The organism is Polaromonas sp. AET17H-212 (assembly GCF_002379085.1).
Classification (GTDB): Bacteria; Pseudomonadota; Gammaproteobacteria; order Burkholderiales; family Burkholderiaceae_C; genus Polaromonas.
This window is the reverse complement of record NZ_NBZW01000005.1, coordinates 54551-110885: the sequence shown is the minus strand read 5'-3', so window position 1 is coordinate 110885 and position 56335 is coordinate 54551. Positions and strand designations below refer to the sequence as shown.

Genomic DNA, 56335 nt, shown 5'->3' with positions numbered 1-56335 from the left:
CTGGACGACCTCCAGCCGATCAAGGGTCTGGCCGACTCCAAGGTGCTGACGGCGCGGCGCCGGGAGCAGCTTTACGAGGAAATCCTCGCGAAAGCCCTGTGCTGTTCGATTGCCGAGGCCAGTGTCGAGGAGATCGACAGGCTCAACATCCTGCAGGCCACCATGCTGGCGATGAAACGCGCGGTCGAGGGCCTGCGCCTGAAACCCGTGAAGGTGCAGGTCGACGGCAACCGGCTGCCGGTGCTCAGCATGCTGGCCGAAGCCATCGTCAAGGGTGACGCGCTGGTGCCGGCCATCTCCGCTGCGTCCATCCTGGCCAAGGTGCACCGGGACCGCTGGTGCGAGCAGTTCCATCTCGAATACCCGCAGTACGGTTTTGCCGGCCACAAGGGCTACGGCACGGCCGAACACCTGGCTGCACTGCGCGAGCACGGCGCCTGCCCGCAACACCGCCGGTCGTTCAGCCCCGTGGCCGAGGTCCTGCGGTGAGCACGCCTGCGCCGGCGGCGCCCGTGTTCGTCACCTCGCGTGACAACGCCCTGGTCAAGGATTTGCGCCGGCTCTCGCAGGACAGCACGGCCTACCGCAAGCAGGGACGGGTCTGGCTGGAGGGTGACCACCTGTGCCGCGCCGCGCTGCTGCGCGGGCTGACCCCGGCAATCGCCGTGTTTTCAGAGTCTTTCTGGCCGCTGGCCCCCGCCGAATGGGCGCGGGCAGCTATCAAAACAATAGTGATCGCCGATGCCTTGCTGCCCGAGATCAGCGGGCTGGAGTCGCCGGCCCGGATGGGTTTTGTGATCGATCTGCCGGCGCCAGCGGCCCTGTTGCCGGGGGCGCCTTCGCTGATTCTGGACCGGGTGCAGGATGCCGGCAATGTCGGCTCCATGCTGCGCAGTGCGTCGGCGTTTGGTTTCAGCCAGGTGATTGCACTCAAGGGCACGGCGGCGCTGTGGTCCCCCAAGGTGCTGCGGGCCGGCATGGGCGCCCATTTCGGGCTTCAACTGCTCGAAGGGGTGGAGCCGCAGGCACTGGACGGCTTGCGCGTTCCCATCATCGTGACCAGTTCGCACCACGGCGCTTTCCTGCACCAGCAAACCCTGCCCATGCCCTGTGCCTGGGCCATGGGACACGAAGGGCAGGGCGTTGGCGACGACCTGATGGCCCGGTCCAGCCTGAAGGTGCGCATCGCCCAGCCGGGCGGCGAGGAGTCGCTCAATGTGGCGGCTGCCGCGGCCATTTGCCTGTACGCGAGCTCGCTGGCGGCGGCCGGATAGCCCGGGTAACCCCGTTCTGGGCAGGAATGCATGCCTTTCATGCATAAGTCCCTGTCCTCCTCAAGCTATAATCAGGGGCTTTTCAAAACACAGCTTCGCCCAAGCGCACACAAAGCCAACACCCTCACAAAAGCAGCCCGCAAGAGTCTTGACAGAGACGTTTCTTGTGCACGCTTGGGCGAACCGTAACCAACCCGGAGAACCCAGTGCTTTTGTCTCTACAGGGAAATACCCCTCACGCCATTCTGGCGCTCGCAGACGGCACGGTCTTTATCGGCAATTCCATCGGAGCGGTGGGCTCCACAGTCGGTGAGGTGGTGTTCAACACCTCCATGACCGGCTACCAGGAAATCCTCACGGACCCCAGCTACTGCCAGCAGATCGTCACCCTCACGTACCCCCATATCGGCAATTACGGCATCAATGCCGAAGACGTGGAGGCGCAAAAAGTCCATGCCGCCGGACTGATCATCAAGGACTTGCCGCTGATCGCGTCGAACTTCCGCAGCACCATGACCCTGTCCGAGTACCTGGTCCGGGAAGGCACGGTGGCGATTGCCAACATCGACACGCGCCAGCTGACACGCATGCTGCGCACCCAGGGCGCACAAAACGGCTGCATTCTGGCCTTGCCTGCGGGCGAGGAGGTGTCGCCTGAACACATTGAACAAGTGGTTCTCGCGGCCCGCAGCGCACCCGACATGGCCGGCCTCGACCTGGCCAGGGTGGTCAGCTGCAAACAGTCCTACGAGTGGACCCAGACCGAGTGGAAGCTGGGCTCGGGGTACGGCGTGCAGATCACGCCGAAATTCCACGTCGTCGCCTTCGATTTCGGTGTGAAGAAAAACATCCTGCGCATGATGGCCGAGCGCGGTGCACGCATCACGGTGGTGCCGGCGCAGACGCCCGCCGCCGACGTGCTCAAGCTCAAACCGGACGGCATCTTCCTGGCCAACGGACCGGGTGATCCGGAACCCTGCGACTACGCGATTGCCGCCGTGCGCGAACTGATCGAGACCGGCATCCCGACCTTCGGCATCTGCCTGGGCCACCAGATCATGGCCCTGGCCAGCGGTGCGAAGACGTTCAAGATGAAGTTCGGCCACCACGGTGCCAACCATCCGGTGAAAGACCTGGACAACGGCCGCGTCAGCATCACCAGCCAGAACCACGGTTTTGCGGTCGACGAAAAGACCTTGCCGGCCAACCTGCGCCCGACGCACATCAGCCTGTTCGACGGCACCTTGCAGGGCTTGGTCCGCACCGACAAGCCGGCCTTCTGCTTCCAGGGTCACCCGGAAGCCTCGCCGGGCCCGCACGACATTTCGTATTTGTTTGACCGTTTCACCGCCCTCATGGAACAGCATGGAGGGAATAAATAATGCCAAAACGTACAGACATCAAAAGCGTCCTCATCATCGGCGCCGGCCCCATCATCATCGGCCAGGCCTGCGAGTTCGACTACTCCGGCGTGCAGGCCTGCAAGGCGCTGCGTGAAGAGGGTTACAAGGTCATCCTGATCAACAGCAACCCCGCAACCATCATGACCGACCCGGCCACGGCCGACGTCACCTACATCGAGCCCATCACCTGGCAGACGGTCGAGAAGATCATCGCCAAGGAGCGCCCCGATGCCATCCTGCCGACCATGGGCGGGCAGACCGCGCTCAACTGCGCACTCGACCTCTGGCACAACGGCGTGCTCGACAAGTACAAGGTTGAACTCATAGGCGCCACGCCCGAGGCGATCGACAAGGCCGAAGACCGCCTGAAGTTCAAGGACGCGATGACCAAGATCGGCCTGGGCTCGGCGCGCTCGGGCATCGCGCACAGCATGGACGAAGCCTGGACGGTGCAGAAGACGCTGGGCTTTCCAACGGTCATCCGCCCCAGCTTCACCCTGGGCGGCACCGGTGGCGGCATCGCCTACAACTCGGAAGAGTTCGAGGTCATCTGCAAGCGCGGCCTGGAAGCCTCGCCGACCAACGAGCTGCTGATCGAGGAGTCGCTGCTCGGCTGGAAAGAGTACGAGATGGAAGTGGTGCGCGACAAGGCGGACAACTGCATCATCGTCTGCTCGATTGAAAACCTGGATCCCATGGGTGTGCACACCGGCGACTCGATCACCGTGGCGCCCGCCCAGACCCTGACCGACAAGGAATACCAGATCCTGCGCAATGCGAGTCTGGCCGTGCTGCGCGAGATCGGTGTCGACACCGGCGGCTCCAACGTGCAGTTTTCGATCAACCCGGTTGACGGCCGCATGGTGGTGATCGAAATGAACCCGCGCGTGTCGCGCTCCTCGGCCCTGGCCTCCAAGGCCACGGGTTTCCCGATCGCCAAGGTCGCTGCCAAGCTGGCCATCGGCTACACGCTGGACGAGCTGCGCAACGAAATCACCGGTGGTGCCACCCCCGCGAGTTTCGAGCCCAGCATCGACTACGTGGTGACCAAGATCCCGCGTTTTGCCTTCGAGAAATTCCCGCAGGCCGACAGCCGTCTGACCACGCAGATGAAGTCGGTCGGCGAAGTCATGGCCATGGGCCGGACCTTCCAGGAATCCTTCCAGAAAGCCCTGCGCGGCCTGGAAGTCGGCGTGGACGGCATGAACGAAAAAACCCAGGACCGCGAGGTGCTCGAGAAAGAACTCGGCGCGCCCGGTCCCGACCGCATCTGGTACGTCGGCGATGCGTTTGCCATGGGCATGAGCGTCGACGAAGTGTTTGCGCTGACCAAGATCGACCCGTGGTTTCTGGTGCAGATCGAGCAGATCGTCAAGATCGAACTCGAACTGGAGACCACCTCGCTGGACCAGATTGACGAGCCAACGCTGCGCGCACTCAAGCAGAAGGGCTTTTCCGACCGGCGCCTGGCCAAACAGCTCAAGACCACCGACACCGCCATCCGCGAGAAACGGCTGGAACTGGGTGTGCGCCCGGTCTACAAACGGGTGGACACCTGCGCCGCCGAGTTTGCGACCAACACCGCCTACATGTACTCGACCTACGAAGGCGAGGGCAGCGAGTGCGAAGCCGAGCCGACCGACAACAAGAAAATCATGGTGCTGGGCGGCGGGCCGAACCGCATTGGCCAGGGCATCGAGTTTGACTACTGCTGTGTGCATGCGGCGCTCGCCATGCGCGAAGACGGTTACGAGACCATCATGGTCAACTGCAACCCCGAGACCGTCTCGACCGACTACGACACCAGCGACCGCCTGTATTTCGAGCCGCTGACGCTGGAAGACGTGCTGGAAATTGTCGACAAGGAAAAACCGCTGGGCGTGATCGTCCAGTACGGCGGCCAGACGCCTTTGAAGCTGGCGCTGGACCTGGAGAAAAACGGCGTGCCCATCATCGGCACCTCGCCCGACATGATTGACGCGGCCGAAGACCGCGAACGTTTCCAGAAGCTGCTGCATGAGCTGAAACTGCGCCAGCCGCCCAATGCCACGGCCCGCACCGAGCCGGAAGCCCTTGAAAAGGCTGCGGCGCTCGGCTACCCGCTGGTGGTGCGCCCGAGCTACGTGCTCGGTGGCCGCGCGATGGAAATCGTGCATGAGCAGCGCGACCTCGAGCGTTACATGCGCGAAGCCGTCAAGGTCAGCCATGACTCGCCGGTGCTGCTGGACCGTTTCCTCAACGACGCGATCGAATGCGACGTCGACTGCATCCGCGATTCCGAAGGTGTGACCTTCATTGGCGGCGTGATGGAACACATCGAGCAGGCCGGCGTGCACAGCGGCGACTCGGCCTGTTCCCTGCCGCCGTATTCGCTGAGCGACCAGACGGTGACCGAGATCAAGCGCCAGACTGCGGCCATGGCCCAGGCCCTGAACGTGGTCGGCCTCATGAACGTGCAGTTCGCCATCCAGCATGTCGATGGACAGGACGTGATCTACGTCCTGGAAGTGAACCCGCGCGCCTCGCGCACCGTGCCTTTTGTCAGCAAGGCCACCGGCATCCAGCTGGCCAAGGTTGCGGCGCGCTGCATGGTCGGCCAGACGCTGGCCTCGCAAGGGATCAGCAAGGAAGTCACGCCACCGTATTTCAGCGTCAAGGAAGCGGTGTTTCCCTTCGTCAAGTTCCCCGGCGTGGACACCATTCTCGGCCCCGAGATGAAGTCCACCGGCGAGGTGATGGGCGTCGGCAAAACATTCGGCGAGGCCTTTGTGAAGTCGCAGCTCGGTGCCGGCACCAAGCTGCCGACCTCCGGCAAGGTGTTCCTGACGGTCAAGAACAACGACAAGCCGCGCGCCGTGGAAGTGGCGCGTGCGTTGGCGGCGCTGAAGTTCGAGATTGTCGCCACCAAGGGCACGGCCGCGGCCATCAACGCGGCCGGCATCCCCTGCGGCGTGGTCAACAAGGTCACTGAAGGCCGGCCGCACGTGGTGGACATGATCAAGAACAACGAGATTGCGCTGGTCATCAACACCGTGGAAGAACGCCGCAACGCGATTGCCGACTCGCGGCAGATCCGCACCTCGGCGCTGCTGGCCCGGGTCACCACCTACACCACCATCGCCGGCGCCGAAGCGGCGGTGGAGGGCATGAAATACCTGGACAACCTGACGGTTTATTCGGTTCAGGAGCTGCACGCGCAGCTCGCCTGAATCGGGGCAAGTACCGAGCCGGTGCCGGCGCATTTGCATTAAACTGGCACCAGGACAATTATTTTTTGACGCCGCCGCCAGGTGACTGGTGGCGGTTTCGCTTTTGGAGGACTCAAACCATGGCAACCATTCCGATTACAAAAAAAGGCGCGGAAAAGCTCAAGGCTGAACTGCACCAGCTCAAGACCGTGGATCGCCCTTGGGTGATCAACTCGATTTCCGAAGCCCGGGCCCAGGGTGACCTCAGCGAAAACGCCGAGTACGACGCCGCCAAGGACCGCCAGGGCTTCATTGAAGGCCGCATCCAGGAAATCGAAGGCAAGCTGTCGGCCGCGCAGATCATCGACCCATCGGAAGTCGACGCCGGCGGCAAGGTGGTGTTTGGTTCCACCATCGAACTGCAGGACGAGGATTCCGGCGACAAGGTGACCTACCAGATCGTTGGCGAGGACGAGGCCGACATCAAACTGGGCCTGGTCAACATCAGCTCGCCGATTGCGCGTGCGCTGATCGGCAAGGACGAAGGCGATACCGCCGAGGTGCAGGCACCGGGCGGCATCCGGCGCTACGAAATCATCGCGGTGATGTACATCTAGCCTGGCCCATGAAGCCACGCTTGAGCATCGTCTTGGCCGCCCTCTGGTGGGGCAGCCTGAGCGGTCTGGGTTTTGTCGTGGTGCCGATGTTGTTCGTCCACCTGCCCAGCCCCGCCGCGGCCGGCGCCATGGCCGCGAAACTGTTCACCGCCCAGACCTGGCTCAGCGTGGCCTGCGCCATGCTCCTGCTGCTGGCCTTGAATAAAAAAGAGGCTCCAGCCCTTTCCCCTTCTGCGCGAGCAGCTATGAAATTCATAGTGGCCGGTCTGCTGCTGGCGGTGCTGGTGGAGTTCGGCGTGGCGCCGAACATCGTCAACGCGCGTGCCAGTGGCGGTGACCTCCGGCTCTGGCACGGCCTGGGCAGCGCGATGTACCTGGCCCAATGGCTGGCTGCCGGCTGGACGCTGTGGTGCCTGAGCCGCGTGCCCAGAGAGAGCGACGCCACTCCAGGCTGAAGCGTCGGCTGCAGTCTTAGCCGCGCTCTGCCGCCTCGAGGGTATTGACCAGCAGCATGGTGATGGTCATGGGGCCGACACCGCCGGGCACTGGTGTGATCCAGCCGGCGACTTCCTTCACGCCGTCGAAATCCACATCGCCGCAGAGCTTGCCTTCGTCATTGCGGTTCATGCCCACGTCGATCACCACCGCACCGGGTTTGACCATGTCGGCCGTCAGCACATTGCGCTTGCCCACGGCCGCGACCACCACGTCGGCCTGAAGCGTCAGGGCCTTGAGGTTTTGCGTGCCGCTGTGGCAGACCGTCACCGTGGCATTTTTCTGCAACAGCATCAGCGCCATCGGTTTGCCGACGATGTTGCTGCGGCCTATCACCACCGCATGTTTGCCCTTCAGGTCGTAGCCGATGCTCTCGAGCATCTTCATGCAGCCGTAGGGCGTGCAGGGCCAGAAACCCGGCTGGCCGACCATCAGGGCGCCGGCGCTGGCGACGTGGAAACCATCAACGTCCTTGGCCGGCGAAATCGCCTCGATCACCTTGTGCGCATCGATGTGGGCGGGCAGGGGAAGCTGGACCAGGATGCCGTGGATGGCCGGATCGCGGTTCAGCGCATCCACGCGCGCCAGCAGCTCGGCTTCGCTCAAGGTCGCCGGGTAGCGCTCCAGCACCGAATGCAGGCCGCTGTCCTCGCAGGCCTTGACCTTGTTGCGCACATACACCTGGCTGGCCGGGTTCTCGCCGACCAGCACCACGGCCAGGCCCGGGACGACGCCGCGCGAGCGCAGGGCGGCGGCCCGTTTTGCGACGTCGGCGCGCAGTTGTTTGGACAGGGCGATGCCATCAATGATGTGAGCGGTCATGGTTTCTGGTCTTCAAGTAAAAACGCCCGCCAGTCCTTGAACCACGGGCGCCTTCAGCTATAAAAAAAGGAGTGAAAGAGGGGTGGTCAGGCGACCTTGGGGGCGCTGGAGCCCAGGGCAATTTTCAGCAGGTCGGCCACGGTATTGGCGTTGAGCTTTTCCATGATGTTGGCGCGGTGCGCCTCCACCGTCTTGATGCTGATGCCCAAGTCGTCGGCGATCTGCTTGTTCAGGCGGCCGGCGACGATGCGCTCTAACACCTGCGCCTCGCGCGAGGTGAGCTTGGCCAGCAGGGCGTCGCGGCTGGCGGACTGCTGGTGTTCGCTGAAGGCTTCCTTGGCCTGGTCCAGCATGCGTTCAACCAGGCTCACCAGGGCCTCTTCCTGGAAAGGCTTCTGGATGAAATCCATCGCGCCTTTTTTCATGGTGTCCACCGCCATCGGCACGTCGCCGTGGCCGGTGATGAAAACGATGGGCAGGGGCGACTTGCGTTCGACCAAGCGGTCCTGCAGCTCCAGGCCAGTCATGCCGCCCATGCGGATGTCGACGATCAGGCACGCGACCTCGCGCGGGTCGTAGCGGCTCAGAAAGGTTTCGGCAGAGTCGTAACAGCGAACGCGGTAGTCCTTGCCTTCGAGCAGCCACTGGAGCGAGTCGCGCACGCCCTCGTCGTCATCGACGACATAGACGGTACCTTTTTTCGGAATCAAGCTCATGCCAAACCTTTGCGTAAACGGTTTCAGAACCCTGTCAGGAAATGCCAGTCGGGGCGGCGGGCGCTTCTGCGGCAGCCGGAGCTGACGACAGCAGGGGTGTCACGGGGATCCAGAAGGTAAACCGGCACCCAACCACCTCGTCCCCATTGTAGAGGTTCTCGGCCTGCATTCTTCCCTGGTGCGACTCCACGATGCTCCGGCACAGCTTCAGGCCGATGCCCATGCCTTCGGCCTTGGTCGAGTAGAAGGCTTCGTAGAGACGGCCCATCACTTCAGGCGACAGGCCCTTGCCCGAATCCATCACCGAAAACTCGATCACGTTCTGCTCGGCGATGGTTTTGGGCACCACGCGCAGCTCCACACTGCGCCGCGCGGTGGGACGCTGCGCCTGCGCGATCGACTCGGCACCGTTTTTCATCAGGTTGATCAGCACCTGCTCGATCAGGATGGGGTCCACCATCACGGACGGCAGGCGCGCGGCGATGTAGTGGCTCAGTCGCACGTTGTGGCGGCGCAGTTCGATGTCGGCCAGCTCCATGGCATTGCTGACCATGGTGGCCACGTCGGCCGAGGTGCGGTTCGGTTCGCTGCGTTTGACGAAGGAGCGTATGCGCTGGATGATCTGCCCGGCCCGGTGCGCCTGCCTGGCGGTTTTTTCCAGCGCGACCAGCAGGTCCTCGTTGCTGATCTGCTGGCCCTTGATGCGCGAGACCATGCCGTTGCAGTAGTTGTTGATGGCGGTCAGCGGCTGGTTCAGTTCGTGCGCCACGCTCGACGCCATCTCGCCCATGGTGATCAGGCGGCTGGCTGCCTGGGCCCGCTCGGCCTGCAGCGCGGCCTGCTCTTCGGCATGGCGGCGCGGCGTGATGTCGGTGGCAATCACCATCTGTGCAAGGCGACCGTCCACCCAGGTCAGGTAGCGTGAGCGCACCTCCAGCCATTTGCCGAGTTCGGGCACAAAAATCTCGGCGTTCTCCGTCTGCGCCGTGGTCAGGGTGTCGGTCGGGAAACCGGCCATGCCGTCGACCGCGTCGAGCGTGTCGTCCGTGGGCGTCACGGTCGGCACGCCGGCCTGGGCAATCAGGCTCATGTGGCCGGCGACGTCACCGCCGAACCAGGCGCGGTAAAGCTTGTTGGCAAAGAGCAGCTCCTCGCTGCCCAGCGGCGCCACCGACACCGCCGCGTCCAGTCCTTCGAGCACCGTGGTGAAACGTTCGTACGAGGCGGACAGTTCCTCGCGGATGCGCTTGGGCTCGGTGATGTCGGTCATCGAGGTCATCCAGCCGGTCTGCTGGCCGCGCGGGTCGATCAGCGGCGAAACATACATGCGGCCGTCGAAAATCTCGCCGCTCTTGCGCTTGACCCGCACTTCAAAACCGCCGGGTGTGGAGCGGCCGTGCAACTCGTCGTCGAGCCGGGCTGCGAGCATCTCGCGGTCCTGGTCGGGCCAGTAGGGGAAGGGCGCGGTGCGGCCCACGAGTTCGCCCTCGCTCCAGCCGGTCATCTGGCAAAACGCCGGGTTGACATAGGTGATGCGGCCCTGCAGGTCCAGCGCCCGCATGCCGGTCAGCATGGAGTTCTCCATGGCGCGGCGGAAGTTGGTCTCCGAGATCAGGGCTTCCTGCGCCTGCACGCGCCGGCGCGTGTGGCGCCAGGTGCCCAGCAGCATCCAGACGGTCAGCGCGCTCAGGGCGCTGACGAGCCAGAAGAAGCCGCTGCCGACCACGCCCAGCGAGGCCCGGTAACCCTGGGCCTTGAGCAGCAGGCCGTTGCCGACCGGCGACACCGGAATCTCATACTCCTGCGCCTCGTCGGACATCGGCAGCAGCTTGGCCGCCGTGTTTCTGGGGGGCGGCAGGTTGCCGGCCAGCACCTTGCCCTGGTCGTCGAGCAGGGCCACCGCGTATTTGGCGGTCACTTCATTGGGCACGCCAAAGCGCAGCAGGCCGTCGATGGAATATTCGCCCATGATGACGCCATCGAATTTGCCCTGGTCGTCGAGCGGCACCTGCAGTTGCAGGCTGGGGGCGTTGTAGCTGGGGTCGTCCTTCACGGTCAGCGGGCGCGAATAGACCGGTTGCCGCAAATCGCGCGCCAGGCCGAAGGTGCTTTCCGTTTCCCCGCGCTTGAGCTGTTCGCCGGTCGCCTGCTGCTGCGACGAATTCGCGCTCGGCGAGACATAGGCAGAGCGGACCCGGCGGCGCGCATCTATCCAGGTCACGGCCAGCAGTTCGGGGTACTGGTTGACCAGGGATTCGGCCTGCGCAATGAACTCCTCGCTGTCCACGTCCTTGTTGGACACATCGCGGCCCAGCCGCATCAGCTGCTCCTGGCGCTCCAGCAGGCGCAGGCGCAGCCTCTGCTGGGCGTACTCCACATCACGCTTGACGGCCTGCTGCTCGCGGTCGATTTCCTCGATGCGCAGGTAGGCAAACGCGGCAATCACCGCGGCCAGGAAAAGCATCACCGCCAGCAGGGGGCCGAGGGTGACGAAGCGGTCCTGGCGGGTCGGCGATTGTTTGCGCCACCAGCGCCGCCAGCGCGCCAGCGGCGCGCTGCCCTCAGGGGCGTCAAAGGTGGAAGGTGTGGGCTGAGTCATGGCGGGATGTCGAGTTTACGGGACTTCCCTCCGTGGCCATGTGCCGCCTTGCGCATGACCGCAGTGCCGGCGCTGGCGGGCGCCGGCGACGCATCTGTCGGGCCAGCCTGATCCGGATAGTTCACGGACGATTGAAGTTTCATGATGTGAAAGTAAAAAGCACCATTTGAAAAACTGGAAAAATTGTGGGAAACTGGAGCCTGGAATCCAAATTGCGTTAACGTGATGTTGACGTCACCAAATCAACAGCTAGGAATCTAGCGATCAGCAGGAGACAAGACCATGGCTGCAAATCCGGAACAGGCACGTGCCGACACATTGGGCAAGGCCGCCAACGAGGTCCAGGACACGGACGCCCAGGAGACCCGCGAGTGGATTGATGCGTTGCGTGCCGTCATTGCCAACAGCCCCAGCAACGACGAGGGCCGCGCACGTGCCCACTTCCTGCTGGAGCAGTTGCTGGAGCAGGCGCGCCAGGAGGGCATCGACACGCCGTTCTCCGCCACCACCGGTTATGTCAACACCATCGAACCCAGCGACGAGGTACCTTCTCCCGGCAACCTGCTGATCGAGCAGCGCCTGCGCGCCTACATGCGCTGGAATGCCATGGCCATGGTCGTCAAGGCCAACCGCCTGCACCCGGCCGACGGTGGTGACCTCGGCGGCCACATCGGTTCGTTTGCTTCGCTGGCCAGCCTGTTTGGCGCCGGCTTCAACCATTTCTGGCACGCGGAAAGCGCCGAACCCGGCAAGGAGCACGGCGGCGACTGCCTCTACATCCAGGGCCATGTGTCGCCCGGTGTGTATGCCCGCGCCTACCTCGAAGGGCGGCTCAGCGAAGAGCAACTGCTGAACTTCCGCCAGGAGGTCGATGGCAAGGGCCTGTCGAGCTATCCGCACCCCAAGCTGATGCCCCAGTTCTGGCAGTTCCCCACGGTCTCCATGGGCCTGGGTCCGCTGATGGCGATTTACCAGGCGCGTTTCCTCAAGTACCTGCACGCGCGCGGCATTGCCAACACCGAGAACCGCAAGGTCTGGGTGTTCTGCGGCGACGGCGAGATGGACGAGGTGGAGTCGCTGGGCGCGATCAGCCTGGCGGCCCGCGAGAACCTCGACAACCTGATCTTCGTCATCAACTGCAATTTGCAGCGCCTGGACGGCCCGGTGCGCGGCAACGGCAAGATCATCCAGGAACTCGAGGGCGAGTTCCGCGGTTCGGGCTGGAACGTGATCAAGCTGGTCTGGGGCAGCAACTGGGACCCGCTGCTGGCGCGCGACAAGAACGGTGCGCTGCGCAAGGTCATGATGGACACGCCCGACGGCGACTACCAGGCCATGAAAGCCAACGACGGTGCCTATGTGCGCAAGCATTTCTTCGGCCAGAACCCCGAGACGCTGGAGATGGTCTCCAAGATGACCGATGAGGAAATCTTCGACCTGCGCCGCGGCGGCCACGACTCGAAAAAAGTCTATGCGGCGTTTCACAAGGCGGTCAACCACACCGGCCAGCCGACCGTGCTGCTGATCAAGACCGTCAAGGGTTTTGGCATGGGCAAGATCGGCGAAGGCAAGAACAACGTCCACCAGACCAAGAAACTGTCCGACGAGGACATCAAGGCCTTCCGTGACCGCTTCAACATCCCGATTCCTGACAGCCAGCTGCCGGAAGTGCCGTTCTACAAGCCGGCCGACGACACGCCTGAAATGAAATACTTGCACGAGCGCCGCAAGGCCCTCGGGGGCTACCTGCCGCACCGCCGGACCAAGGCCGACGAGAGCTTCACGGCGCCGTCCCTGGAGTCCTTCAAGTCGGTGATCGAGCCGACGCCGGAAGGCCGCGAAATCTCCACCACCCAGGCCTATGTGCGCTTCCTGACGCAGTTGCTGCGTGACCAGGCGCTGGGTGCGCGCGTGGTGCCCATCCTGGTGGACGAGGCCCGCACCTTCGGCATGGAAGGGTTGTTCCGCCAGATCGGCATCTACAACCCGGCAGGCCAGAAATACACCCCGGTCGACAAAGACCAGGTGATGTACTACAAGGAAGACAAAAAGGGCCAGATCCTGCAGGAAGGCATCAACGAGGCCGGCGGCATGAGCAGCTGGATCGCGGCGGCCACCTCCTACAGCACGAACAACCGGATCATGATCCCGTTCTACGTGTACTACTCGATGTTCGGCTTCCAGCGCGTCGGCGACCTGGCCTGGGCGGCCGGCGACATGCAGGCGCGTGGTTTCCTGCTGGGCGGCACCTCCGGGCGTACCACGCTCAACGGCGAAGGCCTGCAGCACGAGGACGGCCACAGCCACATCCTGGCCGGCACCATTCCCAACTGCGTCAGCTACGACCCGACCTATGCCCATGAGGTGGCGGTGATCATGCAGGACGGCCTCAAGCGCATGGTCGAGCGCCAGGAAAACGTTTTCTACTACATCACGCTGCTCAACGAGAACTACGCGATGCCGGGCCTGACACCCGGCACCGAGGCGCAGATCGTCAAGGGCATGTACCTGCTCAAGGAAGGCGGCCAGGGGCTGGCGAAGGGCCAGGCCGGGACGGCGCCGCGCGTGCAACTGCTCGGCTCCGGCACCATCCTGCGCGAGTCCGTCGCCGCCCAGGAACTGCTGGAAAAAGACTGGGGCGTCGCCGCCAACGTCTGGAGCTGCCCGAGCTTCAACGAACTCACGCGGGACGGCCAGGATGCCGAGCGCTGGAACCTGCTGCACCCGCTGGACACGCCGCGTGTTCCCTTCGTGGGCCAGCAGCTCGAGAAGCACACGGGACCGGTGGTCGCCTCGACCGACTACATGAAAGCCTATGCCGAGCAGATCCGTTCCTTCATTCCGCGGGGCCGCACCTACAAGGTGCTGGGCACCGACGGCTTCGGCCGCAGCGACTTCCGCAGCAAGCTGCGCGAGCACTTCGAGATCAACCGCCACTACATCGTGGTGGCCGCGCTGAAGGCGCTCAGCGAAGAAGGCACCGTGCCGGTGGCCAAGGTCGCCGAGGCGATCAAGAAATACGGCATCCATGCCGACAAGGTCAACCCGCTTTACGCCTGATCACCACGCGCAGAAAAAACACGGACGAACTGGAGACAAGAACATGGCATTGGTAGACATACAGGTTCCCGACATCGGGGACTTTGACGAGGTAACGGTCATCGAGCTGCTGGTCAAGCCAGGTGACACCGTCAAGGCGGAGCAGTCGCTGATCACGGTCGAATCGGACAAGGCCTCGATGGAAATTCCCTCGAGCCAGGCCGGCGTGGTCAAGGAAGTCAGGGTCAAGCTGGGCGACAAGGTCAAGCAGGGCTCGGTCGTGCTGGCGCTCGACGGCGAGGGCGCTGCCACGCCCGCTACGGCTCCTGTTTCAGAACAAAAACAGGCGCCAGCCCCCGCCGCAGCTGCGCCGGCAGCTACTGTTTCAGTAGCATCTTCGGCCGCGCCCGCGGCTGCCGCCGGCCCGGTCGAGGTTCGTGTGCCGGACATCGGTGACTTCAAGGACGTGGCCGTCATCGAGGTGCTGGTCAAGGTCGGCGACACGGTGAAGGCCGAACAGTCGCTGGTGACCGTGGAGTCCGACAAGGCCTCGATGGAGATTCCGTCGTCGGTGTCGGGCGTGGTCCGGGAACTCAAGGTCAAGCTCGGCGACAAGATCAACATTGGCGACCTGCTCGCGATCCTGGAAGGCACTTCGGCACCGGCCTCTGCTGCGGCACCTGCATCCGCTCCGGCTCCGGCAGCGGCACCCGCCGCCGCTGCCGCGCCCGCTGCCAGCCAGGCCAGCGCGCCGGCGCCAGCCGCTGTGCAGCCGGCCGCCTTGCCGGCGCACGAACCGTCCGCACCCACGGGCAACCTGCCGCATGCCTCGCCGTCGGTGCGCAAGTTCGCGCGCGAACTCGGCGTTCCCCTGGCGGAGGTCAAGGGCAGCGGCCCCAAAGGCCGCATCACGCTGGACGACGTGCAGGGCTTCACCAAGGCGGTGATGGCCGGCGAAGCACGCACCCAGGCGCAGGCCGCCAAAGCCCCGGCCTCGTCCGGCGGCGGCGCCGGCCTGGACCTGCTGCCCTGGCCCAAGGTGGACTTCACCAAGTTCGGCCCGGTCGAGCGCAAGGACATGTCCCGCATCAAGAAGATCAGCGGCGCCAACCTGCACCGCAACTGGGTGATGATTCCCCACGTCACGAACAACGACGAGGTCGATATCACCGAGCTCGAAGCCTTCCGCGTGGCGACCAACAAGGACAACGAAAAAAGCGGCGTCAAGGTCACCATGCTGGCTTTTGTCATCAAGGCCGTGGTGGCTGCGCTCAAGAAGTTTCCAGAGTTCAATACCAGCCTGGACGGCGATGCGCTGGTCTACAAGCAGTATTTCCACATCGGTTTTGCGGCCGACACGCCCAACGGGCTGATGGTGCCTGTGCTGCGTGATGCCGACAAAAAAGGCATTCTGCAGATCAGCCAGGAAATGGGCGAGCTGGCCAAGAAGGCGCGCGACGGCAAGCTGTCGCCGGCCGAAATGACCGGTGGCTGCTTTTCGATTTCTTCGCTGGGCGGCATAGGTGGCACCCACTTCACGCCCATCATCAACGCGCCAGAAGTCGCCATCCTGGGCCTGTCCAGGAGCGCGATGACACCGGTGTGGAACGCCGACAAGGAAGAGTTCGTGCCGCGCCTGACGCTGCCGCTGTCGCTGTCGTATGACCACCGCGTCATCGATGGCGCCTCGGCCGCGCGCTTCAATGCCTACCTGGGCCAGATCCTGGGTGACTTCCGTCGGGTTCTTTTGTGACCACTCTGGTCGCCGTCCGTAGAGCCGGGCAGGCCGTGATCGCCACCGACGCGCTGATCACCTTCGGCGATACGCGCCTGAGCAGCCGCTTCGAGGCCAACGAGAAGATCTTCAAGGTCGAGACACCGGCCGGCGGCAGCTACGTCGGCATGGCCGGCACGGCGGCGCATTTTCCGGTGCTGCGCAAGGCCATGGCGGCACTGCCCAAGGACCAGCTCCGGCTGGGCAGCAAGGACGAGGTGTTCGACACCTTCAACAAGCTGCATCCCGTGCTGAAAGACACCTTTTTCCTGCAGACCAAGGAAGACGACAACGACCCCTACGAGTCCAGCCAGTTCAGCGCGCTGATTGCCAACGCCACCGGCATTTACGGGCTTTACAGCTACCGTGAGGTTTTTGAATTCAAGGAGTTCTGGGCCATCGGCTCGGGGCGCAGCTTTGCACTGGGGGCCATGCATGCCACCTGGGGCAAGGCGAAAACGGCGCGCGAAGTGGCCCTGGCCGGCGTGCACGCGGGCTGCGAGTTTGACAAGAACTCCGGCGGCTCGGTGGAACTGTTCACCGTCAAGCTGAAAAAGTAAATCAAGCGGAGACAAGAGACATGGCATTGATAGACATTACCGTTCCCGACATCGGGGACTTCGACGAGGTCACCGTGATCGAACTGCTGGTCAAGCCCGGCGACACCATCGCGGCCGACCAGAGCCTGCTGACCGTGGAAAGCGACAAGGCCTCGATGGAAATTCCGTCCAGCCATGCCGGCGTGGTCAAGGAACTCAAGGTCAAGCTGGGCGACAAGGTCAAACAGGGCACGGTCGTGCTGACGCTGGACGCCGAAGGCGCCGCCGCCCCCGTTTCAGAGAAAAAACAGGCGCCAGCCCCCGCTGTATCTGCGCCGGCAGCTCCTGAAAAGGTAGCAGCGCCGGCACCCGTCGCCGCACCAGCCGCCGCCAGTTTTTTCGGCCAGGCCGACCTGGACTGCGACCTGCTGGTGCTCGGCGCCGGCCCCGGCGGTTATTCGGCGGCTTTTCGCGCCGCCGACCTCGGCCTGAAAGTCATCCTCGTCGAGCGTTACGCCACCCTGGGCGGCGTCTGCCTGAATGTCGGCTGCATCCCGTCCAAGGCGCTGCTGCATGTGGCGGCGGTGATGGACGAAGTCAAACATTTCGACAGCCTGGGCGTGAGCTTCGGTGAGCCGGTGCTCGACATTGCCAAGCTGCGTACCCACAAGGAAAAAGTCGTCGGCAAGCTGACGGGGGGGCTCAGCGCGATGGCCAAAATGCGCAAGGTCACCGTGGTGCGCGGCTATGGCGCCTTCGTTGGCGCCAACCATGTGGAGGTGGAAGAAACCGCCGGTGGCGCACAGGAAAAAACAGGCAAGAAGCAGACCATTGCCTTCAAGAACTGCATCATCGCGGCCGGCTCGCAGGCGGTACGCCTGCCTTTCATGCCGGAAGACCCGCGCGTGGTCGATTCAACCGGCGCCCTGGCGCTGAAAGAAGTTCCCAAACGCATGCTGATCCTCGGCGGCGGCATCATCGGGCTGGAGATGGGCACGGTCTATTCCACGCTGGGCGCGCGCCTGGACGTGGTGGAAATGCTGGACGGCCTGATGCAGGGCGCGGACCGCGACCTCGTCAAGGTCTGGCAGAAAATGAACGCGCCGCGTTTCGACAACATCATGCTCAAGACCAAAACCGTCGGCGCCAAGGCAACGGCCCAGGGCATCGAGGTGACGTTTGAAGGCGAGGGCGCGCCAAAGCCGCAAACCTACGACCTGGTGCTGCAGGCCGTGGGCCGCACACCGAACGGCAAAAAAATTGCGGCCGACAAGGCCGGTGTCAGTGTGAGCGACCGCGGCTTCATCCCGGTCGACATCCAGATGCGCACCAACGTGCCGCACATTTTCGCCATCGGCGACATCGTCGGCCAGCCCATGCTGGCCCACAAGGCCGTGCATGAAGCGCATGTGGCCGCCGAAGTGATTGCCGGCGAGCTGCAGGGCAACAAGGATCTGGCCAGCGCCGCCTTCAATGCCCGCGTGATTCCCAGCGTGGCCTACACCGACCCCGAAATTGCCTGGGTCGGCCTGACTGAAGACCAGGCGAAAGCGCAAGGCATCAAGGTCAAGAAAGGGCTGTTCCCGTGGAACGCCTCCGGGCGCGCCATTGCGAATGGCCGCGACGAAGGTTTCACCAAGCTGCTGTTTGATGACTCCCCCGAGGCGCATGGCCACGGCAAGATTCTCGGTGGCGGCATCGTCGGCACGCACGCCGGCGACATGATCGGCGAGATTGCACTGGCGATCGAAATGGGTGCGGATGCGGTGGACATCGGCAAGACGATTCACCCGCACCCGACGCTGGGCGAAAGCATGGGCATGGCGGCGGAAGTGGCGCACGGCAGCTGTACCGACTTGCCGCCGGCGCGCAAGTAGGCTCCAAGGGCGCTGGGTGAGCACCAGGTTGCTATAAGTTTAGTAGCTGCCGACCAATATCCGGATTGGGGTTCGGGATTATATTTTTCCAAGACCCGCGTCGAGTCCCTGTTTGAACTTCGCTCAAGCGCAAGCCCCTGGGAACCCAGCGGATGGCGTCCCGCAGGGAGCTTGGTGGTTCCGCAGTCCTTGACACGGCATTGCGTGCCGTGTACTTTAGACCCAAAAAAGGTCCCAGCGCCACCCACCCAGCGTGACTCAGCACGCGTTAATGCGCCGGCTTCCTTGATGGCTTGTTACCACCAACCAAAGAGGAAGTAAAAGCATGATTGAAACCGACTATCTGGTGATCGGCGCGGGTGCTGCCGGCATGGCCATCACCGACGCCCTGTTAACCCATACCGACGCCACCGTCACCATGGTGGACCGGCGCCACGCACCCGGCGGGCACTGGATCGATGCCTACCCCTATGTGCGCCTCCATCAGCCCTCGGCTTTTTATGGCGTGGACTCTACCCCGATGGGTCAGGATGCCATCGATGACACCGGCCTGAACGCAGGGTATTACGAACTTGCCAGTGCCGACGACATCCGATCGTATTTCGGGGGGGTAATGAAGCACCGCTTTCTTTCCAGCGGTCGCGTCCGGTATTTCCCCAACTGCGACCATCTGGGTCAGCAGGGTTTTGGCTCCAGGCTCACCAAGGAAACCTGGGACGTGCGCGTCAAGCGCAAGACGATTGACACGACCTACCTGGAAGGCAGCATCCCCGCGACCAGTCCGCCCCCCTTTGAAGTGGCAGACGGTGTGCGCTGCGTTCCGGCAGGCGCGATCGCGTGCATCGATCAGAAACCAGAAGACTTTGTCGTCATCGGCGCTGGAAAAACAGCTGTCGACACCTGCGTCTGGCTGCTTGAACAAGGCGTTGCGCCCGATGCCATTCGCTGGGTCAAACCGCGCGAAGGGTGGTGGCTCAATCGCCGGTTTTACCAGCCGCACACCTTGCTGCCAGACCTCTATCGCGGCATCGCCATCCAGCTTGAAGAGATGGCACAGGCTGAATCCATCCCCGACCTGTACCGCCGTCTGGAGGCGCAGGGTTTTTTCCTGCGCATCGACCCCGAGGTGGCGCCGAGCATGTGCCGCGGTGCTGTCATCAGCGAATCCGAGCTTGACCTGTTGCGCCGGATCAAGAATGTGGTGCGCCTGGGTCATGTACGCGAGATCGGCTCCGACATGATCACGCTGGACCAAGGCCAGGTGCCGACCACAACGCGAACGCTGCACATTCACTGCGCTGCCAGAGGCCTGGCCCGGCCTGCGCTGCGTCCGATCTTTGAGCCTGGCCGGATCACGGTTCAGCCGTTCATCTGGGGTTTCGCCTGCTTCCAGTTTGCGATGCTGGGTGCTGCCGAGGCCATGCTTGGCTCAGACGAAGAGAAAAACAGATTGTTTCCTCCGATTTCCTACTGGGATGCGAACAAGGACTACCTCACTGCTTTTCTGGCGAACATGGCCAATGAACGAGCGCGTGCCGCGCACCCTGCGCTTGCGGCCTGGGCGAAGGGGTCGCGCCTCAATCCATTGGGAGAGATCGGACGGTACGGCGACCACCCGTCAGTGATCGAGGCACGAGACCGCATCAAGCGTTGTGGGGCCGCGGCCGCTGGCAATCTGGTGAGTTTGGTTCGACCCACGGGGCGGACTGACTGAACTGACTGTCCGCGTCGCGCAGGGATCTGCCCGCAGTCAGGCGCGTTATGTTTCGGGGGCAAACCCGCTGGTCACTGCCGGTACAGGGGTCCAGAATGAAGTCCACCTTCTGGAGAAGCCATGTCTGCACCTGTGTCCCCGCGTTCCCTGTCCCGCCGCCGTTTCAACCTGGCCATCACGGCCGGTGCGGCCACCGTCTGTGCGCCCCTGCTGGCCCAGAGCGCCTGGCCGAACAAGCCGATCCGCATCATCGTGCCTTACACGCCGGGCGGCTTCACCGACCAGATGGCGCGCATTGTGCAGGTGGGCCTGCAGAACCGGCTGCAGCAAACCGTGACCATCGACAACAAGCCGGGCGCCAACAGCATCATCGGGGTGGACTTGCTGGCCAAGGCGCCGGCTGACGGCAGCACCTTTGCCGTGGTGATTGCCGCCTATGCCGCCAACACCACGCTGTACCCCAAGCTGCCCTACGACCCGCGCAAGGATCTGACCGGCGTGTCCCTGATGGGGGTGTCGCCGCTGCTGGCTGCCGTCAACAACGACGCGCCCTTCAAGACGGCAAAAGAGCTGATTGACTACGCGCGTGCCCACCCCGGCAAGGTCAGCTTCGGTTCTTCCGGCAACGGGTCAGCTGCCCACCTGACCAGCGAGCTGCTCAAGTCCATCACCAAGACCTACATGGTGCACATTCCCTACCGCGGCGCGGTGCCGGCCCTGACGGATTTGATAGGCGGGCAGATCCAGCTGTTTTTTGACGCACCGACCGGGCTGATCAACCAGGGCAAGGCGGGCCGGGTGCGGCTGATCGGCGTCGCGAGCGACCGCCGCCTGCCGGCGGTACCGGACGTCCCGACCTTCATCGAGCAGGGTTTTGCCGGCTTCACCGGCAGCACCTGGGCCGGCATGCTGGCGCCGGCGGCCACCCCGAAGGACATCGTCCGGCGCATGTCGGACGAGGTCGGGCGCATCATCCGCAGCGATGAAACACGTGCGCGGCTCGATGCCATGGGGACTTTCGGTGTCGGCAGCACGCCGGAGGAGTTCGACGCCTTTATTGCGCTGGAGACGACCAAATGGGCGAAGGTGATCCGGGAGGCCGGCGTCAAGGCCGATTGAGGCCAGCCTGCCGAGGCAGGGCCGGCAGGAAAAAAGACGGAAAAGAGAAGAAGAGCGAAGAAGCGCGAGAAGGGGGCCGCGGGCGGCCGCCTGTTATTCGCCGGTCGCGTTGGCCTGAGCGGTGCGCTGGACGCGGCGCGCACCGTCGAAGCGGCGGGCCCAGTAAGCGACGCTCAGGCTTTCAACCCGCACTTCGGCACCGGGCTTGGGCGCATGGATGAATTTGCCCTCACCGACATAAATGCCGACATGGCTGAAGGCCCGCTTCATGGTGTTGAAAAACACCAGATCGCCGGGCTGCAACTCGGTTTTGTCGATGTTCTGTGTGGCGGCGGCCTGCTGTTCGGCGCGGCGCGGCAACACCAGGCCCACGGTCTGCTCGTAGATGGCTTTCACAAAACCGCTGCAGTCCACCCCGGACTCAGCGGTGTTGCCGCCGCGCCGGTAAGGCACGCCCAGGAAGCCCATGGCGTTGACCACCAGCTCGGACGCCTTGTGGCTGACCGATTGCCCCACTTGGCCAATCCGGTTGAGCAGGCCCTTGTCGGCGAGGAATTTGTCCATATCGTCACCAGACTGACCGGGTGCAGCCTGCACAGTGGCGGCCAGCAGAAGGCAGGTGAGAAGCAGGGGGATACGCATGGCCGCAAGGTTACTTGAAGGACAAGTCCTACGTCAAGCTAAAGTTTTTTCTAGATTGCGTTGCTAAGCCATTGATTTGTAACGATTTACGACAATGGTGGGTTTTTCCGGTCAGAAATGCTGCCGTGTTGCAGGAAAACCCGCAGGCCGGTGCCGGCGGGGTGACAGTGGCATATTGCTTCAAAGCCAGGCGCCAGCCACCGTGCGGTTTTTGGCCTGAATCAAGGAGCGAAATATGCAGCTAGCCCTTATGTAAGTTGCGTTGTCTGCTATTATTTTTGTAGCATTTTCCAGGGCGGAAGCCCAGGCGCAGGCCGTGCGACCGGAGGTTGTCGCCACGGGTTTGCAAAACCCCTGGGTCCTGGCGTTTTTGCCGCAGGGCCGCTTCCTGGTCACGGAAAGGCCCGGCCGCCTGCCCGTGGTGGAGCCCGACGGCCGGCTCGGTCCGCCCGTGACCGGTCTGCTCGCCATTGACGCCGGAGGGCAGGGCGGCCTGCTCGATGGCATCACGAATGCCGGCTTTGCGGCCAACCGCCGGATCGCGGACGTGCCGCTGCTGTTCAAATTGAGCGCGCCGTTCAAGGGCAAGGTCGTACGCGAGCACAAGCTGCTCGAGGGCGGCGGCGAGCGCATTCGCGATGTGCGGCAGGGGCCGGACGGCCTGCTTTATGTGTTGACCGACAGCCCGCGCGGTCGCCTGCTGCGGCTGCAGCCCGGCTGATGCGTGGCCTGCCTCTATAGAATGGGCGCTTCTCCAGACCACAGTGAGCCCGCGTGTCCGAACGATTTGAAGTATTTTTGCAATACCTCCTGCCCAAGCAGGCACTGACGGAATTCGGCAGCCACATTGCCTCCATGCGCGGCGGGTCGGTCACGACAGGCATCATTCGCTGGTTTGTGGGCAAATACGGCGTGAACATGGCCGAGGCCGCCAACCCGGACCTCAGCAGCTACCCGACGTTCAACGAATTTTTCACGCGCGCGCTCAAGCCGGGCGCCCGTCCGCTGGCCGCCGCCGACCTGGTTTGCCCGGTGGACGGCGCGATCAGCCAGTTCGGTGCGATCGAGGGCGACCGGATTTTCCAGGCCAAGGGGCACCACTACTCGACCACCGCCCTGGTCGGCGGCGATCGCGCGCTGGCCGCGCAGTTCGAAGGCGGCAGTTTCGCCACGATTTACCTCAGCCCCAAGGACTACCACCGCATCCACATGCCCACGGGCGGGCGCCTGCTGCGCATGATTTACGTGCCGGGTGAGCTGTTTTCGGTCAACCCGGCCACGGCGCGCGGCGTGCCCGGGCTGTTTGCGCGCAACGAGCGGGTGGTCTGCGTGTTCGAATCGGCGCGCGGGCCGTTTGTGCTGGTGCTGGTAGGTGCCACCATTGTCGGCAGCATGGCCACGGTCTGGCACGGCGTGGTCAACCCGCCCCGGACGAAAGAAGTGCGCGAGTGGCGCTACGACGAGGGCCAGCCGCCGGTGGAGCTGGCGCAGGGCGAGGAAATGGGCCGCTTTTTGCTAGGCTCCACCGTGGTCATGCTGTTTCCCCGGGGGCCATGCCGCTTCAACCCGACCTGGGCGCCGGGGGCAGCGGTCCGGCTCGGCGAAATGATGGCGAACTGCACGGCGCCTTGACGCTCCCGGCCTGGCCGCATAGTCGTAAATTGCTATAAATAACATAGCATACTTCGTATATTTTATGCGGGCTGGAGGCTATTTTCACTTGAAAATGTAAGCACTCGGGATGACCGGGCTTCGCCCGGCCGATGCGTGGCCAGGCCAAAACCACGCGCGCGGCGCGCCGTCTGTTGAAAACCCACTCGCTCTCCAGTCTGCAGAATTTTCCCATGGTGACCCCGTCCATGGGTACCCTCCCCACAGGTTACACGCCACCCTGTCAGGGTTGACAGGGCGGGGTTGCAGGCTCTGGACAAGGCATATAAATTCAAGCCTTGGTTGCTGTGCAAACGGCGGCGGCGGCGGGCGGGCAGCGATGAATGAACCTCCGTGCCGCTTCCCGGGAAACGAGGATGTGATGCATTACCTCATACGCTTGGTGGGCAACGAGGAATTTCCGGCGGACCAGCGCCGCCTTATCGAGCAGCGGTATGACCAGGCCCTGGTCCACCAGCTTGGCAGTCCAGAGCAGGTGGCGCAGGCGCGCCGCGCCTGGGTTCGGGCCAAGACCCGGGAGGACGAGGCGACGTCTTCCGATCTTTCACTGGAAGAAAAGCGGGCCATCGTGCGCTGGGAGCGCGCTGAAGTGGCAGCCAGATTGCTGGCCTTCGAGGGCTACACCGGCGCGCTCGAAGATATCTACATCGAAGTGCGGGTGCCTTTGGCTGGCCAGGACTCTTCACCTGAGGGACGACCACAGGCACCGCCCGGCGCTGAACCGGAAACCGGGGATACGATGCCGGCGATACTTGTGCTGGGGCAATCGCACCCGCAGGACGCAGACCTACACTGACTTTTTTACCATTGACCGAGACCCGATTGTCAAAATTGCCCCCGTCCTGCACATCCCTTGAGTGCCGTGGGCGATCACGCCGGGGTCCCGCGTGAGCGGGTTGGCCGATTCCATCGACAAGGGTGAAGCGCAGCCCCTGAAGGTCTTCGTGATTGAGGACGAGATGGTCCTGCGAAACCTGCTGGTTGACGCGCTCCGCAGCATACCGGGGGTGGAGGTGCTGTTTTATGCCGACAACGAAGTCTCCGCGACGAACTGGTTGTCCTCCCACGACAGCGCGTGGGATCTCGCGGTGGTCGACCTGCACTTGAGGCAGGGCAGCGGCGTGGGGGCGCTCAACTGTTGCATCACGCGCAGGGAGGACCAGCGGGTGGTGGTGCTGAGCGGCCAGTTGAGCCAGGAGGTGCGCCTCAAATGCCTGGCACTGCGGGCCGACGCAGTCTTCGACAAGGCGACCGAGATGGATGACTTCCTGGCTTACTGCCGTGCCCTGGCGGGCCCGCCAGCAGCGGCCGTGCCCCGCATGCCCTAAACTTTCGCTCATCGCCGCCGCTCCGGCTGCGAATCATGGACACGGAAGACCACACGCATGAGCGCACTGTTTCGCGAGCAACTGCTGGCCGCCGCCGGACAAGCGGCCTTTCCCTCGGAGAGAACGCTGGACCCGGTCACCGGTGAGGAAATCCTTGACGCCGCTTCCGAGGCGTCGCTGGCACAGGTCTTTTCCCTGTTCGGGATCACCGCATTGAACCCCCAGGACGAGGATGCCGACAGGGTCATCAACACCGCCTGCACCCTGGCCACCGAGGTGGCGGCCCATGTGCAGGCCCTGATCGCCGCCGGCGGCGCGCTGGACGGGCTGGAAGGAGCCGGCGGCTGGCACCCGGCCTACCGGGCCTACATCAGCGCCTTGTGGCAGGGCGACCGCGAGGAGGTAGCGCGCTGCGCACAGGCGCTCAACCTGTCCGCGGGCATTCCCAACGGATCGCTCCCGCTCGAAGCCGGTCCGCTGGCCTGAGGCGCGCAGTATCATGGCCGGATGACTCCCTTGGCTGGTCGGCACGGCACGATGGCAGAACTGAACCGCAGGGCGCGGAACTGGCTGGTGGGCTGGTGGCGCCTGATCCATCTCGGCGCGCTGATCCTGGTGCTGGCCCTGTCGCCCTCGAGTTACGCCCGCGACAACCGCCGGGCGCTGGCACGCCACATCTACCTCAACACCGCGCCCAACCTGCTGGGGTTCACGGTCATGTGCGCGCTGATCACCGTGGTCATCACGCGCATCGTCATCGTCACCGCACTCAGTTACGGCCTGTCGCAATACGCCCTGCAGGTTGTCATTCGCGTGCTGGTGCTGGAGCTGATTCCGCTGACGGCCGCCATGTTCGTTGCCTTGCGCTGCGCCATTGCCAGCGGGGTGGAGCTCTCGCTGATGCGCCAGCGTGGTGAGCTGCAGGACTTGCAGCAGCGCGGCCTGGACCCGGTCCGCCAGGAGGTGCTGCCGCGTGTGACAGCCGGCATTTTCGCCACGGTCACGCTGGCCGCGCTGAGCTGCGTGGTGGCGCTGGTGATGGCCTACCTGGCCAGTTACGGTTTCACGCTGTCGGGCGTGGCGGTGTACACGCGGCTCTTCGGCCAGGTGTTCAACCCCGACGTGACTTTGATCTTCGTGCTGAAAACCCTGTTTTTCAGCCTGGCTGTGTCGCTGATCCCGATGGCATCGGCCCTGTACGACACGGCGGAGCTGCGTTTTCGCGCCAGCGCCGAACTGCGCATGCTGGTGCGCATGTTTGCCGTCATTCTGGTCATTGAGGTGGTGTCCCTCGTGGGCAACTACTACTGACCAATAGCCAACATTCAATCAACATTCCGTCCGGATCCTTCCTTCCTTTCAAGCCATGAGCCAACCCCTGCCACCCCCATCCCCGCCTGCGCCGCCGGAGCCGCCGGCCGGCAGCAGCGTGGCCATGCCGCCCGTCGCCAACCTCGAGTTCAAGGCGCTGCTGCTGCTGGTGTTCATGGCGCTGCTGGTGGTGGGCTCGGCGCTTTACGTGCTGTATGCGCGCGGCGCCTTTGAGAGCACCCAGAAACTGGTGCTGCTGTCCGACGACTCCGAAGGCGTGGTGGTCGGCATGGACATGACGTTTGCGGGTTTCCCGATTGGCCGCGTGCGCCGCATCGAGCTGGCCGAAGACGGCAAGGCCCGCATCATTGTCGATGTGCCGACCAAGGACGCGCACTGGCTGCGCACCTCCAGCGTGTTCACCCTGGTGCGCGGGCTGGTGGGCAGCACCAACATCCGCGCCTACACCGGCATGCTCAAGGACCCCTTGCTGCCGGATGGCGCGGTGCGCGAAGTGCTGCGCGGCGACGCCGGCGCCGAAGTACCCAAGCTGGTGGCCGCCGCCAAGGACCTGATTGACAACCTCAACAGCCTGACGGCCAGCGGCGGCGCGATAGGCACCAGCCTCGCCAATGTGCAGAAACTGACGGACCGGCTCAACGGTCCGGGCGGTGCCCTGAGCGTGCTGCTGGGCAACGACGCCGAGGCTAAAAAGCTGATCGCCACGCTGGACCGCACCAACGCCTTGCTGACCAAACTCGACGGCCTGGCGGCCAAGACCGACACCCAGGTGTTCGGCGCCAACGGTGTGATGCCGGAAGCCCGGGCCACGGTGGTGCAGCTCAACACCCTGCTCGGCGAAGCACGCACCAGCCTGAAAAAAGTCGACGCGGTGCTGGTCGAAGCCCAGGCCGTGGGCGCCAACGCCCGGGCTGCCACCGACGACTTGGGGGCGCTGCGCGGCGAGGTCGAGTCCAGCCTGCGCAAGGTGGACGGCCTGATCAACGAGATCAACCGCAAGTGGCCGTTTGCCCGCGACACGGAGATCAAGCTGCCATGAGACTCCTTTCACATTTCCTGTCCGTCCTGGCGCTGCTGTCGCTGGCGGCCTGCAGCAGCGGGCCCAAGGCTCCCGACTGGCAGATGGAGGCCAAGACTGCGATGGAGCGGGCGGTCGCCGCTTACCTCGAAGGCAATTCGCGTGTCGAGGTGCAGGAGTTCGCGCGCGCCCGCAGCGAACTCTCCAGCACCGGCCGCCCCGACCTGATGGCACGGGCCGAACTGCTGCGTTGCGCCAGCCGTGTCGCCAGCCTGGTGCTGGAACCCTGCGCCGGGTTCGAAGTGCTGCGGCCGGACGCACCGGCCGCCGAGCGCGCCTATGCCGACTACCTCGCGGGCCAGTTGCAGCCGCAGGACATCGCCCTGTTGCCCGCACCGCAACGTGCCGCAGCCGCCGCCGGTGCGGATGCGGCGGCGCTGAAAGCCGTGGCCGACCCGCTGTCGCAACTGGTCGCCGCTGGCGTGCTGTTCCGCGCCGGCCGGGCCAGCCCGGCCGTGCTGCAGCAGGCAGTGGACACCGCCTCCGGCCAGGGCTGGCGCCGGCCGCTGCTGGCCTGGCTGGGCGTGCAACTGCAACTCGCGGAAAAAGGGGGTGATTCGGAAGCTGCCGCGCGCCTGCGCCGCCGCATCGCACTGACGCAAAACCCGGCCGCGGGCAGCAAGCCTTGAGCCGGGCGCCGGTGAACCGCTGGGCGATTGCCATCGCCGGCATGTTGTCGCTGGCGGCGGCCATGGGTATTGGCCGTTTTGCCTTCACACCGCTGCTGCCCATGATGCTCAGCGATGGCGTGATCGACCTGCCGTCGGCCAGCTGGCTGGCCAGCGCCAATTACCTCGGTTACCTTGTCGGTGCGCTGCTGTGCACCTTCCAGCCCTGGATCTGGAAACACCTGCGGTTTCTGCCGGCCGTCGCCGCCTCTAGCTGGGTGCGTGCGGGCCTGGTCGCCACCACGCTGCTGACGCTGGGCATGGCCCTGCAGCTGCCGGCCCTCTGGCCGCTGCTGCGTTTTGCGGCCGGGGTGGCCAGTGCGCTGGTGTTTGTCTACACCTCGGGCTGGTGCCTGGCGCAGCTGGCCCGGCTGGGCGCGCCGGCGCTGGGCGGCATCATGTACGCCGGCCCGGGCGCGGGCATCGCCCTGAGCGGGCTGTTTGCCAGCGCCATGGTCGCGCTGCAGTGGAAGGCCGCCACCGGTTGGCTGATTTTTGGCGTACTCGCCGCGGTGCTGACGGCCAGCGTGTGGCGCACCTTTCAGGAGCGCGGCGCGGGGCAGGGCGGCGGTGCCGCCAACGCAGTGCCCAGCACGCCAGCCACCAGCCAGGCGCCGGCCGGCCGCAAGCAGATGCTGCTGCTGGCGCTGGCTTACGGGCTGGCCGGTTTTGGCTACATCATCACCGCCACCTTTTTGCCGGTGATCGCGCGCGAAGCCATGCCGGGCTCGGTCTGGATCGATTTTTTCTGGCCCATCTTCGGCCTCGGCGTGGTGACAGGTGCCCTGCTGGCCACCCGCATCCCGGCCACCGGTGATTTCCGCTACCTGCTGGCCGGCGCCTACACGGTGCAGGCGCTCGGCATCGCGGCCAGCGTGTTCAGCCCCAACCTCGCCGGTTTCGCGATCGGCAGCCTGCTGCTGGGCATTCCGTTCACCGCGATCACCTTTTTTGCCATGCAGGAGGTGCGGCGGCTGCGGCCCGCCGCGGCCGCCAGTTACATGGGCCTGCTGACCGCCATGTACGGCATCGGCCAGATTGCCGGCCCGCCGCTGGTCGCCGTGCTGCTGCGGCACAGCCGCAGCCTGGGCGAGGGTTTCACGCTGTCGCTGGAAATCGCTGCGGCGGCCTTGCTGGCCGGTGCGCTGATGTACCTGTGGATGGCCAGTGCCTACCCGGTGATGAAGGCCGTGCGGCAGCGCTGACACCGACGGCAGAAGATTCGCATCAAAAAAGGCCTCTGGCCCAATGACGGCGTGCGGAGGCAGCTACCAAAACAGGAGCAAAACCGGCCTCAGGCCCCGGTGGTTTTCGCCAGCACCGGCTTGAGCAGCTGGGCCAGCTCGGTGCCCTGCAGGACGCGTATCTGGTGCTCGGCCGCAAACTGGCGCGCCTTGTCCGTCACCTGCCCGGTGGCGATGCACAGGGCGCTGTCGGCCTGATGGGCGCCCAGCGCGGCCTGCAGGCCCTGGAAGGGTTCGATGCCCAGGCGTGCGGCTTTCCAGCGCTTGCAGGCCAGCAGCGTGGTGTGGCCGGCCTTGACCAGCACAAAATCAGCCGCCGCGCCGTCGAGGCGCCGCACCGCGTAGCCCTCGCGGACAAACGCCTGCTCGACGGCGGCCGAGAAATCGCGCCAGGACAGGGCCTCCAGCTGCGCCAGCGTGCCCTCGACGTGGGCGGTGCTGGGCGTACTGAGCTGCCGCCAGGCGGCGATCGCACCGATCACCACAAAGGGCAGGCCGCCGAGGGCGCCAAATACAAAATACTGCGCGGGCAACAAGGCCTTGGAGGCCAGCCCGAAGCCGACGGCAATGGCAAAGCTGATCCACCACGGCGAGCGCAGCAGGATGGCAAAAAGCGACTTTTCAGCCATTTTGAATTTCAAGGTCTTCCTTTCGGGTGAGGGGGCGGGCCGGCATGGGCAGAGGGCGGGAAAGCGGGCGTTGCCCTCACAAACCGTTTTTTGCCTACATCCGCGCGGGTCGAACTTCCTTATAGTAAAGCACCATGCAGATTCCGACCGTGCCCCCTGGCCGTATTCCCCGGCCCATCCGCGCGCGCGTGCTGGCCACCGCGCTGGCGCAGCGCTTTTCCGAAGGACGATGATGAAGGGCGACGACGAAGACCGCCGGCTGCGCTCGGTCGACCTGCTGAACGCGCAAAGCATTCTGCGGGCACGCCAGCAGGCCGAGGGGGGGCTGGCGGCGGCCAGGGACGGACTGGAACAGAAAACGGCGGAACTGGCCCTGTCGCTGTCCATGGTACGCGCCACCCTGGAGGCCAGCCGCGACGGCATCCTGGTCACCGATGACAATGCGCGTGTCACGGGCTTCAACCAGCAGTACGTCCGGATGTGGGGGCTGTCCGATGAGCTCATGGCTTTTCGCGACCACGAAAGGCTGCTGTACACGGTGAGCCAGCAGGTCGAGGATGCGCAGCACTTCCTGGACCGGGTCCATGAGATCTACCGAAGCTTGCCGGCAGAAAGTTTCGACCTGCTCAAGCTGCACGACGGCCGGGTCTACGAACGCTCTTCCAAGATCCAGTTTGTCGAGGGCCAGCATGTCGGGCGCGTCTGGGTTTTTCGCGACATCACCGAGCAGCGGCGTACCGAGGATGCCCTGCGCAAGAAGGCGCGTGTGCTGGAACTGCTCAACAAGACCGGCACCATCCTGACGGCCAAGCTCGACGTGCGCATGCTGGCGCAGGCCGTCATCGACGCAGCCACGGAAATCAGCGGTGCGAAAGTGGGCGCCTTTTTCTACAACACCGCGGCACCGGGCGGCAACAGTCCTTTGTCGCGAGCGGTATCGGGCATCGCCGCGGAAGACGTTGACAGTTGCGGCCTGCCGCAGGCCGGCGCGCTGTTCGATCTCACGCTCAGCGGTGCGCCGCTGGTCCATGTCGAGGACCTGTCGAAGGATGCGCGCTACAAGGCCCCGGCCCGGCCGGGGGCGGTGCCGGTCCGCAGTTATCTGGCCGTGCCGGTTGCTTCGGGCTCTGCGGATGTGATCGGCGGCCTGTTTTTCGGCCATCCGGATGCCGGCGTTTTCGACGAACGTGCGCAACGGCTGGTCACCGGCATTGCGGCGCAGGCCGGGGTGTCCATCGACAACGCCCGGCTTTATGAAGTGGCCAGGCATGCCGCGCAGGAACGCGAAAAGCTGCTCGACAATGAGCGCGCCGCGCGCAGCGAGGCCGAGCAGATGGTCCGGATGAAAGACGAATTTCTGGCCATGCTGGCCCATGAGCTGCGCAATCCGCTGGCGCCGCTGCGCAACAGCGTGGAAATCCTGCGCCAGGGAGCGGACGATCCGGCCGCCCTGGAGCGCATCCGGACCATCATGGAGCGCCAGATCGCGCACATGACACGGCTGGTCGATGACCTGCTGGATGTCAGCCGCATCAGCCGCGGCAAGCTGGAGCTGCGGCTGGAGCCGATCCGGCTCGGGGACGCCATCAGCAGCGCGGCGGAAACCAGCCGGCCGGTCCTTCTTGATCGGCAGCACGCGTTCACCGTCACCATGCCGGACCAGCCGATTGCGCTCACGGCCGACCTGGTGCGCCTGTCGCAGGCGTTCACCAACCTGCTCAACAACGCCGCGAAATACACGCCCGAAGGCGGCGCGGTGGCATTGCATGTGGCCGCCGACGCAGGGGGCGTGACGGTCAGCATCGAGGACAACGGCATCGGTGTGCCGGAACACCTGAGCACACGCATCTTCGACATGTTCGTGCAGGGCGAGCCCAGTCCGGCCACGCCGCAGGCCCAGGGCGGCCTGGGCATCGGCCTGACGCTGGTGCGCAAGATTGTCGAGATGCACGGCGGCAGCATCCGTGCCGAAAGCCGCAGCGATGGTCCCGGCAGCCGCTTCATCGTCTGGCTGCCCGTCGCCGGCAGCGCCACGCCGGCCCTGCCGGCGGCAGACGCGGGCGCTGGTGCTGGTACTGGTACTGGTGCTGGTACTGGTACTGGTACGGTGACCGCTCCGGTCCGGCGCCATGCGGGCGCTTTCGAGCCGCGCCGGATCCTGGTGACCGACGACAATGTCGATGCCGCGCTGACACTGGCGAGCCTGCTGGGCATGTGGGGGCACGAGGTGCGCGCTGCCCACGACGGCGCCGAGGCCATCGCTGCGGCCGCGAGCTTCCGGCCCGACTTCATTTTTCTGGACATCGGCATGCCGCACATGGATGGCTACGAAGCCTGCCGCAGAATTCGCGCCCTCGGCCAGGTGCCGGCGCCGGTCATGGTCGCGCTGACCGGCTGGGGCCAGGCCGATGACAAACGCAAGGCGCAGGAGGCCGGCTTCGACCATCATTTCACCAAGCCGGTGGACCCGGCCCGGCTGGAGGCGCTGGTTGGCAGCAATTTTTGAGTCCCGCCCGGCACCGGGGCGGCGGCCCTGCAGACCTGGCCGGAAGCTGGTATGCTTCTAAATTGATAGCTGCTTGCGCCTGAATTTATTGGGCTACAGGTCTTTTTGACCCAAAATTTTCACGGAACACGGCGCGATGACCCCCGAACAGAAAAAACTTCGCCAGGCCTCCATGGCCCTGGTGGCCGCGCTGGTGCTGGTGGTGATCTGGGGCATCAATTTTTCGCTGCAGAAGTTCGTTTTCAACGTGGTCGGCCCCGGCGGCTTTCTGTTTGCCCGCTACCTGATCATGCCGCTGTGCGCACTGGCCTTGCTGGCCTGGCGTTTCGGCACGCGCTTTCCGCGCATCACGCGCCGCGAGTTCTGGCAACTTGCGCGCCTGGGTTTTGCCGGGCATTTCCTGCACGTGGGCATGGTGACCTACGGCATCCACTGGTCCACGGCGTTTTCGAGCTCGCTGATCCTGGCCTGCGGCCCCATCTTCACATTGCTGATCCTGCGTTTCATGGGGGTGGAGAAGCTGCACAGGGCGCAGATCGTCGGCGTGGCCGTGGCCTTTGCCGGTGTGCTGATTTTCCTGTCCGACAAGCTGCTGGGCGGCAACTGGCGGGCCACCGGCGGCGACCTGTTCCTGCTGGTCGCGGCGAGTTTTTTCTCCTGGTACACGGTGGCCGCCAAACCGCTGATCGAGCGCCACGGCGGCGTCGTGACCATGGCCTACGCGACCTTGCTCGGCAGCGTGCCGGTGCTGCTGCTGTCGCTGCCGGCCGGCCTGGCGGCGCCTTGGGGTGACGCCTCGCTGGCGGTGTGGGCCAGCCTGGTCTGGTCGGTCACGGTGTCGGCCTTCCTGGGCTGGCTGGTCTGGGGCTGGGTCAACGCGGTGCGCGGCGTGGCCCGCACGGCGCCGCTGATGTACCTGATGCCGCCGGTCGCCGGCCTGGTGGCCTGGCTGTTCGCCGGCGAGCAGTACACCGCCATCAAGCTGGCCGGGGCCGCGCTGACGCTGGTGGGTGTGGCGCTGGCGCAGTTCACCAGCCGGCGGCAGGCCCTGGCCCGCGAGGCGCCCGCACCGGTCGACTGACAAGGCGCGACCGTGCGGTTGCGACAACCTTTTTGCCAGCCGGGCAAAAGCGGCCTGAATGACTCGCCCGCAGGCCTTGGTTCATACTTCGGTGCTCCACAACCCGCGTGAGCGCCATGAGCAAAACCTCGACCGACAAGAAAAAGATCAAGTTCCTTCTGCTGGAGGGCATCCATCCCTCGGCCGTGGCGGTGCTGCAGGCGGCGGGCTACACGCAGATCGAAAGCCTGACCGGGGCGCTGGAAGGCGACGAGCTCAAGCGCAAGATCGCCGACGCCCATTTTGTCGGCATCCGCTCGCGCACCCAGCTGACCGCCGACGTGTTTGCCCATGCGGCCAAACTGGTGGCGGTAGGCTGCTTTTGCATAGGCACCAACCAGGTCGACCTGAATGCGGCGCGCGAGCGCGGCATTGCGGTGTTCAACGCGCCGTTTTCCAACACCCGTTCGGTGGCCGAACTGGTGCTGGCCGAGGCCATTTTGCTGCTGCGCGGCGTGCCCGAGAAAAGCGCCGTCGCGCACCGCGGCGGCTGGCTCAAGTCGGCCGAGAACGCCTACGAGATCCGCGGCAAGACGCTGGGCATCATCGGTTACGGCTCCATCGGCACGCAGCTGTCGGTGCTGGCCGAGGCACTGGGCATGCAGGTGGTGTTTTTCGACGTGGTCACCAAGCTGCCGCTGGGCAATGCGCGCCAGGCCGGCAAGCTGACGGATCTGCTGGCGCAGTCCGACGTGGTCAGCCTGCATGTGCCCGAGACCCGGGCCACGCAATGGATGATCGGTGCGGCCGAGATTGCCGCGATGAAGCCCGGCAGTGTGCTGATCAATGCCTCGCGCGGCACCGTGGTCGAGATCGAGCCGCTGGCCGAAGCCCTGCGCCAGAGAAAACTGCTGGGTGCGGCGATCGACGTGTTTCCCGTCGAACCGCGCAGCAACAAGGAGGTGTTCGAGTCGCCGCTGCGCGGCCTGGACAACGTGATCCTGACGCCGCACGTTGGCGGCTCCACCATGGAGGCGCAGGAAAACATCGGTGTCGAGGTGGCGGAAAAACTGGTCAAGTACAGCGACAACGGTACCTCGACCTCCTCGGTCAACTTCCCCGAGGTGGCGCTGCCGGCGCACCCCGGCAAACATCGCTTGCTGCACATCCACCGCAACGTGCCCGGTGTGCTGGCGGAGATCAACCGCGTGTTTTCGGACAACAACATCAACATCGCGTCGCAGTACCTGCAGACCAACGAAGCCATCGGTTATGTGGTGATCGACATCGACGCCGCTTCGTCGGACATGGCGCTGGCCAAACTGGCCGGGGTGCCGGGCACCATCCGCAGCCGCGTTCTGTTCTGAGGAACTGGAGCCTGCCGGCGCGGGCCGGCTTCAGATTGCTATCACTTCAATAGCTGCTCGCGTCCGTCTTTATTGGGTTGGAGCCACTTTTCGCTTGTAGGCCAGACACTTCAGGGCGCGGCCGGTACCTGCAGGCCGAGCAGCGCGGCCAGGGCCGCGGTCGGCATGGAGCCTTCCTGCGTCACCAGCGCACCGCTCTGGGCATGGGTGCCGATGATGGTCGGGATCGACGCAAAGCCGAGGCGGGTCAGCAGGGCGGTGTTTTTCGCCACCATCTCTTTCTGCGCCGCGATGTCGCTGCCGGCGCTGATGCCGCCGCTCCTGGCCTGCATGGAGGCCTCGTGTTCATCCATGGCGGCCGCCGGATCTTTCGCGGCCAGCAGCGTCGCGCCCTGGGCCGTGCTGGACGCATTGAGGAGGCCCACGGGAATCCAGACAAATTTCGCCTGCGACCTGAGGGGTTTGGCGGCCAGCCACAAGGCGTTGCAATGCGGGCACTGGGGATCAAAGAAAACATAAACCGTGCGTGCACTCATGGTCGAGCCGACGCTGAACCCCTTGGCCTCGGCGGCCACAGCGGCCGTGGACACCGGGGTGGCGCTGGCTTTGGCCGGGACGTCGGGCGCGGGCGCTTCCTTGCAGCCGGTCAACAGCAGCACGGCCGCCACCAGCACGGCCGGAAGGATCTGGAAAGCTTGGAAGGTCATGTCGGCACCGGAAAAAAAGGGGAGACAGCCAGCATAACGCAGGCCGGCCTGATGAAGGACTTGCCGCTGCCCGGCTGCTGGGGACAAGAGGCCTGCGACCGAGGCGCCGGAAAGTGAAACAAAATGAAAATGAAGTCAGGAATCATTACGCCAGGCGACTTTCCCCACGGACCTCCTTGTTCCCCGCGGGCATGCCTTGCGCCGGGTGCTCCCACCGATGCGGTACCCAGTTGCCCACGCATCCTGTGCACGAATCTGTGGATAAGCACGCAAAAAAGCCACGAAGGGCTTGCCAGTCGTGGCTTGCAACAGTTTGCCTGTCAATTAAGCGCCGGCAAGCGCCGGCAAGCGCCGGCGGGCCGGGATCAGCCCTTGAAGCTCATGCCCAGCCGCTCTATCGTCGCTTTTTCAGCGGTAAAGGTTTCGCGGGCGAACTTGGTGTATTGCGCCGTGTTCATGTAAATCACCGACTGGTCGTACTTGTCGAAGGTGGCCAGCACGGCCGGGTCGTTCAGCGTTTTCCGGAAGGCTTCGTGCAGCGTCGCCACGATGGCCGGGTCCATGCCCTTGGGGCCGCACACACCGAAAGGCGAGTCCGACACGGTGTCGTAGCCCAGCTCGGTCAGCGTCGGCACGTTGGGCCAGCGCTTGGTGCGTTTGCTGCCATAGGTGGCGATCAGGCGCAGTTTGCCTGACTCCACATGCGGGCCCCAACCGGTGGCGTCGCTGGCGGCCATCACGTGACCACCCAGGATGGCCTGCATGTTGTCGGCATTGCCCTTGAACGGCACGTGGGTGAGCTTGATGCCGGCGCGCTGCGCAAATTCCTCGACCGCCAGGTGCGGGCTGGTGCCGGTGCCGGTGGAGCCGTAGGTGAACTTCTCGGGGTTGGCCTTGGCGTAGGCCACCAGGTCCTTGATGCTCTTGATCGGTGAATCGGCGGGCACGACCAGTCCGAAGGTGTAGCCGGTCAGGCAGGCGATCCAGGTGAAGTCCTTGAGCGGGTCGTAAGCGGTTTTCTGCATGTGCGGAATGCGGAACACGCCGTGCGGTATCTGCGTCAGCGTGTAGCCATCGGGCTTGGCACTCAGCATCTCGATGGCGCCCAACATGCCGCCAGCGCCGGGCTTGTTCTCGACAATGATGGTCTGCCCGAGGGCCTTGCCGGCGCTTTCGGCCAGCGAACGGATGACGGCGTCGGTGGAGCCCCCCGCCGGCCAGGGACAGATGTATTTGATCGGGCGCGACGGGAAGGCCTGCGCACGGGCCAGTGAGGGAAGGGCCACACCGGCCACAGCCGCTGTGGTGCTGGCAATAAACGCGCGGCGGTTGGTCATTGAAAGTCTCCGGAGGTTGCAGGACATCTGAAAATTCAAGCGTAGCGGCCCGCTGCCGGCGTGTCATCAAGGTTTACGCGGGGAGCTTGTTCTGCAAAGCGGAACAGCCGGCAGGCGCGCGGGCGCGCAGCGGGGTGCAGGCGGTAAAATGGCTGATGACAGACAGCGCACCGCCGCGCTTTTTTTTGACTGAAACGACCCCCTGTGACCGATACCGCCAGCTTCCCGTCCGACCCTTCTTCCTCCGAGCCTTTTCCCGATCCAGACACCCCTGTCCAGCAGCCGCGCCTGTGGTGCGGCGACGGCTGGACGGCCCGCGTGCTCAAGAACGAAGACGATGACGGCTGGGCGGTGGCCATGATCAAGGATGGCGAGCCCGAGCCCGCGCTGGTCGGCCCCTGGACCATGGGGCGCGACAAGAAAAACCCCAAGCCGCTCGACGGCCCGGCCTTCAGCACCCTGGTCAAGACCGCGTCGGAGTTTGTGCGCCGCCATGAGCAGCAGCTACATGCCACGCTGCACCAGCGCCTGGAAGTGGACTCGCGCGGTGCGCGCATCACCGTGTCGCTGGACATCGTGCCCGATGAAGACAACCCCTATGCCGTGCTCGCGGCACATGACGATGCGGGCGAACAACTCGCGCAGGTGCGCGTGTCGCCGGCCTTCAAGCTGAGCCGCGCCAGCGCCACGGCCTGGGCCGACGGCGGCTTTCTCCGGCCCTGATGGCGGGCGCTTTTCCAGCGCTGATCGATGCCTGCGGCATCGACTTCGGGACCTCCAACTCCACCGCGGGCTGCGGCGCCGCCGGCCCGGGGCAGGTGGCCCTGCTGCCGCTGGAAGGCGGCAAGCCCACCTTGCCGTCGGTCGTGTTTTTTCACGCCGAGGACGGGCACATCAGTTACGGCCGTGCGGCGCTGGCCGACTACCTGGCGGGTGATGAAGGGCGCTTGATGCGCTCGCTCAAAAGCCTGCTCGGCACCGCGCTGATTGACGAGCAGACCGAGGTGGCCGGCCGGGCGCTGCCGTTTCGTGCGCTGCTGGCGCAGTTCATCGGCGAGCTCAAGCGCCGCGCTGAACACGCGGCGGGCCGTGACTTCACCCGCGCCGTGCTCGGGCGGCCGGTGTTTTTTGTCGACGGCGATGCGGCGGCCGACCGGCAGGCGGAAAACACGCTGGCCGAGATCGCGCGCGGCGTGGGCCTGCACGACATTGCCTTCCAGTACGAACCGATTGCCGCGGCCTTTGACTACGAGTCGCAGGTCACGCGCGAAGAGTTGGTGCTGGTGGTTGACATCGGCGGCGGCACCTCCGACTTTGCGCTGGTGCGCCTGGCGCCCGAACGCGCCGGCCGGGCCGACCGGCGCGACGACATCCTGGCCAGCAGCGGCGTGCACATAGGCGGCACCGACTTCGACAAGTACCTGAGCCTGGCCAGCGTGATGCCGATGCTGGGCCTGGGCAGCCGGCTCAGGAGTGGTCTGCAGATGCCATCGTCCCATTACTTCAACCTGGCCACCTGGCACACCATCAACTTTGCCTACACCCGGCAGGCGTGGGCGCAGATCGGCGAGCTGCACCGCGAGGCGCAGGAGAAGGGCAAACTCGCGCGCCTGCAAAACCTGGTGAGCGAACGCGCCGGGCACTGGCTGGCGATGCAGGTGGAGGAAGCCAAGATCGCGCTGTCGGATGCGCCGCGCACCGCCATGGACCTGGGCCGCATCGCGCCCGGCGAAACTCTGGTGTTGCAGCGCGCCGATTTCGACACCGCGATCGGGGAATTGGTCGGCGCGGTGGAGCGCAGCGTGACCGGGCTGCTGCGTGATGCCTGTGTACAGGCCGACGCGGTGGACACGGTGTTTTTTACCGGCGGTTCAAGCAGCGTGCCGCTGCTGCGGGCGCGTATCGCGGCCCTGTTGCCGCAGGCGCGCCGTGTCGAGGGTGATCTGTTCGGCAGCATTGGCACCGGGCTGGCGCTCGATGCGCTGCGCAAGTTCGCCTGAGGGTCCGTCGGGAAGACGGCGTACGGCAGCGGCAGACATGCCCAGGCGCAGCAAGGGGCGGTAACCCCTTGCTGCGCCTGCCTTGCAACACACACCGGTAAATGTGCTCGCCAGAAAGAAGTATCGGCCAGGCACTGCAGAAAGTGCTTCTGTATTTTCTGCAGATCGGCCAACTATTAAGCAATAATTCCTTCACAAATCGATAAATTAAGGAAAGATTGCTGTATGGATAAAACAGACCGAAAAATATTGCAGGTGCTGCAGGCCAATGCCCGCGCCAGCCTGCAGGAGATCGGCCAGGCGGTGGGCCTGAGCCACACGCCGTGCTGGACCCGCATCAGGAAGATGGAGGAGTCCGGCGTCATCGAGGGTTACACCGTGCGCATCAATGCCGCGGCGCTGGACCTCAGCGACACCGTGCTGGTGCAGGTCACGCTGGACAGCCATTCGGACAACACGCTGGAAAAATTCGGCGAGACGCTGGCGAAAATACCCGAGGTGATCGAGGCCTACCTGGTCTCGGGCGACTACGATTACCTGCTGCGCATCGCCGTCAGCGGCACGCGCGACTATGAGCGCCTGCTGCGCGAGCGCCTCTACAAGATCAAGGGCATACGCCACAGCAAGTCCAGCTTCGTGCTGCGCACGCTGAAAAAAGCCGACCTGCCGCTGTTTCAGGCCTGACGCGTCAGCGCGCCTCGCGCAGCGCGCGCGAGCGGACCCAGGCCAGGCGTGCCTCGGTCAGCGCCACGCCGAGGCCGGCCAGGCAGATCAGCGCGATGCCCAGCGCCGTGGTCTGGCCCGGCACCTGTCCAAACACCAGCCAGCCCAGCGTGGCGGCGGCGACGATTTGCAGGTAGCTGAAGGGCGCCAGCAGGGTGGCCGGGCTGTGGCGGAAGGCGGCAATCTGCAGCCAGTGCCCGAGAAAGCCGGTGAGACCGGTGGACACCAGCAACAGCCACTGCCACAGCGACAGGTCGGGTGTGGTCCAGAACCAGGGCAGGGCCAATGACAGGGCGATGGTGCCGAACAGGCCGCCGTAATAGTTGGTGGTCAGCGGATCGTCGTGGGCCACGCGGCGCGTGGCAATCTGGAAAAACGCAAAGGCCAGGGCTGTGGCCAGGCCCAGTGCCACACCGACCGGGTCCAGCTGCGCACCGGGCCGCACCACGATCAGCATGCCGGCAAAACCGGCCAGCACGCCCAGCCAGCGGTGCAGCCGGTGCGCCTCGTGCAGCAGCCAAGGCGCCATCATCATCAGGAACAGGGGCGCCATGAAGTTGATGGCGGTGGCCTCGGCCAGCGGCAGGCGGCCCAGCACCGAAAAAAACAGCACGGTGGTGGCAATCATCAGGAGGCCGCGGACCAGCTGGCGCGGCAGCGACTTGGTCTGGAAGATGGCCCAGCCGCGCGAGGGCAGCACCACGGCCGTCATCAGCGCGGTATGCACGGCGTAACGCATCCAGGCCACCATCAGGACCGACACCCCGGCCATGACCAGCCATTTTCCCGAGGCGTCGAGAGCCGAAAGCAGCCACAAGCCGGCGATGTGAAGAAGAATGCCGCTTTTATTCATGAAGCCAGGGGGTGATGGGGATGTTGGCGGGGTGTTGGGGGAAGGCTGGCCTCGGGCCATGTCCGTGCTTCCAAGCATAACCATTGTGGCCGGCGCTACCCCCGCTCAGCGCCTGTTTTGTCTGTTTTGTATTTATGGGATAAAAATAGCCGCCGACCCTTGGCATTCAAGTGCGGATAGCTATCAAAAACAGAGCGCCTGCGGTTCACGCTGCAGGCGCTCTGTGTCTGGGATTGCGCTTAAACGCCCACGCCGGCCATTTCGCGGCAACTTTCGGCGCAATGGCGGCAGGCGGCCACACAGTCGTCCATCTGGGGGGTCAGGCTGCTCGGGCCGGGTCCGGGAAAATCAGCCCGTGCCAGAACGTGCCCTTGCGCTCAAACGCCTGCCAGCGGCCTTCGGGTTGCGCCAGCCGGTCGGCCACGGCCCACCAGGCGCTCGGGTTCAGGCCCAGGCCGACGTGGCTGGCCACCACTTCGACGTTTTCTGTCTGCAGGTTGTCCGCCGACGGTTTCTGGATGCTGCCTTGCCAGGCCACGATGCCGTCGCTGCGTGAGTAAATGCTGGTGGTGGGCACCGGCGGCGCGGAGGGCAGGTCGTAGTTTTCGCTTTCACGCGCCACCTTGCGGCCGCTGGCCAGTTCGTAAATGCGCCAGGCGTTGGTGGAGCGGTGCGAGCCGGCAAACGGCGTGCCCAGCGTGATCACGCTGCGCACCATGTGCGGCAACTCCTTGGCCAGTTCGCGCGCATACACCCCGCCCAGGCTCCAGCCGATCAGGCTGACCTTGCCGCCGCTGCCTTCGAACGCGCGCTGCACCTGGGCGCGTGCCGCCTCCAGCACGCCAGCGCGCGGACCGAAGTTGAAGCCTTGTTCCCAGCCGCTGGTCCGGTAGCCCAGCGAATCGAGGTAGCGGCGCAGCGGCATGGTCGAACCGTCGCTGGCCGACAGGCCGGGAAACACCACCACGCTGTGCTGGTCGCCTTTGGGGGCGCGGGCCAGCAGGGGCCACGCGGGCAGCAGCGCGCCAAACTCCCAGAAGGCGCGAAACTCCAGCGCCAGCAGCCAGGCGCTGGGCGCAGGGCCGTCATGCGGGCGGTGCTGCGCTGGTTCGGGCTGGCTTTTTCGCACGGGAGAGCGGGGTGAGGGTGGCGTCATGGGGCGGGGCATTGGTTTTGGCGGTGTTGTTCCTGGCCGCTCCAGTATTGCGGCGGCGGGCCGGCTTCACAGAGGGAGACTTCCCTAAAGTCGTCTCCTGTGTGACAAGGGGGCAAAGGGAGACAGGGGCGTGGGGCCTGGGATTTTCACCGGCGCGACAGCCTTGAAGCGACTCTTGCGCCTGCTTGAGCGTGCCCGTTGTTGTCGGGTCCTGGCGCCCGGGGTGCCTGGCCTGCCGGATGCGGCCCATAATTGAATTTCATTCGCAGCGTCCGCGAGAAAGTCCGAAACCATGCCAACCCACATCCGCCTTCCCGGTGCCGCCTTGCTCATCGTGGGTGTGGCGGCGCTGATGGCCTGGGCCGGCTGGCACTTCTATCCTGCAACAACGACCCGCATCGAGACCACGGTGATGGCGCCCGAGGTGCCGGTCGTCATCCGCACCGAAGGCGGTTTGCTGGAGGTGGCCACCGTGATCGCGCAGGAGCGTTTCACCCGGTCGGACACCCGGGAGTTCTGGGGCATTCACCTTGGCACGACGGTGTCGCACATCCAGGCCCCCGTGCATTACCGGTACCACATCGCGCTCGCCAAGGAGTGGCATGTGGTGATCCGCGGCAAGACCTGCATTGTCCAGGCGCCCGCCATCAAGCCCAGCCTGCCGGTGGCCTTCGACACATCGGCCATGCAGATGTACACCCACAACGGCTGGGCGCGCCTGAACAAGCAGGACAATCTGGCGGCACTGGCGCAGTCGATGACGCCCGAGCTGGAAAAACGTGCGCTGTCGGCAGGCTACCAGCAACTGGTGGTCGAGCCGGCGCGCCAGACGGTCCGGGAGTTTGTCATGCAGTGGCTGATCAAGGAGCAGAAGTGGTCGCGCGAACCGGGCTACACCGTGGAGGTGTTGTTCCCCGGGGAGGTTCTGCGGGCAAGGCCGCCGGCCAGTTCGGCGGTGCAGAACAGCCCGCTGTGATGCAGGGAGCCGTGTCGCGCACGGTTTTCATTGCGCCGTCCGCAGCCTGAAAGGTGGTCTGCTGTGCCTTAAACTGGAGTTATCAATTGTAAAAAAAGGTGCGGTTGCATGGAAGCTGCTTTGTGATGATTCCCCACGCTCAGTACCGGCGGCCATTGATGCTTGTTTCCGGCGTGTGGCTGGTCAACGCCGCGGTGCTTCTTGCCTTTGTGCTGGTCCCCTCGCTGCATTTTGAGCTGCCGGCGGCCGTCCACACCAATTTGCACACCCTGTTCGAGACGGTGTCCATCATCGTGTCGATGCTGGTGTTCTCCGCCGGCTGGTTCACCTTTTCGCGGGATGGCCGCAGCAATGTGGCGCTGCTTTGCACCGTCTTCTTCGGCGTGGCCATTCTTGATTTTGTCCACCTGCTGTCCTACGACGGCATGCCGGCGTTCCTCATCCCGGCCAAAGACGGCAAGTCGATCTCGTTTTTCCTGGCGGCACGCCTGCTGGTGGCGGGCGCCTTGCTGGCGATTGCGCTCCAGCCCTGGAACCGCCGCATCGGAAACAGGGAGCGTCACTGGCTGCTGGGCCTGAGCCTGGTGTTTGCGCTGGGGGTCTCGGTCTACGGGCTGGTCGAGCCGGCCATCATGACGTGGTTTTTTGTTCCGGGTTCAGGGCTGACGATCACCAAAGTTGCGGTGGAGTACCTGGTCATCGCCCTCAATCTCGCGGCGGCCGCCGGTTTTTACCTGCGCATGCGCGAACCGCAACCCTATCCGCTGGTTCCGCTTTTTGCCGCCGCCTGCCTGATGGCCCTGTCGGAACTTTCCTTTACCCTGTACGCGACCTTCCACGACCAATACTCGATGGTGGGCCATGTCATCAAGGTGGAGGCCTATCTCTTCGTTTTTCGGGCCATCTTCATCGAGTTCCTGGAGGGGCCTTACCGGCAACTGGAGACGGCACGTGCAGATCTGGTGGAAAGCGAGGAAAAGTACCGGCTGATGTTTGAAAACAGCCCGGATGCCTACCTGATGGCCAACGCGGACGGCACCTTTCACACCGCGAACCCGGCAGCCTCCGCCATGTTCGGCATCGCACTGCAGGACCTGTGGCGGATTGGGCGCAACGATGTGACCCGCGATCCCCGGCTGGCAGGCTTCCTGGAGGAGCGCGCCAGGACCGGCTTTGTCCGGGGGGAGCTGATTCTGCGGCGTGCAGACGGGAGCACTTTTCTGGCTGAGCTTTCTTCCACCACGTACACGGACAGCCGGGGCCGGCAGATGAGCAGTACCTTTGTTCGCGACATCACCGAGAAGAAAAAGGCGGAAGAAGAAATCCTCAACCTCAACGCGACGCTGGAGCAGCGCGTGCGTGATCGCACGGCAGAACTGCAGGCGGCCAACGAGGACCTCGAACATTGCTCGCACGTGATGGCGCACGACCTGCGCTCCCCGCTGGTGGCGATCGAGGGCTTCGCCGATCTGCTCAAGCGCAATGGCGGCGCGGCCATGGACGACAAGCAGACGCACTACCTGAACCGCATCCAGGTCGGCGTGGACCGCATGGCGGACATGATCGATGCACTCCTTGAACTCGCCCAGGTGTCCCGTGCGCCCCTGAAAACGCAGATGCTGGACCTGTCCGCGATGGCCGACAAGGCCTTGTCAGCCTGCCGGCTGCGCGACCCGCAGCGCAAGGTCCAGGCCGTGGTTGAAGGTTCGCTGGTTGGGCAAGGCGATGCGCGCCTGATCGCCACCGTCATGGCGAACCTGATTGGCAATGCATGGAAATACACTGCGCGCAATCCGGAGGCTGAAATCGTCGTCGGCATGGAGTCATCGGCGCAAGGGCAGGCGGTTTACTTCGTGCGGGACAACGGCTCCGGCATGAAATCCGGGGCTGTCGAGACAGTGCCGGATGCATGCGCGACGCTGCAGGGACCGATTGAGCTGCCACGCGCAGGCGTTGTTCTGGCCAGTGTGCGCCGGATCATTGGCCGCCACGGCGGCACGGTGTGGGCTGAGTCGGCGCCCGGACAAGGCGTGGTGTTTCGCTTTACGCTGGAGCCGGCGCCAGCCTCCGCTTCAGCATGAGCGCGTTCTAGTCCTCGAACAGGTACTCGATCTCGCCCAGCCAGCGTTTTTCAATGAGGGTCAGGCTGGCCCGCTTGCCGGCCTGTACCTTGCGACCCACGGAGCTGCGAAAGGCCGCGCCCGGGGTTTCTTCCAGCCACCGGTCGGCCGTGTCGTCCGGAAATTCCAGCCGGAGCTTTTCTCCGGCCTCGATGCCGCTGTCGCAGCCATGCCTGAAGGCCAGCAGCAGCGACATGGCTAGGCGATGGCGGCCGGCTGCGCAGTGAAACACGCCAATCATCCTGTCGTACACAAAAGGCAGGCTCAGGTCGGCAAGGTGCAGTGGCTGGGGCTCCTGGGCGCCGGCTTCCACCAGCATCTGCCATTGTTGCGGCGTGAAATTGATCATGGCTCCTTTCCTGGGCAGCGGCCTTGTGGCTGTCGCGAGAACAGACCTTGCATAAACGGTGATGCCTCAGTGTAGGGGCTTATCAGGTGTTGTCCCGGCCGGGCAGGCCTTTGGCGGCTTGCCGGTGGGCCTTATTCACAGGGTCGCCCGAGGGGACGTTGCCGCCATGTTAGGGTGAACACCTGATGTTCGCACGCTGCCGCTGCCTGGTGCAGGCGGTCAGTGTGAAAAATTCCCGAAAGGTGGCTTTATGGCGATAGGCTGGTGGACGGTTCTGCAAAGTGTCCCATGGGCCGAGGTGGTGAGCAACGCCCCCAAGGTTGCTGCAGGCGCGAAAAAATTGTGGAACGCGGTGGGCAGGAAACCTTCGGCCGGCGCGCAGGTCGCCGATGCCACGCAGGCGGCGCTGTCGCCAGAGGCGCGGGCCATCACCGCCCTGACCGCGCATGTCGGTGAACTGGAAACGGCGGTGAAAGAACTGCAGGAGCAGATGCTTGCTTCCTCGGAGCTGATCAAGGCGCTGGCCGAACAGAACACGCAACTCATTTTGCGCATCGAGACGCAGCGGCGCCGCATGGCCTGGCTGGCGGCCGCGCTGCTGCTGGTCGGCGTGGCGGCGCTGGCCAGCCTGGTCCTGCTGCTTGTGCGCTGAAGGTGTGGACCTAGAGCGGAACGATTTCAAAGCGGGCATCGCCCATGTCACGGTTGAGCGGGCGAAATGCCGCGAGGATCGCCTCTGCTTCGGCGTTCTCCCACAGCGCAATGACCTGCTCTTCGGCTTCCGACGCCTGCTCGTCCAGCGGCAAGTCCTCGTTGAGCGATTGCACCAGCATGTAGGCCTGCAGGGACGGCAACACCTGATCCGGGCCGCCCAGGGAAAATTCAAGCGACATGCGAAAACGCAGCTCCGCCGCAGCGCGTTCGTCGGGGCTGAGGATGGGACATTCGACGAGATTGATTCGGTAATGGCCGGCGTCGGTTGGTTTGTTCATGATGGTTCTTTCTCCGCAGGGTGGGTGTCGGCATCGCCCAACAAGCCTTGTTCGTCATCGCGCAGACCGGCGATGGGGGTGGCCTTGGCCAGCGCGACCCACACGCCGAAAGGCAGTTGCTGACGGGGACGCCGCGGCGCGGCACGGGCCACCACCAGCCGTTGTCCTTCGACCTGCATCACGCCGCATTCCGGCGGAACTTCATCGGCGGCGGCAATCGGCCGGCCTTTGGCGTCGCAGCCGAGTACATACCAGCACTCGCCGCCCAAATCGAGGTAGGCGCCGCGTTTTTCGGGCCGGCGCAGGTCGCCCAGCAGGTCGGAGCGCTTCACCTTGATCTCGTGAACAACCGGCTCGACATAGGTTTCCACCGAGGTATTGCGGATTGAAAACACGTCGGGCCGCACCATGCACCAGCGTGCGGCGGCGCCGTCGGCCAGTGGCGGCAACTGCGCGCGCAGGCTCAAGGCACGCCAGGTGATGCGGCCCGCGCGCACCATATCGCAAGCCACGCGTTCGACCAGCGCCTCGTGCGCCGACAGGGCTGCGCGGTTGCGCACCAGCGTGGCTGCCAGGTAGCTGACGCCCGCATCGGTGACACGCAGGGTTTCATGGCCCGACGGGCCGGCGACACGCTGCAGCAGGCCAGCGGCCAGCAACTCGATTTCCAGCAGGTCCTGGCAGGGCCAGCCGGCGGAGCGGTAGATCTCGCGCAGGCGCCGCGCATGGGCGCGGCCCAGCGGGGTGGCCGGCGTTGTGAAGCCGGGAGTGTCGGTGGTGGTATCGAGCATGAAAAAAAGCGTCAAAAAAGGGCGTGAAGCAGGGTTTCAGAAAAGGCTTGAATCAACTGTCCTTATACGCCAAATCGGCCTCCAGCCCAATGAGAACGAGCGCAGACAGCTATGAATACTGTAGCGTCACGAAGGGGCATGGCCGCCGGGCTCGACCTGCCGGAACGGGTTGCGCCGCTCCAGTTCTTCCATGTAGCCGGCCATGCCTTCGCCTTCGCGTTCCAGGAAGCGCTCCACCGCATCGGCAAAGGCGGGATGCGCCAGCCAGTGGGCACTGGTGGTCTTGACCGGCAGCAGGGCGCGCGCCATTTTGTGCTCGCCCTGGGCGCCGCCTTCGAAGCGCTGGTAGCCGTGGGTGATGCACCATTGCAGCGGCTGGTAATAACAGGCCTCGAAGTGCAGGCAGTCGACCCGTTCCAGCGCACCCCAGTAACGGCCGTAGGCCACCCGCGTCGGCGTGATGGTGTCAAATTGGCCTTCAGCCCTTGTTCCGCCTGCGCTGACAGCTATCAAACTCGTAGCAATGGGGCGGCCGTTCCGCTCCGCCACAAACAGCAGCCAGTTCTCCGGCATGGTGTCCTGCATGCGCTGGAAGAAGTCGCGGCTCAGGTAGGGGGCGTTGCCGTGTTCGTAGTAGGTACGTTCGTAGCAGCGGTAGAAAAAGTCCCAGTCGGCAGTGCTGATGTCTTTGCCGAGCGACCAGCGGAAGTGGACGCCGGCCTCCAGCACCTTGCGCCGCTCCTGGCGGATTTTTTTGCGTTTTTCCTGGCTCAGCGACATCAGGAAGTCGTCGAAGTCGCGAAAAGGACGGCCTTTCTCTTCTTCACCAGCCGGGGCCGCGGATCCGGCTTCGCCGGTCCGCAGGCGCAGCGCCCCCTCGGGGGGCAGCGAACCACACGCAGTGGGGAGCGTGGGGGCAGTATTAGACCAATGGAACTGCACGTTGTGCCGCAGCATCAACCCGGCTTCCTCGCAGGCGGCGACGTCCGCGTCACTGGCAAACAGCAGGTGCAGCGAGGACAGGCCTTCTTCGGCGCACCAGGCCAGCAGCGCCTTCACCAGCAGCGTGCGTGTGGCGGCATCACGCGCCAGCAGCCGCGGGCCGGGCACCGGCGTGAAGGGCGGCGCCACCAGGGCTTTGGGGTAGTAGGGCAAGCCATGCTGGTGGTAGGCATTGGCCCAGGCGTGGTCGAACACGTATTCGCCGTAGGAGTGGTCTTTCAGGTAGAGCGCGCAGGCGCCGACCAGCTGCGGGCCCCGGGACAGCGTGACAAAACGCGCCGTCCAGCCGGTTTGCGCGGTGGCGCTGCCGCTTTCCAGCATGGCGGCGAGGTACTCGTGGCGCATGAAGGGGTTCAGGCTGTCGTCACCCGGCTGGACCGCGAGCAGGGCGTTCCAGTCAGCGGCCGGCACCTGCAGCGGCGAGTCCAGCACGCGGATGACATAATCGTTCGAGTTGTTTTTCACGTGTTTTTCGGGGTTCAATCTCACTCATGTCGCTCAAAATCTGCGTTGCCCAATTGAATTACTGCGTTGGCGACATGCCGGGCAACGCGCAAAAAATCATCGACGCCGCCCGTCAGGCCTATGCCGGCGGCGTGCGCCTGCTGCTCACACCCGAGATGGCAATTTGCGGCTACGCCGCCGAAGACCTGTTTTTGCGCCGCTCTTTCATCGCAGCCTGTGATGATGCCGTGAATCTGGTGGCCCGTGAGCTGGCCGGGTTAAAAGGGCTGACGGTGGTGGTGGGCACGCCGACCCACGGAGACAGCGGCCGCGGCCTGCGCACCAAAAGTGTGTCGGTGCAGCAGCGCCACAACGCCGCCCGGGTCCTGCGCGAAGGCCGCATCATTGAAACCTACGCCAAACGCGAGCTGCCCAACTACCAGGTGTTTGACGAGCGGCGTTATTTCGCGCCAGGGCAGGGCGTCTGCGTGTTCGAAGCCGGCGAAGGCGAGGACGCCATCAGTGTCGGCCTGCTGATCTGCGAGGACGCCTGGTTCGAGGAGCCCGCGCGGCTGGCCAAAGCGGCGGGCGCCGAACTGCTGGCCGTCATCAACGCCTCGCCTTTCCATGTGGGCAAGGGCGGCGAACGCGAACGCATGATGCGTGAGCGCGTGCTGGCCACCGGCCTGCCCATGGTGTATGCCCACTTGGTGGGAGGGCAGGACGAAATTGTTTTCGAGGGCCACTCCTTTGCCCTGCAAGCCGACGGCGCACTCGCCGGCCGGGCCGAAAGTTTCAGGGAAAATCTGTTCGAAGTGCAGGCGGAACGTGCGCCGGGCGCTATTTATTTGGTAGCAAGCGAGGTGCCGCTGCGCAGCGCCGAAGCGGATTTGTGGGACGCGCTGGTGCTGGGTGTGCGCGACTACCTCGGCAAAAACGGCTTTCCCGGCGCCATCCTCGGCCTGTCCGGCGGCATCGACTCGGCGCTGGTGCTGGCGATTGCGGTCGATGCGCTGGGCGCCGACAAGGTGCGCACGGTGATGATGCCGTCGCCCTATACCGCTGACATTTCATTGATAGACGCTCGCGACATGGCCGCGCGCATGAAGGTGCGTTACGACGAGATTTCCATTGTTCCCGAGTTTGAAGCCTTCAAGGCCTCGCTGGCAGGTGAATTCAGGGGTCTGCCCGAAGACACCACCGAGGAAAACATCCAGGCGCGCATCCGTGGCGTGTTCCTGATGGCGCTGTCCAACAAGTTCGGCGCCATCGTGCTGACCACCGGCAACAAGAGCGAAATGGCGACCGGCTACTGCACGCTGTACGGCGACATGGCCGGCGGCTTTGCCGTCATCAAGGACCTGCTGAAAACCACGGTGTTCCGCCTGGCCCAGTGGCGCAACGAGAACGACCCCTACGGCACCGGCAGCAACCCGATTCCCGAACGCATCATCACGCGCCCACCCAGCGCCGAACTGCGCGCCGACCAGACCGACCAGGACAGCCTGCCGCCGTACGAGGTGCTCGACGCGATCCTGCAGCGCTACATGGAAAACGACGAGAGTATCGCCGCCATTGTGGCGGAGGGTTTTGACCGTGCCGTGGTTGAACGTGTGACCCGGCTCATCAAGATCAATGAGTACAAGCGCCGCCAGGCGCCGATAGGCATCCGGGTTACCCACCGGAGCTTCGGCAAGGATTGGCGCTATCCTGTCACCAATAAATTTCATGCCTGATTCTCAAAAAACCAACGGAGCCGACCAGTGAAACAGATTACCGCCGTCCTCAAACCCTTCAAGCTCGAAGAAGTCCGTGAAGCCCTGGCCGAATGCGGTGTGACCGGCCTGACCGTCACCGAAGTCAAGGGGTTTGGCCGGCAGAAGGGCCACACCGAGCTCTACCGTGGCGCTGAGTACGTGGTCGACTTCCTGCCCAAGGTCAAGGTCGAGGTGGTGGTGAAAACCGAGGATGTGGATCGTTGCGTGGACGCCATCGTACGCGCCGCCCGCACCGGCAAGATCGGTGACGGCAAGATTTTCATCACCAGCGTCGAGCGCGTGGTGCGCATTCGTACCGGCGAAGAGGACGAAGCGGCGGTCTGATGCGCCCCCAGGCTTTTCACTTCGTGTAATGCGCTGCCCCCTAGGGGGCCGCTGCGCCTGCGGCCCGGCAAAGCCGGCCCCGCGGCCCCGGCTGGTAAAGAGATAGCCTCTCCCACGGAGGCCTGAGGCGAGTGCCTTAAATCTGGTCCAGGCGCAGCACGTCGGGCGCCACGCCCGCTGACTGCACCAGCTGCTGCAGCAACTGTTCCGCATCGCTGGCGACATGAATCAGGTCCATCTGCCAGTCGTTCATGAAACCGCCAGTCACCGAGGTGGCCAAAAAGGCCAGCAGGTGGTCGTAATAACCGTTCAGGTTCAGCAGGCCGACCGGTTTGGCGTGGTAGCCGAGCTGGCGCCAGGTCCACACTTCAAAAAACTCTTCCAGCGTGCCGATGCCGCCGGGCAGCGACAGGAAGGCGTCGGCATGTTCGGCCATGATGCGCTTGCGCTCGTGCATGGTGTCCACGATGTGCAGTTCGGTGCAGCCGGTGTGGGCCCATTCCTTCTCCACCAGCGCCTTCGGGATGACGCCGACGACGCGCCCGCCCGCGGCCAGGGTGGCGTCGGCGACGATGCCCATCAGCCCGTTGCGGCCGCCGCCATACACCAGCTGGCCGCCATGTTCGCCGATCCATCGGCCGACTTGGCGCGCGGTGTCGGAAAATCCGGGCTTTGCGCCCGATCGTGAGCCGCAGTAAACGCAGAGAGAAAAAGCCGGCTTCATGCGAGGAACCTGTGGAACAGCGCCATGACCCAGATGCCCGCGCACAGCAGCAGGCTCAGCAGCACGGCGGCACTGCCCATGTCCTTGGCACGTTTGGACAGGTCGTGCCACTCCGGGCCGATGCGGTCGATTGCGGTTTCTATGCCGGTGTTGAGCAGCTCGATGATCATCACCAGGATGACTGAGCCGGCCAGCAAGGCGGTTTCCACCCAGCTGCGGCCCAGCCAGACGGCGGCGGGAAGCAGCACCAGCGAGGCAATGGCTTCCTGGCGAAACGCCGTTTCCTGCCATCCGGCGCGCAAACCCGCCACCGAGTAGCCGAGCGCATGCCGGATGCGGTTCAGGCCTTTGCGGTCTTTCTGGGGATTGGCGGTAGGCGTGGCCGCCGGGTGGCTTTGGAGCGCAGGGGGGGAGACGGTGGAGGCGTGTTCAGGCATGGGCCGATTGTCGCGTAGCTCTGTGACGGTGTGATGCGGCTCTTGCATGGCGGAGACCCGCTGGGCTTCAGGCGGCCTGGGCTGGCGCGCCGGCGGGCAGGCTGGACACCAGCCGGGTGCCGGCCAGCGCATCGTGCCAGAACTGCCGGTCCGGGTGAAAGCGCGACAGGATCGCCCAGATGGCGATCCATCCGCCGGCCAGCACCAGTGCCTGCCGCACGTCCAGCCCGAGCAGCCAGCTCAGGGCCAGCGGCGGCAGAAACCAGAGCCAACTCAGGGTGTAACGCACAAAGGCGCGCTTCTGGCTGACGGCTTGGCCCTGCAGGTCGGTCAGGCGGATGTTCCAGGTTTTCATGGCCAGGGTCTGGCCTTTGGCCCAGAACCAGACGAAGTAGATGCCGAACACGACGAACAGGAAGGCCTGCTGGGCGTTGCGGTTGTCCATGGCGTTGCGCGTCTGGCTCAGGGTGCTGAACAGGTAGTCGGCAATGAACACCACGCCGAACATCAGCATGCCCTCATACAGCCAGCAGGCCATGCGCCGGCGCAGGGAGGGGGTGGGAAGGCGGTTGGCTTGCAGGGCTGTCAATTTGGTCGCGTTCAGGTCAGGTCGGTTAAATGCGCCCGGAGAAACCGCAGCCACACCCGCATGTGGGTCGTGTCAGGCCGGCACGGGGGCCGAGCCTTGCTGCCTACGGTTTTGCCGGTACCACGCCGGGCGTGGCAGCCGGCGCGGTGGCCGACAGGACGGCCGGCTGTCCGGCCGGGGGCGGCGTCACCGCGATTTTAGCCGCTGGGTTGCCCTTTGGCTTGTCGGCGCGCGAAGGCACCGTTGCCAGCTTTTGCGCCGCAACCGGTTTGGCAGCAGGGGCCGCGCCCGCCGGTTTGGGCGGCGCCTTGGCGGCCAGTTTGCGCTTTTCCTCGTCGCTGAGGGCCTGGTAGGCCTGCCACTTGGCTTGTTTCTCTTCAGCCGTGAGTTCTTTGGACAGCTCTTTGGTTTTTGCAAAATTCAGCCGCGCCTGGGCGCGCTGCTGGGGGCTGAGTGCCACCCAGGCCTTCATCCGCCCCTGCATCTTGACCTGTTCTTCGGTGGAAAGCGCCGGATAGCTTTTGGCCATTTGCAACCATTTGCGCTTGTGGGTCTGGCTCAGTGTGTTCCAGGTGGACGCCAGCGGCTTGAGGATCTCGCGTTCCACCGGACTCAATTCGGCCCAGAGTGGACTGGAAAAAGCGGCCTGGGCGACCACGGTTTTGGCCGGCAGCGCTGAAACTGCTGCCCCTGCTGCGGGGACGGGCGTCTGGGCGCGGGCGCCGGTCGCCCAAACACCCAGGAACAGGCAGAGCAGCCCCACCCATCCTGGCATCGCCCGGGGCAGGTGGGCAGGGCTCAGGCTGCCGTGTACCTTGGGCAGACAAGCAGGATGGCGGGACAGGGTCACAGGCATCGGTGTAACGTATTTCTGCGCAAGGGCCAACCCGGCCCCTAGCGGCTGACCTTGAGGAACTGCACAAATCCCGGGTCGGAAAAGGCGTCGGGCGGCAGGTCGTCGGTCAGCAAGGCGGAGTCAACCTCGGCCAGTTCCTGGACGAAGCTGTCGGTTTGCAGGGAGTTGATCGTCAGCAGGCCGACGACCAGGGCGATCAGGGGCAACACCGATCCGATCCGATACCACAGGCCGAACCTCTCGCCGGAGCCCCAGGTCAACACCGAGCCGGTGCCGCTTGCTGCGGTGACCGGGGAGGTTTGAACCCTGGCCACCTTGCGGGCAGCCACGGCCTGCGCACGGGCGGCCCGCAGGCGCTCGGAAATGTCGTATGGCAGGTCCGCCGCGCCTGCGGACAGGTAGGAAGCGGTTTTCAGGCCATAGCGGTCCTGCAGGATCTCGGTGCGTTTTTGCAGTGTATGGTTCATAGTTTTATTCCCTTGGCGGCCAAAGCCTTGCTGAGTGCGTGGACAGCCCTCGAACAATGCGTTTTCACACTGCCCTCGGAGCAACCCATGGCGGCAGCTGTTTCAGCAACATCCATTTCCTCCCAATAACGCATCAGAAAGGCTTCCCGTTGACGGCCTGGCAGTTCCTTGATCTCGACTTCGATCTGCCGCAAGATCTGCGCCCGTTCGGTCGCATCCTGGGCGCTTTCTGTTCCCTCAGAGTTGGTTGAGGTCTCTAAAGTTTCAAGCAGATCGAAATCGCCATCGTCCCCGGCAGATTCAAAGTCGCTCATGTTGGAAAACAGGGCGTTGCGTGTCTTGCGGCGCCGGAACCAGTCCAGCGTGGTGTTGGACAGGATGCGCTGGAACAGCATGGGCAATTCGGCCGCGGGCTTGTCACCGTAATGCTGGGCCAGCTTCATCATGCTGTCCTGAACGATGTCGAGGGCCGCTTCGTCGTCGCGGACATGGTAGACGCTGCGCTTGAAAGCGCGCTTTTCAACGTTTTTCAGGAAATCGGAGAGTTCTTGTTCAGTTGCCAAGGGGATGCATCCCGATTTGTCCCAGCGTCGTCATTGTTGTGTTTTTCGGCGCGGTGAAGCGTCCAAAGCTGCAAAATTATCGCATCAAGCATGGCGCCGGCCGGACTTTTTTGCATTCCCCCTCTGACCGCGCGCCGCCTGATGCCATAATACGAACTGCAATTCAAACAGCAAACGGGTCATGACCCGGCGGGATATGTTTCCGCCCATGGTTTTGGCCTCAAGTCTCGACGCTACTCCACAAGAGTGGGCGAAGAGGCACCCAAGGTATTTCGTTAGAGAAATTCACAAAGGTTCATCATGGAAATCACAAAAGCCGAACTCGCTTCGGCAGCGGCGGCAGCTTCTGCCCCCTCAACTCCGCAAGACCTCCGCGGCGCGGAAATCCTCATCAAGGCCCTGCAGGCCGAAGGCGTGAAGCACGTCTGGGGTTATCCCGGCGGCGCCGTCCTGCATATCTACGACGCTTTTTACAAGCAGGACACCATCCAGCACGTCCTGGTGCGCCACGAGCAGGCGGCCGTTCATGCGGCTGACGGGTATGCCCGTGCCACCGGCGAAGTGGGCGTGGCACTGGTCACTTCCGGCCCCGGCGTGACGAATGCCGTCACCGGGATCGCCACGGCCTACATGGACAGCATCCCGATGGTGATCATCACCGGTCAGGTGCCCACCCACGCCATTGGCCTGGATGCCTTCCAGGAGTGCGACACCGTCGGCATCACGCGGCCCATCGTCAAGCACAACTTCCTGGTCAAGGACGTGCGGCAGATGGCCGAGACCCTGAAAAAGGCTTTCCACATCGCGCGCAGCGGCCGGCCTGGCCCCGTGGTGGTGGACATCCCCAAGGACGTCTCGTTCAACAAGACGCCCTACAGCGGTTACCCGCAGACCGTCGAAATGCGTTCCTACAACCCGGTGCGCAAGGGCCATGGCGGGCAGATCCGCAAGGCCTTGCAATTGCTGATGGCGGCCAAGCGCCCCTACATCTACACCGGCGGCGGTGTGTTGCTGAGCAATGCCTCGCAGGAGCTGCGCACGCTGGTGGACATGCTGGGGTACCCCTGCACCAACACGCTGATGGGCCTGGGCGCCTACCCGGCCAGCGACAAAAAATTTCTCGGCATGCTGGGCATGCACGGCACCATTGAAGCCAACAATGCGATGCAGCATTGCGATGTGCTGCTGGCCGTCGGTGCGCGTTTTGACGACCGCGTGATCGGCAACCCGAAACACTTTGCGCAGAACGAACGCAAGATCATCCACATCGACATCGACCCGTCGAGCATTTCCAAACGCGTCAAGGTGGACATCCCCATCGTCGGCGACGTCAAGGATGTGCTGACCGAGCTGATCGCGATGATCAGGGAGTCCGGTCTCAAGCCTGACGGCAACGCCTTGGGCGGCTGGTGGGAAACCATTGAAGGCTGGCGCAAGCGCGACTGCATGAAATACAGCTTGGGCAAGGGTGATGTGATCAAGCCGCAGTACGTGGTTGAAACCCTGTGGAACATGACCAAGGACGCCGACACCTACATCACGTCCGATGTCGGCCAGCACCAGATGTGGGCGGCGCAGTACTACAAGTTCGACGAGCCGCGCCGCTGGATCAACTCCGGCGGCCTGGGCACCATGGGTGTCGGCATCCCGTACGCCATGGGCATCAAGCTGGCCAGGCCCGACAGCGAGGTGTACTGCATCACCGGCGAAGGCTCGGTGCAGATGTGTATCCAGGAGCTCTCGACCTGCCTGCAGTACAACACGCCGATCAAGATCGTCTCGCTGAACAACCGCTACCTGGGCATGGTGCGCCAGTGGCAGGAAGTGGAATACGCCGGCCGCTACAGCAGCAGCTACATGGACGCGCTGCCCAATTTCGTGAAGCTGGCCGAAGCCTATGGCCACGTCGGCATGCTGATCGAAAAACCGCAGGACGTCGAGCCGGCGCTGCGCGAGGCGCGCAAGCTCAAGGACCGCACCGTGTTCATGGACTTCCGCACCGATCCCACCGAGAACGTGTTCCCGATGGTGCAGGCCGGCAAGGGCATCACCGAAATGCTGCTTGGGTCCGAGGACCTGTAAGCGGCGCACGCCATTTTTTCAACCGTCACCTGACGAATCTATTGCCTGCCGAGCCCGCGCATTACCGTGCGCGGGGGAGGGCAGCGAAAAGAGGAATCTTCACATGAAACACATCATTGCAGTTTTGCTGGAAAACGAGCCGGGCGCTCTTTCCCGCGTGGTCGGCCTTTTCTCGGCGCGCGGCTACAACATCGAAAGCCTGACGGTGGCGCCGACCGAAGATGCCAGCCTGTCGCGCATGACCATCCAGACCACCGGTTCCGACGACGTGATCGAGCAGATCACCAAGCACCTGAACCGGCTCATCGAGGTCGTCAAGGTGGTGGACCTGACCGAGGGTTCCTACACCGAGCGCGAGCTCATG

The 56335-nt window shown here is 64.4% G+C and carries 53 protein-coding genes and 1 pseudogene (2 of these 54 cut by a window edge); 35 read left to right on the top strand and 19 right to left on the bottom strand.

What is annotated here, in order from left to right; genetic code table 11:
• From rnhB to B7G53_RS06665, 6 genes are all read left to right on the top strand, one after another.
• A protein-coding gene (gene rnhB / locus B7G53_RS06690; protein WP_096665427.1) for a ribonuclease HII crosses the window boundary here: on the top strand, positions 1-489 show its 3' portion. The gene continues 129 nt to the left of window position 1, outside the view; only the last 489 of its 618 coding nucleotides appear in the window; the start codon falls outside the window, past its left edge; its stop codon occupies positions 487-489.
• Complete coding sequence (locus B7G53_RS06685; protein ID WP_096665424.1) at positions 486-1274, top strand: TrmH family RNA methyltransferase; 789 nt, start codon at positions 486-488, stop codon at positions 1272-1274. Before rnhB ends, B7G53_RS06685 begins: the two co-directional genes overlap by 4 nt.
• A gap of 206 nt (positions 1275-1480) precedes the next feature.
• Positions 1481-2656 carry a glutamine-hydrolyzing carbamoyl-phosphate synthase small subunit gene (gene carA / locus B7G53_RS06680; protein ID WP_096665422.1) on the top strand — a complete coding sequence of 392 codons (1176 nt, stop codon included), beginning with the start codon at positions 1481-1483 and terminating at the stop codon, positions 2654-2656.
• Positions 2656-5886 carry a carbamoyl-phosphate synthase large subunit gene (carB, locus tag B7G53_RS06675; RefSeq protein ID WP_096665419.1) on the top strand — a complete coding sequence of 1077 codons (3231 nt, stop codon included), beginning with the start codon at positions 2656-2658 and terminating at the stop codon, positions 5884-5886. Before carA ends, carB begins: the two co-directional genes overlap by 1 nt.
• A 119-nt stretch (positions 5887-6005) precedes the next feature.
• Positions 6006-6482: a transcription elongation factor GreA gene (gene greA / locus B7G53_RS06670; protein WP_096665416.1), complete on the top strand. Its 477-nt coding sequence runs from the start codon at positions 6006-6008 to the stop codon at positions 6480-6482.
• Positions 6483-6490: 8 nt separating this feature from the next.
• Positions 6491-6937: a DUF4149 domain-containing protein gene (locus B7G53_RS06665; RefSeq protein WP_096665413.1), complete on the top strand. Its 447-nt coding sequence runs from the start codon at positions 6491-6493 to the stop codon at positions 6935-6937.
• 16 nt (positions 6938-6953) lie between these two features.
• Here the strand turns inward: B7G53_RS06665 and folD are convergent, their stop codons facing one another.
• The 3 genes from folD to B7G53_RS06650 form a co-directional block, all read right to left on the bottom strand.
• A complete protein-coding gene (gene folD, locus B7G53_RS06660) occupies positions 6954-7799 on the bottom strand; it encodes a bifunctional methylenetetrahydrofolate dehydrogenase/methenyltetrahydrofolate cyclohydrolase FolD (RefSeq protein WP_096665410.1) in 846 nt (281 codons plus the stop codon).
• Between the two features lie 86 nt (positions 7800-7885).
• Positions 7886-8515, bottom strand: coding sequence for a response regulator transcription factor (locus tag B7G53_RS06655; RefSeq protein WP_096665408.1), 630 nt, complete (start codon positions 8513-8515; stop codon positions 7886-7888).
• Between the two features lie 34 nt (positions 8516-8549).
• Complete coding sequence (locus B7G53_RS06650) at positions 8550-11114, bottom strand: PAS domain S-box protein (RefSeq protein WP_096665405.1); 2565 nt, start codon at positions 11112-11114, stop codon at positions 8550-8552.
• A 282-nt stretch (positions 11115-11396) separates the two neighbouring features.
• On the opposite strand from B7G53_RS06650, the gene aceE reads away from it, so the two are divergent.
• From aceE to B7G53_RS06620, 6 genes are all read left to right on the top strand, one after another.
• On the top strand, positions 11397-14174 hold the full coding sequence (gene aceE, locus B7G53_RS06645) for a pyruvate dehydrogenase (acetyl-transferring), homodimeric type (RefSeq protein WP_096665402.1): 2778 nt from the start codon (positions 11397-11399) through the stop codon (positions 14172-14174).
• A gap of 43 nt (positions 14175-14217) precedes the next feature.
• Positions 14218-15906 carry a dihydrolipoyllysine-residue acetyltransferase gene (aceF, locus tag B7G53_RS06640; RefSeq protein ID WP_096665399.1) on the top strand — a complete coding sequence of 563 codons (1689 nt, stop codon included), beginning with the start codon at positions 14218-14220 and terminating at the stop codon, positions 15904-15906.
• Positions 15903-16487 (top strand): MFS transporter, encoded by a 585-nt coding sequence (locus B7G53_RS06635; RefSeq protein ID WP_096665396.1) that lies wholly within the window; start codon positions 15903-15905, stop codon positions 16485-16487. The genes aceF and B7G53_RS06635 overlap by 4 nt, the downstream gene beginning before the upstream one ends.
• A 20-nt stretch (positions 16488-16507) precedes the next feature.
• Positions 16508-18343: a dihydrolipoyl dehydrogenase gene (gene lpdA / locus B7G53_RS06630; RefSeq protein ID WP_096665393.1), complete on the top strand. Its 1836-nt coding sequence runs from the start codon at positions 16508-16510 to the stop codon at positions 18341-18343.
• A gap of 325 nt (positions 18344-18668) precedes the next feature.
• A complete protein-coding gene (locus B7G53_RS06625; RefSeq protein WP_096665390.1) occupies positions 18669-20057 on the top strand; it encodes an NAD(P)-binding protein in 1389 nt (462 codons plus the stop codon).
• Positions 20058-20177: 120 nt separating this feature from the next.
• Positions 20178-21176 carry a tripartite tricarboxylate transporter substrate binding protein gene (locus B7G53_RS06620; RefSeq protein ID WP_096665387.1) on the top strand — a complete coding sequence of 333 codons (999 nt, stop codon included), beginning with the start codon at positions 20178-20180 and terminating at the stop codon, positions 21174-21176.
• A gap of 93 nt (positions 21177-21269) precedes the next feature.
• Here B7G53_RS06620 and B7G53_RS06615 read toward each other — a convergent pair whose 3' ends face one another.
• Positions 21270-21818, bottom strand: coding sequence for a C40 family peptidase (locus B7G53_RS06615; protein ID WP_096665384.1), 549 nt, complete (start codon positions 21816-21818; stop codon positions 21270-21272).
• Between the two features lie 271 nt (positions 21819-22089).
• Between B7G53_RS06615 and B7G53_RS23355 the strand changes: the two are divergent.
• The 10 genes and pseudogenes from B7G53_RS23355 to B7G53_RS06570 all read left to right on the top strand — a co-directional run.
• Positions 22090-22359, top strand: a pseudogene (locus B7G53_RS23355) (PQQ-dependent sugar dehydrogenase); the annotation flags it as partial.
• 6 nt (positions 22360-22365) lie between these two features.
• Positions 22366-22539 carry a PQQ-dependent sugar dehydrogenase gene (locus tag B7G53_RS23350; protein WP_255249929.1) on the top strand — a complete coding sequence of 58 codons (174 nt, stop codon included), beginning with the start codon at positions 22366-22368 and terminating at the stop codon, positions 22537-22539.
• Positions 22540-22592: 53 nt separating this feature from the next.
• Positions 22593-23450 (top strand): archaetidylserine decarboxylase, encoded by an 858-nt coding sequence (asd, locus tag B7G53_RS06605; RefSeq protein ID WP_096665381.1) that lies wholly within the window; start codon positions 22593-22595, stop codon positions 23448-23450.
• Between the two features lie 400 nt (positions 23451-23850).
• Positions 23851-24285, top strand: a complete 435-nt coding sequence (locus tag B7G53_RS06600; RefSeq protein ID WP_096665378.1) for a hypothetical protein — start codon at positions 23851-23853, stop codon at positions 24283-24285.
• Between the two features lie 100 nt (positions 24286-24385).
• Positions 24386-24817, top strand: a complete 432-nt coding sequence (locus B7G53_RS06595) for a response regulator (RefSeq protein WP_141396304.1) — start codon at positions 24386-24388, stop codon at positions 24815-24817.
• 57 nt (positions 24818-24874) lie between these two features.
• On the top strand, positions 24875-25303 hold the full coding sequence (locus B7G53_RS06590) for a hypothetical protein (RefSeq protein WP_096665373.1): 429 nt from the start codon (positions 24875-24877) through the stop codon (positions 25301-25303).
• A 21-nt stretch (positions 25304-25324) separates the two neighbouring features.
• Entirely contained in the window at positions 25325-26128 is an 804-nt protein-coding gene (locus B7G53_RS06585; protein ID WP_096665370.1) for an MlaE family ABC transporter permease, read from the top strand.
• 55 nt (positions 26129-26183) lie between these two features.
• The gene (locus B7G53_RS06580; RefSeq protein ID WP_096665368.1) at positions 26184-27188 is read left to right on the top strand and encodes an MlaD family protein; all 1005 of its coding nucleotides are present in this window, start codon (positions 26184-26186) and stop codon (positions 27186-27188) included.
• On the top strand, positions 27185-27856 hold the full coding sequence (locus tag B7G53_RS06575; protein ID WP_096665365.1) for a hypothetical protein: 672 nt from the start codon (positions 27185-27187) through the stop codon (positions 27854-27856). The genes B7G53_RS06580 and B7G53_RS06575 overlap by 4 nt, the downstream gene beginning before the upstream one ends.
• Before the next feature lie 41 nt (positions 27857-27897).
• A complete protein-coding gene (locus B7G53_RS06570; RefSeq protein ID WP_096665595.1) occupies positions 27898-29100 on the top strand; it encodes a YbfB/YjiJ family MFS transporter in 1203 nt (400 codons plus the stop codon).
• Between the two features lie 89 nt (positions 29101-29189).
• Here the strand turns inward: B7G53_RS06570 and B7G53_RS06565 are convergent, their stop codons facing one another.
• A complete protein-coding gene (locus B7G53_RS06565; protein WP_096665362.1) occupies positions 29190-29780 on the bottom strand; it encodes a restriction endonuclease in 591 nt (196 codons plus the stop codon).
• A 220-nt stretch (positions 29781-30000) separates the two neighbouring features.
• On the opposite strand from B7G53_RS06565, the gene B7G53_RS06560 reads away from it, so the two are divergent.
• From B7G53_RS06560 to serA, 3 genes are all read left to right on the top strand, one after another.
• Positions 30001-32274, top strand: a complete 2274-nt coding sequence (locus B7G53_RS06560) for a hybrid sensor histidine kinase/response regulator (RefSeq protein WP_141396303.1) — start codon at positions 30001-30003, stop codon at positions 32272-32274.
• A 136-nt stretch (positions 32275-32410) separates the two neighbouring features.
• On the top strand, positions 32411-33355 hold the full coding sequence (locus B7G53_RS06555) for a DMT family transporter (protein ID WP_096665355.1): 945 nt from the start codon (positions 32411-32413) through the stop codon (positions 33353-33355).
• A 116-nt stretch (positions 33356-33471) separates the two neighbouring features.
• A complete protein-coding gene (serA, locus tag B7G53_RS06550; RefSeq protein WP_096665353.1) occupies positions 33472-34701 on the top strand; it encodes a phosphoglycerate dehydrogenase in 1230 nt (409 codons plus the stop codon).
• A 110-nt stretch (positions 34702-34811) separates the two neighbouring features.
• Here the strand turns inward: serA and B7G53_RS06545 are convergent, their stop codons facing one another.
• Both B7G53_RS06545 and B7G53_RS06540 read right to left on the bottom strand, forming a co-directional pair.
• Positions 34812-35408, bottom strand: a complete 597-nt coding sequence (locus B7G53_RS06545; RefSeq protein ID WP_096665350.1) for a thioredoxin fold domain-containing protein — start codon at positions 35406-35408, stop codon at positions 34812-34814.
• 365 nt (positions 35409-35773) lie between these two features.
• On the bottom strand, positions 35774-36745 hold the full coding sequence (locus B7G53_RS06540) for a Bug family tripartite tricarboxylate transporter substrate binding protein (protein WP_096665347.1): 972 nt from the start codon (positions 36743-36745) through the stop codon (positions 35774-35776).
• A gap of 204 nt (positions 36746-36949) precedes the next feature.
• On the opposite strand from B7G53_RS06540, the gene B7G53_RS06535 reads away from it, so the two are divergent.
• The 3 genes from B7G53_RS06535 (at position 36950) to B7G53_RS06525 (ending at position 39429) form a co-directional block, all read left to right on the top strand.
• Positions 36950-37468, top strand: a complete 519-nt coding sequence (locus B7G53_RS06535) for a hypothetical protein (protein WP_096665344.1) — start codon at positions 36950-36952, stop codon at positions 37466-37468.
• Positions 37468-38745, top strand: coding sequence for an Hsp70 family protein (locus tag B7G53_RS06530; protein WP_096665340.1), 1278 nt, complete (start codon positions 37468-37470; stop codon positions 38743-38745). The genes B7G53_RS06535 and B7G53_RS06530 overlap by 1 nt, the downstream gene beginning before the upstream one ends.
• Before the next feature lie 225 nt (positions 38746-38970).
• Complete coding sequence (locus B7G53_RS06525) at positions 38971-39429, top strand: Lrp/AsnC family transcriptional regulator (RefSeq protein ID WP_096665338.1); 459 nt, start codon at positions 38971-38973, stop codon at positions 39427-39429.
• Between the two features lie 4 nt (positions 39430-39433).
• Here B7G53_RS06525 and B7G53_RS06520 read toward each other — a convergent pair whose 3' ends face one another.
• Both B7G53_RS06520 and B7G53_RS06515 read right to left on the bottom strand, forming a co-directional pair.
• Complete coding sequence (locus B7G53_RS06520) at positions 39434-40321, bottom strand: DMT family transporter (protein WP_255249925.1); 888 nt, start codon at positions 40319-40321, stop codon at positions 39434-39436.
• 319 nt (positions 40322-40640) lie between these two features.
• Positions 40641-41477: an alpha/beta hydrolase gene (locus tag B7G53_RS06515; RefSeq protein ID WP_255249924.1), complete on the bottom strand. Its 837-nt coding sequence runs from the start codon at positions 41475-41477 to the stop codon at positions 40641-40643.
• 292 nt (positions 41478-41769) lie between these two features.
• Between B7G53_RS06515 and B7G53_RS06510 the strand changes: the two genes are divergently transcribed.
• Both B7G53_RS06510 and B7G53_RS06505 read left to right on the top strand, forming a co-directional pair.
• Complete coding sequence (locus tag B7G53_RS06510; RefSeq protein WP_096665331.1) at positions 41770-42453, top strand: hypothetical protein; 684 nt, start codon at positions 41770-41772, stop codon at positions 42451-42453.
• 125 nt (positions 42454-42578) lie between these two features.
• The gene (locus B7G53_RS06505) at positions 42579-44534 is read left to right on the top strand and encodes a sensor histidine kinase (protein WP_096665328.1); all 1956 of its coding nucleotides are present in this window, start codon (positions 42579-42581) and stop codon (positions 44532-44534) included.
• A gap of 7 nt (positions 44535-44541) precedes the next feature.
• Here the strand turns inward: B7G53_RS06505 and B7G53_RS06500 are convergent, their stop codons facing one another.
• Positions 44542-44922, bottom strand: coding sequence for a hypothetical protein (locus B7G53_RS06500; protein WP_096665325.1), 381 nt, complete (start codon positions 44920-44922; stop codon positions 44542-44544).
• Between the two features lie 250 nt (positions 44923-45172).
• Here B7G53_RS06500 and B7G53_RS06495 point away from each other — a divergent pair, with 250 nt between their 5' ends.
• The gene (locus tag B7G53_RS06495) at positions 45173-45574 is read left to right on the top strand and encodes a hypothetical protein (RefSeq protein WP_141396302.1); all 402 of its coding nucleotides are present in this window, start codon (positions 45173-45175) and stop codon (positions 45572-45574) included.
• Between the two features lie 10 nt (positions 45575-45584).
• Here the strand turns inward: B7G53_RS06495 and B7G53_RS06490 are convergent, their stop codons facing one another.
• From B7G53_RS06490 to B7G53_RS06480, 3 genes are all read right to left on the bottom strand, one after another.
• Entirely contained in the window at positions 45585-45914 is a 330-nt protein-coding gene (locus B7G53_RS06490) for a hypothetical protein (RefSeq protein WP_096665319.1), read from the bottom strand.
• Positions 45911-46705, bottom strand: coding sequence for a hypothetical protein (locus B7G53_RS06485; protein ID WP_096665592.1), 795 nt, complete (start codon positions 46703-46705; stop codon positions 45911-45913). The genes B7G53_RS06490 and B7G53_RS06485 overlap by 4 nt, the downstream gene beginning before the upstream one ends.
• A gap of 126 nt (positions 46706-46831) precedes the next feature.
• Positions 46832-48172: a GNAT family N-acetyltransferase gene (locus B7G53_RS06480; RefSeq protein WP_096665590.1), complete on the bottom strand. Its 1341-nt coding sequence runs from the start codon at positions 48170-48172 to the stop codon at positions 46832-46834.
• Positions 48173-48198: 26 nt separating this feature from the next.
• On the opposite strand from B7G53_RS06480, the gene B7G53_RS06475 reads away from it, so the two are divergent.
• Positions 48199-49887 carry an NAD+ synthase gene (locus B7G53_RS06475; RefSeq protein ID WP_096665317.1) on the top strand — a complete coding sequence of 563 codons (1689 nt, stop codon included), beginning with the start codon at positions 48199-48201 and terminating at the stop codon, positions 49885-49887.
• A 27-nt stretch (positions 49888-49914) separates the two neighbouring features.
• Positions 49915-50253, top strand: coding sequence for a P-II family nitrogen regulator (locus tag B7G53_RS06470; RefSeq protein ID WP_096665314.1), 339 nt, complete (start codon positions 49915-49917; stop codon positions 50251-50253).
• A gap of 136 nt (positions 50254-50389) precedes the next feature.
• On the opposite strand, the gene B7G53_RS06465 is transcribed toward B7G53_RS06470, so the two are convergent.
• The 6 genes from B7G53_RS06465 to B7G53_RS06440 form a co-directional block, all read right to left on the bottom strand.
• A complete protein-coding gene (locus B7G53_RS06465) occupies positions 50390-50977 on the bottom strand; it encodes a TIGR00730 family Rossman fold protein (RefSeq protein ID WP_096665311.1) in 588 nt (195 codons plus the stop codon).
• Positions 50974-51414 carry a diacylglycerol kinase gene (locus tag B7G53_RS06460; protein ID WP_096665308.1) on the bottom strand — a complete coding sequence of 147 codons (441 nt, stop codon included), beginning with the start codon at positions 51412-51414 and terminating at the stop codon, positions 50974-50976. Before B7G53_RS06460 ends, B7G53_RS06465 begins: the two co-directional genes overlap by 4 nt.
• A 67-nt stretch (positions 51415-51481) precedes the next feature.
• Complete coding sequence (locus tag B7G53_RS06455) at positions 51482-51952, bottom strand: RDD family protein (RefSeq protein WP_441338967.1); 471 nt, start codon at positions 51950-51952, stop codon at positions 51482-51484.
• A gap of 154 nt (positions 51953-52106) precedes the next feature.
• Positions 52107-52859, bottom strand: a complete 753-nt coding sequence (locus B7G53_RS06450) for a DUF3106 domain-containing protein (protein ID WP_255249922.1) — start codon at positions 52857-52859, stop codon at positions 52107-52109.
• A gap of 38 nt (positions 52860-52897) precedes the next feature.
• Positions 52898-53326 (bottom strand): DUF3619 family protein, encoded by a 429-nt coding sequence (locus B7G53_RS06445; protein WP_096665300.1) that lies wholly within the window; start codon positions 53324-53326, stop codon positions 52898-52900.
• Positions 53323-53889, bottom strand: a complete 567-nt coding sequence (locus tag B7G53_RS06440) for an RNA polymerase sigma factor (RefSeq protein WP_096665297.1) — start codon at positions 53887-53889, stop codon at positions 53323-53325. Before B7G53_RS06440 ends, B7G53_RS06445 begins: the two co-directional genes overlap by 4 nt.
• 300 nt (positions 53890-54189) lie before the next feature.
• On the opposite strand from B7G53_RS06440, the gene B7G53_RS06435 reads away from it, so the two are divergent.
• Both B7G53_RS06435 and ilvN read left to right on the top strand, forming a co-directional pair.
• Entirely contained in the window at positions 54190-55971 is a 1782-nt protein-coding gene (locus B7G53_RS06435; protein ID WP_096665294.1) for an acetolactate synthase 3 catalytic subunit, read from the top strand.
• A gap of 103 nt (positions 55972-56074) precedes the next feature.
• A protein-coding gene (ilvN, locus tag B7G53_RS06430; protein WP_096665291.1) for an acetolactate synthase small subunit crosses the window boundary here: on the top strand, positions 56075-56335 show its 5' portion. It continues 231 nt past the right edge of the window; only the first 261 of its 492 coding nucleotides appear in the window; its start codon is at positions 56075-56077; its stop codon lies beyond the right edge, outside the window.

What these genes read in the sequence shown, in the direction of transcription:
- carB (WP_096665419.1), top strand. Translation starts at nt 2,656, where the DNA reads ATGCCAAAACGTACAGACATCAAAAGCGTCCTCATCATCGGCGCCGGC.
- greA (WP_096665416.1), top strand. Translation starts at nt 6,006, where the DNA reads ATGGCAACCATTCCGATTACAAAAAAAGGCGCGGAAAAGCTCAAGGCT.
- B7G53_RS06665 (WP_096665413.1), top strand. Translation starts at nt 6,491, where the DNA reads ATGAAGCCACGCTTGAGCATCGTCTTGGCCGCCCTCTGGTGGGGCAGC.
- folD (WP_096665410.1), bottom strand. Translation starts at nt 7,799, where the DNA reads ATGACCGCTCACATCATTGATGGCATCGCCCTGTCCAAACAACTGCGC.
- B7G53_RS06655 (WP_096665408.1), bottom strand. Translation starts at nt 8,515, where the DNA reads ATGAGCTTGATTCCGAAAAAAGGTACCGTCTATGTCGTCGATGACGAC.
- B7G53_RS06650 (WP_096665405.1), bottom strand. Translation starts at nt 11,114, where the DNA reads ATGACTCAGCCCACACCTTCCACCTTTGACGCCCCTGAGGGCAGCGCG.
- aceE (WP_096665402.1), top strand. Translation starts at nt 11,397, where the DNA reads ATGGCTGCAAATCCGGAACAGGCACGTGCCGACACATTGGGCAAGGCC.
- aceF (WP_096665399.1), top strand. Translation starts at nt 14,218, where the DNA reads ATGGCATTGGTAGACATACAGGTTCCCGACATCGGGGACTTTGACGAG.
- lpdA (WP_096665393.1), top strand. Translation starts at nt 16,508, where the DNA reads ATGGCATTGATAGACATTACCGTTCCCGACATCGGGGACTTCGACGAG.
- B7G53_RS06625 (WP_096665390.1), top strand. Translation starts at nt 18,669, where the DNA reads ATGATTGAAACCGACTATCTGGTGATCGGCGCGGGTGCTGCCGGCATG.
- B7G53_RS06620 (WP_096665387.1), top strand. Translation starts at nt 20,178, where the DNA reads ATGTCTGCACCTGTGTCCCCGCGTTCCCTGTCCCGCCGCCGTTTCAAC.
- B7G53_RS06615 (WP_096665384.1), bottom strand. Translation starts at nt 21,818, where the DNA reads ATGCGTATCCCCCTGCTTCTCACCTGCCTTCTGCTGGCCGCCACTGTG.
- B7G53_RS06600 (WP_096665378.1), top strand. Translation starts at nt 23,851, where the DNA reads ATGCATTACCTCATACGCTTGGTGGGCAACGAGGAATTTCCGGCGGAC.
- B7G53_RS06590 (WP_096665373.1), top strand. Translation starts at nt 24,875, where the DNA reads ATGAGCGCACTGTTTCGCGAGCAACTGCTGGCCGCCGCCGGACAAGCG.
- B7G53_RS06585 (WP_096665370.1), top strand. Translation starts at nt 25,325, where the DNA reads ATGACTCCCTTGGCTGGTCGGCACGGCACGATGGCAGAACTGAACCGC.
- B7G53_RS06580 (WP_096665368.1), top strand. Translation starts at nt 26,184, where the DNA reads ATGAGCCAACCCCTGCCACCCCCATCCCCGCCTGCGCCGCCGGAGCCG.
- B7G53_RS06575 (WP_096665365.1), top strand. Translation starts at nt 27,185, where the DNA reads ATGAGACTCCTTTCACATTTCCTGTCCGTCCTGGCGCTGCTGTCGCTG.
- B7G53_RS06570 (WP_096665595.1), top strand. Translation starts at nt 27,898, where the DNA reads ATGTTGTCGCTGGCGGCGGCCATGGGTATTGGCCGTTTTGCCTTCACA.
- B7G53_RS06560 (WP_141396303.1), top strand. Translation starts at nt 30,001, where the DNA reads ATGAAGGGCGACGACGAAGACCGCCGGCTGCGCTCGGTCGACCTGCTG.
- B7G53_RS06555 (WP_096665355.1), top strand. Translation starts at nt 32,411, where the DNA reads ATGACCCCCGAACAGAAAAAACTTCGCCAGGCCTCCATGGCCCTGGTG.
- serA (WP_096665353.1), top strand. Translation starts at nt 33,472, where the DNA reads ATGAGCAAAACCTCGACCGACAAGAAAAAGATCAAGTTCCTTCTGCTG.
- B7G53_RS06545 (WP_096665350.1), bottom strand. Translation starts at nt 35,408, where the DNA reads ATGACCTTCCAAGCTTTCCAGATCCTTCCGGCCGTGCTGGTGGCGGCC.
- B7G53_RS06540 (WP_096665347.1), bottom strand. Translation starts at nt 36,745, where the DNA reads ATGACCAACCGCCGCGCGTTTATTGCCAGCACCACAGCGGCTGTGGCC.
- B7G53_RS06530 (WP_096665340.1), top strand. Translation starts at nt 37,468, where the DNA reads ATGGCGGGCGCTTTTCCAGCGCTGATCGATGCCTGCGGCATCGACTTC.
- B7G53_RS06525 (WP_096665338.1), top strand. Translation starts at nt 38,971, where the DNA reads ATGGATAAAACAGACCGAAAAATATTGCAGGTGCTGCAGGCCAATGCC.
- B7G53_RS06520 (WP_255249925.1), bottom strand. Translation starts at nt 40,321, where the DNA reads ATGAATAAAAGCGGCATTCTTCTTCACATCGCCGGCTTGTGGCTGCTT.
- B7G53_RS06515 (WP_255249924.1), bottom strand. Translation starts at nt 41,477, where the DNA reads ATGACGCCACCCTCACCCCGCTCTCCCGTGCGAAAAAGCCAGCCCGAA.
- B7G53_RS06510 (WP_096665331.1), top strand. Translation starts at nt 41,770, where the DNA reads ATGCCAACCCACATCCGCCTTCCCGGTGCCGCCTTGCTCATCGTGGGT.
- B7G53_RS06505 (WP_096665328.1), top strand. Translation starts at nt 42,579, where the DNA reads ATGATTCCCCACGCTCAGTACCGGCGGCCATTGATGCTTGTTTCCGGC.
- B7G53_RS06500 (WP_096665325.1), bottom strand. Translation starts at nt 44,922, where the DNA reads ATGATCAATTTCACGCCGCAACAATGGCAGATGCTGGTGGAAGCCGGC.
- B7G53_RS06495 (WP_141396302.1), top strand. Translation starts at nt 45,173, where the DNA reads ATGGCGATAGGCTGGTGGACGGTTCTGCAAAGTGTCCCATGGGCCGAG.
- B7G53_RS06490 (WP_096665319.1), bottom strand. Translation starts at nt 45,914, where the DNA reads ATGAACAAACCAACCGACGCCGGCCATTACCGAATCAATCTCGTCGAA.
- B7G53_RS06485 (WP_096665592.1), bottom strand. Translation starts at nt 46,705, where the DNA reads ATGCTCGATACCACCACCGACACTCCCGGCTTCACAACGCCGGCCACC.
- B7G53_RS06475 (WP_096665317.1), top strand. Translation starts at nt 48,199, where the DNA reads ATGTCGCTCAAAATCTGCGTTGCCCAATTGAATTACTGCGTTGGCGAC.
- B7G53_RS06465 (WP_096665311.1), bottom strand. Translation starts at nt 50,977, where the DNA reads ATGAAGCCGGCTTTTTCTCTCTGCGTTTACTGCGGCTCACGATCGGGC.
- B7G53_RS06460 (WP_096665308.1), bottom strand. Translation starts at nt 51,414, where the DNA reads ATGCCTGAACACGCCTCCACCGTCTCCCCCCCTGCGCTCCAAAGCCAC.
- B7G53_RS06455 (WP_441338967.1), bottom strand. Translation starts at nt 51,952, where the DNA reads ATGGCCTGCTGGCTGTATGAGGGCATGCTGATGTTCGGCGTGGTGTTC.
- B7G53_RS06450 (WP_255249922.1), bottom strand. Translation starts at nt 52,859, where the DNA reads ATGCCTGTGACCCTGTCCCGCCATCCTGCTTGTCTGCCCAAGGTACAC.
- B7G53_RS06445 (WP_096665300.1), bottom strand. Translation starts at nt 53,326, where the DNA reads ATGAACCATACACTGCAAAAACGCACCGAGATCCTGCAGGACCGCTAT.
- B7G53_RS06435 (WP_096665294.1), top strand. Translation starts at nt 54,190, where the DNA reads ATGGAAATCACAAAAGCCGAACTCGCTTCGGCAGCGGCGGCAGCTTCT.